Genomic DNA, 57671 nt, shown 5'->3' with positions numbered 1-57671 from the left:
CCAGACAGTTGTATCGTCTTCCGGATTCTGCACCGTATGCCATGCTCCAAAAGTATAATGTTCCCTCACAGGATCCGGTGAAGGCTTAGCCAGTAAATTGCCGTACCGCAGACCAGTTTGAGGTGGAACGCTGCTGTCCCCGTCATAAGTGATAAACTGAGCCGTATATTCATCCCAGGTCCAGTACGCATAGAGATTGAGAGGTTCGTTTTTTGGAGGCTCTACCCGGTTCAGTGCAAAATCCCACAGCCCCTCGTCCTGATACAACTCATCTGTATACCAGCCATTCAAAGTATATCCGGGTCTCTTCTTTGTGGCTTCAGTTTCCTGATCCTCTACCTGCTCCCTCGTTAAAAAGTCTCCAAATCTCACTTCCTCCAAATCTACCTGGACTATCTTTCCGGAATCTTCATTTTCCGGTTCATACTTTACATTGAGAACAACATCCACAGGTTCCCCCTGCCATCCGGCATAGAGTGTCATATCTCCGGTCACCTGATCTGCAGCAAAATCCCAGAGTTCTGTCCGTTCTTCATCCTTATACCAACCAAGAAACTGATATCTTTCCCTAACCGGATCGTCAGGTTTTGCAAGCAGGTCACCGTAATGAACTCCTGTATATGGTCCGATGGGATTCTCATCCTCTGCATAAGTTTGGAAATTGATTGTATATTCGTCCTGTGTCCAGTATGCATAGAGGGTCATATTTCCCTTTACTGTATCTGCAGCTCCGGCACCGGCAAAACTCCATTTTTCCCCTTTACCGTCCTCTTCAGTATACCAGCCCTGGAACGTATGCCCCAGCCAGTTCTGCCCGTCTGCAGGGTAATTAGGCTGGCTTAATGTTTTCCCATATGCAACCTCCTTTGAACTTTCACTGGAAGATAAGGCGGGACAGCCCTCCTGGGAAGTATCAAAGTTAATTTTATAGACCTCCGGTTGCCATAGCGCCTTCAATATAATATCTTCCGTCAAAGAATCTTCAGACATATCCCATACTTTTCCTCTATCGGTAACCCAACTTTCTACCTCATAGCCGGTTCTTGTAAACATCCCCGCAAGCATATTGTCTAAATCATCCCCATAAGTGTCCCGTAACGTTCCACCATTGTCCACCCAAAGAGACTGTTCCTCCTGAGGCACTGCATCAGCGCTGTTAGGCCGAAAGGTTGCCCAGCACGTGACCTGACGCCACTTCACATATAAATCAAAGCTTCCGTTGGAGTCTTTCAGCCCTTCTGAAAAATCCCATTTATTCGTTAATTTTGCATCTGTATACCAGCCTTCCACTGCATATTCTGTAGGCAAAGTAGTACGGGCATCCCTTTTTGCTGCCGGCTCCGGGATTTTCTCTCCAAATGCAACAGTATTAATCAGAGGGCTTACGCTTTCTGTCCCATCGGCTGACACATGATAGCTCACCGTCGTATTATTAGCTCCCCAGCCTGCATACAACGTGATGTTGCCTGTAACCTTGTCGGAGTTCATATCCCAAGGTTTTGTACACTTTGCATCCCTGTACCATCCTATAAATGTATACTCCAAGCGCTGGGGCTTCGCCGTTATTGCTATAGGTCTAGTCGCCGGCACCGTCATTGGATTGTCAGAAGGCATGCCCGTCACGGTATCTGTTCCTGCATTTGCATTAAACGTTACTTGGCAGTCTGCAAGCCAGTTTGCCTTCAGCACAGTAGTTTCTTTCGTAATCTTTGTTCCATCGTCACCGAATATCCAATCCGAGCCATCCTCTGCAAGCCAGCCTACAAGTGTAAAGCCTTTCCGTACAAGAGAAGGGGGCTTTTCATCTTCCTTTACATCGCTTACTGTATCGCCAAATTTTTTCTTAATTTCATTTCCCAAAGACTGCCCATCGTTATAATACTTGACTGTACAGATGATGGGTCTCCACGACGCATACAGCAGCATACCATCCCTTACTACGGTATTGCTATCACTTTCCCCCTCGAATTCCCATTGATCATTCTCCTCAAAGGAATCCTTTGTTCTGTGCCAGCCCAAAAGATCATGGTTATTTCTCTTAGGTTGCTCCGCCAAAGGACTAATTGTGGTTCCATACCCTACATTCTTTAATAACCTTTTTGACTGTCCATCTGGAAACCTCCCCCCGTTTGCGTCAAAGGTTACGGTATATGTGATTTTCTGGCTTTTCAGGGCTGTCAGCGAGGCCAGCGTATTGCCTGCCCCGGTAAGGTTATAGCTATGCAGGTCTCTATTTAAAGCATTTGCCAGCAATATAGAGTCTTCAACATCTGCGGCTTCAGTAGCTGCTATATATGATACATAATCACCGCCTGCAGTTGTCGTAGACGCTGCAAAGGACAGATATCCTGCCGGAAGCTTTATAACATACTGTTCTGCTCTGTCGTCCCTGTTTTCAGCCTTGATTATAGTAGAATCAGCCGGTGCCGCAGCAAGAGTTCCCTGTAGAATCTTCTTTGTATCTGCAGTTGAAGATACTTTTACATTAATCGCACCCTCTGTCCTATTACTGTATGCCTGAAAATCTGCTTCCTCACCAACCCAGAGGGAGCCGCCCCCTACATTTCCATTTCCAACTGCATATGCACCTCCGCCGCCGTATACCAGGATACTGCCTTTTCCCCGGATACGAAGCGTGGCTCCATCCTCTAATGTAATTCCCGACACAAATGGACTTCCCAACAGGAGAACTCCCGTTTTATCTGCCTCGCCTGACAAAACAAGTTCAACGGTGGCACCCTTTTTAATGTAAATAGGACTTTTTGAGGCTTTATCATCAAGATGCGACAAATCAATTCCCAAATCTGAAAGAATTATTTTACACTCAACCCCAGATTCTATTGTTATATTGTGAGCTTTTGTCTGACCAATCACATTGTAGTCACCACTTTGCTCCAGAACAATATCACCGTTCTCAACATTGAGTGTATTGTCTGTGGTCTCTGCTCTCAGCGCATTTATTTTATTCTCCAGCAGAACATTGTTTGCATTTACTGTCCCATCGGCCATCCCCTGAAGCCGTTCCTTCATATATTCGGCAGGAGCCGCATATTTCTGCTCCACGACAGCCTCTTTTCCCATCGCTTCTGCTCCCTGAGATGTACTGCCTGATTTTAAAAGTTCTTGGATTTCCTCCGCCTCTTTGACTGCTTCACGGTCAAACTTTTCATCCTCTGCGTCCTCCTGTATATAAATTCCTTCTGCCCGCACTGTAATTGCTTTGCCGGAAAGCGCGAAGACAAGTATTGTCAGAAGAACACTGCATATTCTTAATATTTTGTTTTTTTCAGTTTTAATTTTCATGGCTGCCCCCTGTTTTTCGTCCAGATGGTAAAATATACTTCTATTGTATATTATCGGCAAAACTGCATGATTTTTAAGTGATTCTCAAGAAATATAATAAAGAAATATATGCAACAAAAAAAGCCCTTACCCCACTGAGCTCCAGTGAAATAAAGACTCTGTGTCATTAGTACAAAATAGATGCACTAACAATTTGCTCTGTTATTACAAGAAATGTTTTATTAACTTCACATTATGCTCATAATAGACCGTGCGACTTACTTTTTTGTTTTTATATGTAATACGATAGATAATATCAAGCATATTACAGTTGGAGGCAAAAACAATACGCTGTGAATAACAGCATCAAACTCAGCACCCATAGAAGCATATGGGTTGTACTCTTGAATATTGTAAATATAAAATAGGCCTCCCAAATAACACATTAATAATACGCTTGCAATTCCGAGTAAAATTCTTGACCCAATATGTTTCTTCATTATAAATCTCATTTGGTAATCTCCTAAACAAAATATAAATAATACTAAGTTGGATTATACCTTTTAAGTATAACATAAACAATCAAGATAAAACAGATACAATTCTGCATCCATTTTATCCTGATAACTTTGTGTAATTAGTACAAAATAGATGCAGAATCTTCTTTGAAAGATTCAGGGGTTAAAAAAGACCTTTTCCACAAATCTCTGCTTGCATTTGTGTTTCACCCTTAATAGTCAAAGAATATAGTTTTCCGTAACTCATTGCTGATGTATCGACCTCAATTACGGAATTTTCCAGTTGTTGTATTGGCATGGAACAATTATCTTCTTTACTTATAAGGCAAAATTCAAGGGGCTTGTCTACGGAAACCTGTTCACCGTTTATATATTTTTCAACTCCAATGCGAACTTTGTTTTTTATTCTGACAGAATAATCAAAGTATGATTTACTGTTAAATGCTAAATCCTCTCTATATAGTCTATAGCCTACGTTTTCTTGTTTTTCATCGCATACATTTACAGAGAATCGCAAAAATATCTCATCGTCATCTTCCCACCAAATCAAAATATCTGTCTTTCCAATGCTTTTTCCTATTATAGACATCTTATCTGAAGCTATTATATTTTGATTGGATACAGACAAGAGAAGCTTTGCATCCTTAATATGTTTGTAATCTTTAATTAGTAGCGGTAGTAATTCTATTTTTTGATCTACTCCTATATTTTCGATTGGTGACAGTAATTCTATCCGGTAGTTTGAAATTGAGTCCTTGTTTGCAATTCCTGTTTTAAAATCATCGGATGGACCTTTTAATTCTCTATTACAGGTGAGTTTTGTGACACCGGAAATAGTTGAGTCTATTCCTATGACTTTCCATACAGCATTTGACAATATAAATGTATGATTGTAGTTAATAAGATGTGTGTATTGATTGTTTTTCAATACGCAAGTTAAGCTTCCTGAACCCACCGATATCATAGGAGAATGTTCAATCCAAAATTTCATACCCTCTGTTGGAACTCTGCAATAGAACTCTCTTACTCTGCCATCCAAAACAATTTTAATTTTATTGTCAAAACCACCACCGTAAGCTTCTGCAACTCCATTTAAATCTATATGCAGATCTGAATTGCCTTTGTAGAAATGTTGATATTTGTTCCAACTATTGTTTTCCCAAGAATACGCAGAGATATTAATATTATTACTCTCTACACAAAACTCCCCCAACGAAAAACCTGCTCTTACTCCATTTTCTTGTTTTATACATCCTACAGTGACTTGCGGGACACCCAAGGTGTCATCTACCCATAACGTATGACTATGTCCACATAAATATAAGCAGACTCCATAGTCATTAAAAATATTTACAAGCTTTCTTTTTTCAGTAGGTTCCAGCAAGTCAAGCCCTCGATGACCAACAGCAATTGTTATTTTTTCAGTAGGCTTGACGGTTAAAAGCTCATTCAGAACATAACTACTGCCTGCCATTAGCGTTCCGGCATCATTTATGCATTTGTTTCCACTGGCATCTTCAACACTTTGTCCCGCTAAAAGTTCTGTGTTAATCAGTAAAATATTACAATCCTTTGTCACCACAGCTTTATGAGGACTGATCTTATAACAATTATCAAACATTGTATTGACAAAATCAGTACCGTAGATAAAGTTCAGTACTTTCTTGTAAAATGAAAAAGCATCAACTAATTCAGGCAAATTAACGAATCTACCTTTTTCGGTTTGATATTTGCTTTTTTCAGTAATAAGTAGTTCTTGTCTATTATTATAGTCTCGATTCAAATCATGATTTCCCGGTACGCACAAAATATTACATGTATTAGTTATTCCAACTAATTTTGTGATTCCCAAAATAAACTGTGCAACTTTTTGGGCGTTTTCGTCAGTATCATCTTGGCAACTTGCATCCCTAAAGTCACCTGAAAGGATCAAATAGTCTACAACAACTTGGTTTTGATATAAAAAATCCTTTAGTTTATCTCTTAAATAATTACTATCTGTACCATCATCATCAGGATTAAAATGCAAATCAGATAGATGTAACCATTTCATTATTTCACCTCGGCTCTACTTTTAAATAATTATATCATGAAAACAAAAAACAGTTAGATAATGTTGACATTGTATATCCCATTTCCAAGTGTGTTTTATTTTTTATACCAATCTTCCGGTACTAAGTTATTTTCATTCCACCAATCTTCAATAACAGAATTACGAAAATTCTCATCTTTTAAATTAGCATGATCTACTATAATAACTTGAAGCTTTCCCTTTAGTTCTGATGTCCTATTGGTGATAAAGTTATACAAGGTGCTAACCATATTCCAATCTGTATTTTTTTCATCCAATTCTGATGGAAAATAGACCTGTGAAGGTTGATCCAAAAATATAAAATTAGGCACCGGCCTGTTCAGAGTAATAAAATATTTATGTAACGCAAAGTAGGTTATTAAATGTATCCCGACCCAATTTGACCCACTGCCGAGCTGTTTTAAAGGAACAGGGCGATCAGCTTTATCCACAATAACTGTAACTTTGTTCATATCTAGACGATATGGGTTTTCAGAATGTTCCAAGTTCAGTTCTTTAGCCCATTCACTCATATCTACAGATATTCGTGATAATACAGATTGCTTACGATCTTCTAGTGAGTCTTTATCTAATATTTCATCAATATCACATATTCTGTCCTCAATCTTTTTAATGGCTTTTTCTTTACCTGTAGAGTCGTCATGTTGCTCTACGCTTTCCAACCATAGACTAATTCTACCAACTACTTTTGCACGTCTAGAATTTAAATCTTTTAATGCGATAGCATCCTGATTTTGAGTATAAATGCCATCAATTTCAGACTTTACTTGGATAATGTCTTGTCGTATTTTTTCCCTCTCTGATTCAAGTGAGTCAATATATTTTCTTAATTTGGGTTTTTCTCGAGTAACGTTTTGTATATTGTCATCTAGGTTTTTAATAGCGGTTCTTATCATGTCAATATTGGGCAAAGGCATTTCTAGTTTGTTGGCACATAAGGGGCAATGATCCGGTCTAAAATCAAGCTTTTCAAATAAGCCAATTGAACTCAGCCTAATTTTCTGATGCTCAACTTCATTCGCGTAGCCGCTCGTTTCTCCTGCAAATGTTTTTGCATTACTAATATCCTGATTAAGTTGTTCCAATTCATCCTCAGATTTTTTAAGCTCTGATTGTAAAAAGCTTAAACGATCCATACCAACAGTTTCAGCATTTACAGGAGTCCATTCATTCACGCTTTTTAAAACTTTATACACAGATTCGTAACTGTCATAATCTGCTTCAATATTATCGTATAAAAGGCCTACATACTTTGCTTCGGATATTAATGAAATGGCCCTTTGTAAACCTCCTCCTTGAAGCATTCTAATTTCTTCCAGTCTGCGTTTTTCAATTGCTAATTTTCTTTTTAGAATACTTCTTTCATTTTCTAAAGCTAGCGATTCCTCATTCACTATACCCAAAAAATATGGCAAAGTGTCTTTTATGGCCTGAGTTATGAAATCTTCCGATTGCTTATGAAATAAAAAAGTTTTTGCTGCTATCTCATCCTGATTTTGAAAGCAGTAGTATAATGCATGTCTAATATTAGCAGCAAGGGGATCGCGGCTTTGTCCGTCTGGCGGTATATTTAGGTTCTCAGAAATGTCTAATCTCTTAGTTAAAGCCTCCTCCAATCCAGCAACATTAGTATTGGAAACAAAATCACATTTTTCGGGAACTTCTATTTTTTCTCCAATCTCAATATAACAGAAGCCGGTAGACTGTTGACCGGGGGGCGGATTTTGGCGAGCTACAAATACTCTTTCGCTATCAAACTGCAATAGCAATCCATACCACGACACATTTTCTCTAATTACGCCATCGGCAATATCACAAGAACTTCCGCCAAGGCAATAATCAATTATGTCGCCCACAGCGGATTTTCCGGATTTTGATTTTCCTGATATTATATTGACCTTTCCTAATTGAAATGGCAAATGCCTTACTTGTCCATTTAATCCATATAGGACTAATTCTCGTATTTGCATCATGGTCTTACCCCCAAACTAACATATACTGTTTCAACTTTTCCTGCTGCAGCAAACCATTTAGCTACATGTTCGCTTTTATTAAGACAATCTTTGATTTCGTCATTAACATATTTTGTCTTACTGAGCGGTCGAATCGTTTGAGATATTTCAAGCTCTGCAGCGTTTGTTAACAGTACAACACCACTTTGAAGCAAAAGCTCCATAGCCTCATTGGTTATCTGTACCATATCTTTTGTTCTCTCAGCAAAACCTATTAATAATTCAGGATATCGTTGTTGCCATATGATCAATTGTGTACGACTTGATATGCACTCTCTAGTTTTTTTATGAAGTATCAATGGAAGAACCAGATAAACAAGAGGAAATGGAAAAGCTCTTTTTGTCACCTCATTATATGTTTTAATGCAACTGTGCAATAGCCTACCACAAAACGCCGGATTAAGTAAATAAGCTACTTCCTTTGCTCTAAGATTCCAATTCCTCAAATAAATCACCTCAGTTCTTTAATAATTGCTCTAAACGCTCATAAAAATCAATATGCCATCCTACCCTAAGCTGATTCGCTAAGATATGATAACTGCCTCTCATTACAAATGCATCACTGCAACGATCTCTAACACGTATATCTTTTTCCTCAATTTCTCTATACAGTTTTTTGGCATTTGATACTTTAATGTCTTCCGTAACTTGATTCCCATAATCTAACAAGTCATCTTGCATTGCATAAAATGAATGTTCCCATTCATCAATGAGCCTTTTTTCATATTTGTCCAGCTCATTTGTGTATAATAATTCCTCCCTGACCCAGTTTGCTCGCTGTTGGAAAGCACGATAATAATCTCTGATTGCCATTCTCAATCTATTACTTCCTAAACAAATTAGCTTTAATTGTTCATAAAATATTTGATCATTTGGAGACAACTCTTCTAATTTGAGGTTTTCATATTCGTCCACATCAATAGGTAAATTATCGGGTGCATATTCCAATCCAACCGATACAATGTGTGAACGCACTTGACTCTGAGATATGAATATCGGTGTTTCTGAGCATAAAGCTTCTATTGTTTTCTTATACCACCAGCCTTCCAAACGTTCACATATTTTATCAATATATTGAGGAAGGCTACAATATCTAATAGCTTTTTTTATATCAGATTCAACATCGACTATATTGCTACTCTTATCAAGTATATAAATACAATCTAATAATTGCTGAATTTGCGTTTCTGGAATGCTGGTAAATGCTTTATAATAACTTTGGTGGCTTTTGTTCTGAGATTCTTCCGCAACTTTCTTTAATATATTATAAGCCAAAATAGAATTTCTTTTTTCAGATTCAGTTTTTAAATAATATGCTGCTGTGTCCCCTGGTGCTGAAGCAGTAGTTATTATCATGAATTTTGTTTTAGACAGTAAATCTGGTTGCTTTTTAATAGCATCTATCCAGACTTTTAGTGTTCTCCATATATCTGTACTTGCGTTATTTAAATCACCATAAGCCTTTACATGATGCTTGAGTTGAATCATGATTTCAGGAGTATCATCGTTTCCAAAGCTTACATCGTCAAATTTTTCAATGCTAATTTCTGATTGCTCATCATCATTATTCAATAAAAGGTACAATGCATACCTAGCCTGATAAAGATAACCTATCATTTGTTCTGATGCTTGATGGCTACCCATGATGTCACTCCCTCCACAAAAATATTCTAACCGCTCAATTTATTAGTAACATCAAGCTGTTCTATTCTGTCTTGTTTTTATTATATCGACCATCTTTGGGCTTCACCGCATCGTTGGGTATCGCCCAAGTAACCCCAAACCGAATAGCGCCCGGTATTTTTCTCTGTGCGCAAAGCACCTGTACCCGGCGTGGAGTGATTGCCCATTTTTCCGCTGCTTCTTTCGCTGTCATATAGTCCATTAAAACTATCCTTTGCCAATTAAATATTGTATATATTATATATCGTCACAGCGAACAAAGCAATTAAATCCGTATAAATTATGGAAATATTCACAGTATTATGGTGAAACGGATTGAAATATAGCAGAAATTCTGTCCAAAAGAGAAATGCCGCCAGCTTTGTGGCGGCTTATCCTGCTATTTCTATTCACTCGGCATTTCCTGTTCCATTTCCATATTGTTATCAAAAATAATCCGGATGCGGTCTGAGGATAAAACCTCCACCTTGGTGATAATTCCTTTGACTACATCATCACGATATTCTTTCAGGCTGAGATCGGTGGTTTCCATCATGTAAAGCAGCTCGTGGATTCGTGCCTGTGTATTTTGAGCGAGCATGGTTTGTTCTTGGTGTTCTCCAAGCTGCCCCTGCAACCCTTTTATCTCCGCAGCGATTTCTTCAAACTTGGCATCGAAATAATCCGCACCGGCACTGGATTTGGAGCTGAGTCCCACTAAATCCATCATCACGCTTTGCAGCTCGGCGATGCGGTTTTGGACAGCCGCTTCATTGAAGCTGTCATCATCCTGTGAACCAATGGCCAGCTGCAGGCCTGCCTTGAGGGTTTCGATAACATCGGCTTTATCCTCATCCAGCCGGTTCAGGGCGGTGATAATGGCTTGGTGTAGGCGACTTTCCTCTATGGTAGGCGATTCCTTGCAGTATTTCGTGCCGTATTCCAAGCGGTTGATGCAACGCCAGACCACCTTTTTCTTACCATTTCTCGCCCAAGTAACCCTGCGGTACTGAGTGCCGCATTCAACGCAGCAGAGAAGCTCGGTCAGGGCGTATTTGCTGCTGTATTTTCCTTTCTCGGTTTTCACAGCTTTTCTGGCCACCTTTCGCTTACCGGCTCTCCGTGCGATTTCCTCCTGCACAAGGTTGAATAAATCCCTTGAAATAATCGGCTCATGATTTCCGGTTACATAATACTGCGGGATTTCACCATTGTTTTTACGGGTTTCCTTGGTTAGGCAGTCCACCACATAGGTTTTCTGCAGTAGGGCATCCCCGATGTAGCGCTCGTTTCGAAGCATATACTGGATCACTCCCGGCGACCATTCCTCCTTGCTGGTGGGCGTGAGGATTTTATCAGCCTCCAGAGATTTCTTTATCTTTCCGATGCTTGCACCTGAGTAATAGCTTCGGAAAATCCGTTTGACGATTTCCGCTTCCTCCGGCACAATCTTTGGCTGACCGTCCTCGCCTTTTTCGTAACCTAAAATGCGGGAATATTGAAATGGCACCTTTCCGCTTTTAAAGCTCTGGCGTTTGCCCCATGTCACGTTGCGGCTGATGGATTCACTCTCTGCCTGTGCAAAGCCGCTGAGGAAGCACAGCGCCATTTCGCTGGCCATTTCCATCGTGTTGATGCCCTCTTTTTCAAAGATGATGGGAATGCCCTTTGCCTTGAGCTTTCGGATATATCCGATGGCATCCAGCGTGTTTCTGGAAAATCGGGAGACGGATTTGGTCAGCACCATATCAATTTTGCCTTTTTCACACAGTGCCATGAGCTTGAGAAATTCGGTACGCTTTTTGGCGCTGGTTCCGGTAATGCCCTCATCGGCAAAAATACCAGCCATCTCCCAATCCTTATTTTTACTGATTTTATCGGTATAATAAGCAATCTGCGCAGCGTAGCTGGATTGCTGTTCTTCCTGTTCGGTGCTGACCCGGCAGTAGGCCGCCACACGGAGCTTTCTTTTTCTGGCGTTTGGCTTGGTTAAAAGAATATTGGCGGGGATCACATCGACCTTTTTTTGTACCGGCGTTATGGTTTGTGTTTGCATGGCGGTTACTCCTTTCCAATCAGCTTTCCATTGTTCATCTGCAGCCGCAGGCTGCCGTCCGCATCAATGACCACCTGCTTGACGGTATCCTCAAATAATCGGATTGAGAAAGCCGCCAGCGGCGGATGCCCCTCAAATATCTCCAGCAACCGGCGGGTTAAGTATTCCGGCTCCCTGTCAGGGCAGACCTCATATTTTGCGGTGGCACAGCCAAATATCAGCAGCTTGATGTAATCGCTGTCCACTTCGCTTTTTTCAAGCTCCCGGTTGATTTGGTTTTCTGTCCGGGCAACATCGAGGGAATAGTTCTCCCTATGCGGTAAAGGAAGCTCCAGCAGGCTCGGCTCACTGATGATGATATTCAAGATTGCGGTTACGCTCTCCAGCAGGGCTTGGTCAGTGATGCGCTTGGGTGTGATGCGCCCCTCAGCGGAGCAGCACCACGCTTCATACTTCTTGCTTCTGCCATCCCTTGTGTACTTGGCTCCACAAACCCCACAAATCGCCTTACTGCGGATGCTGTCCAGTTCCTTGGATAAAGGCTCCCCTTGGCTTTTCTGCCCGATTAGGGCGGCTACAGCCCCGAACGTGTCGGCAGGGATAATCTGCGGGAAATCATCACTGCCGCAGTAACGTGAATTCTCCAGCATACGCTTGACCCTGTGCTTATTCCAGTCGGTGCGATTCTCCATATAGGGGATGCCTTTGGCTGTGAGGCTTTCGGCAATCCGGCGATAGGATTTCCCGGCTTGGTAATCCTCAAAAACTTGCCGTACCACAGTGGCTTCCGCTTCATGAATGCACAGCGTACCGTTTTGAATGTGATAGCCGAAAGGAAGGTATCGGTTTTTATTCATCGTCCGAACACCTCCTTGGGCAGCTGCTCGGTAAAGGCAAGACCACCGATCAGGCAGAATTTGAGTTTATCCTGCTCGGTGACAACGATCTGATTGACAATGCTGTGAAATAGGGCTTCATCAAAAGCAGTCAGGTACGGCGATCCCTGTTCCATCAGCTCAATCAATAGCTTGCAGTCGGAAATCATCTCATCGTCCGCATCGCTTTCCAGCAGTCTGCGGCGGTTTCGCTTGAGCAAATCGAGCTGCTGGTTGATTTCATTGTTTTTCTGCATAAAAACAGCAGAGTCCATGTAACCTTTCGTCCTGAGACGATTCAGTACCAGACTCTGCTTGGTGAGTTCCGCTATTTCCTTATTGATGCTTCCGACTTTTACATCGCTCATGGTGATTTTGGATTTGAGATCCATCAGCTCGTTTAAAGCGGAGGAGAGAATATAGCGGCTGTTCTGTTTTAACTTGTTGTACATTCGGATGAACGCCTGCATGATGGCATCTTCCCGGATTTGACGGATTTCGCAAAGCTCCTTGCTGCGGAAGTGCCTGTGGCATACCCAATAGGTTTTTCCATTGGTCACCCTGCGGGAGAAATTCGTACCGCATTTGCCACATCGAATTTTCTGTGAGAAAGTGTATTGCCTGCCACGCCCCTTGTTTGGATAAAGGGAGTTACGGGCTTTCATCAGCCGCTGTGCCTGCTCAAACTCCGACCGGCTGATAATCGGTTCATGGGAACCGGTGATGTAATAGCGGTCACGCTCGCCCTTGTTGCGCTTGGTTTGAAAGGGCATGGTGTCGGTGGTGTAGGATTTCTGCAGCAGGGCATCACCGATGTAACGCTCGCTTTTGAGAATATAGCTGACAGCGGTATACAGCCATTTTACCTCTCCATTTTTGCAGGGGATGCCATCTGCGTTCAGCTCACTGGCTATCTGCTCCATGCTCTTGCCGGATAGGTAGCTTCCGAATATTCTTCGCACCATCGGTGCTTCCTTGGGATTTGGAATCAGTATGTTGTTTATAAGATCGTATCCGTAGGGTGGGCAGCAACAAGTGAAATTTCCGTTTTGCATCCTACGAGCGTAGCTCCAGCGCATATTGTTAGAGATGGAGGTGGATTCCTCTTGGGCGATGGAGCTGAAGGCTCCAATCATCATCTCATCGTGCATATCCGCTGTCTTGATACCATCTTCCTCAAATTCCACCTCTACACCGAGGGCTTTCAGCTCTCGGACGGTGGAGAGGCAGTCATGAATGTTCCTCGCAAACCGGGAAACGGATTTCACAAGGATGCGGTCGATTTTGCCCTTTCTGCAGTCGGAAAGCATCCGCTGGAATTCCTCCCGCTTGTCCGACCGGGTTCCGGTAATGCCCTCATCGGCATAGATGTCCACCAGCTCCCATTCGTCATTTTCGGCAATCAGGGAAGTGTAATGCTCCATCTGCACGGAAAAGGAATTTAGCTGATCGGCGGAGTCACTGCTGACTCTGGCGTAGGCGCAGACACGCAGCTTGGGCGGTGAATATCGGTAAATGGAATTTACCGGTTCGATAACCTGTACCTGTGGCATGGCGGCACCTCCTTTGGTTTTCGTATTTTCATGTGTGACAGCTCCTTTCGTGTAAGTTCAATACCCCTTGGGTATTAGCACATACACTACCACAGAGATGCAGGGAAAGCTATCACATAATCCACTAAATAATCCGGAGCCTCGGCTTGTACTTTTCGACCACGAATTGGTCTGCAATCTGAAATTCTTCCTGAGTAATTTTGCCCTGCTCCAGAAGATAGGTGAGGAAGTTGTGCGCCATTAAATAACGGACTTCGTTTACTGGTTCTGTTTTCGTCATAGCATTTCCTCCTATCGCAATTGAAACGGCGGCCTCATAAAATCAGACAGCTTGATTTCTCCCTCCATCGGGGAGTAAATGCTGATACCGCAGCCGCTAATTGTTTGAATAAATGCTATTGTCTTTTTCATATCCCGCCCGATTCGGCTCACCGAATCCACCAACAGAATCTGAAAGCTCCCGGCTTTTGCTGATTCCAGAACAGCCTGCAGGCCGGAGCGGTCAAAGTTTAGACCACTGCCTAAATCCTGCGAAGAGCCGACAACGGTAAAGCCCATCTGTGCGGCATAGGTTTCTAATCTTTCGTATTGTCCTTTCAAAGCGCCATGTACATCCTCCGGCGCATCGATGCGGCAGTAAATCCAAGCGGATTTCTTGTCCATAAAAAATACCTCCTTTTACAAGCTCAGGCTCATTTGCGGTTCCGGCAGCAGGGCATCCAGACCGAAGCTTACGGCTAAGGCTTCATTGACCTGCTGCATCTGTGGTTCGCTCAAATGGCCTATGTACTCACGCAAGCGGGAACGGTCAATGGTTCGCACCTGCTCCAAAAGCACAAGGGAATTCTGCCGCAGCCCATACTGCTGGCTGCACAGTTGGATATGGGTGGGCAGGTGGTTTTTTTCGGTGCGGCTGGTGATAGCGGCCACGATAACGGTGGGACTGTAGCGGTTTCCAATATCATTTTGGATAATCAGTACCGGTCGGATGCCGCCCTGCTCACAGCCTACGACCGGAGTTAAATCAGCGTAGAACATATCGCCTTTATAAATACGCATTTCTCATTCCTCCTTTTTGTGAAATCAGTGTTATATCACAAGGATAAGGACAGCCGCCGATTGTGACCGGGTTTACCCGCAGGGCGGCTGTCCTCATAGTTTCTGATATAACAAAACTCTTGTTCTTCGTTTTCTGCTGCTTCTATTCGACACTACTTCCCGAAGCAGAACACCACAGGCAAAGTGCCTGCGGTTAAGGACGATTCCGTCCTTTGGGCAGTCAGCTTAAACCAGCCGTGGCTTGCGGCCGTCATGGGACTCTCACCCCCGCCGGGTTCTCCGGCGGCTGCACCCATTGCGATGTCTGTGGCTATGCAGAAGTATCATTGTAGGCTGTTCAGGTCATGGCAGGGCAATCCACCACAGATTGCTTCTCGGACGGGCATTTCTCGCTCGGCACCTTTGATGCTATCGTGTTGACGAATAGCTCTGACCTATCCGCAGATGGTCTTAGCGTGTCCTCCAAAGCCGCTTTCCCCTCATCGGAGCTGAACAGCTAACGTATTTAAGCTGCTGGATATGACCGAATAGCTCGGTGTTTTTCAAGGAACACGAGAGAGATAGAAAATCCCCCTCACTTCTATAAAGGAAAAAGTGAGGGGGTTGAGCGGGTTAATTTTCTATCAATTTGCGTAGTTTAAGCAGGATTCTTTTTTTCCTGTCGTTAATGGTCTTTTGCGGTGCAGAAATTATTGCGGAAAGCTCCCGCTCGCTTTTGCCATTGAAAAACAGTTCGTCAATGAGGAACCGTTCATCCTCCGGTAAGGATTGAAGAGCAAGCCACAGTGCCTCCATCTGTTCCTGATGAATGAGCTCGTCCACGATGTCTGGTTGAACACGGACAATAAGGTAATCAACATTGACACCGTCCTCCCTGAAGCGTTCCAGCGACAACTCGTTCTGGCGGCTAAGCTTACTCTGATAACGCTCCGCTTCCCGCTCTTTATGATAGGCACGGTAGACGGCCTCGCTAACCTCTACACGCTGCCGTTTTACTACGATTGTATATTTTTTGTTCTCTGACATATGCTTGTCCTCCAAATTTTCAAAATGTGATTGAAAACGAAGGACAAGAGGCGGTGACCGGCACCGAGGCGTTATGCGGTGGAAAACAAAAAGAGCATACCCACAGACAAAAAAGTCCGTTTGTACGCTCTTATACATTAATTCATGTTTTATCTGTTCTGTTGGTTCGTATTGATAGGCATACTTCTCCGTTGAGAAATATAGGCTTTTTTTAACGAATCACCTATGTAAATATGGGTTATGTAGATAACCTAATGTCGCTGCAGCAGATGCGCAGCGGTGCGGTATGCATTGACCAACACATGAAAAACCCCCCCAAACTTCACGGGTTTGGAGGGTTGCTTTAGAAGATCCGGGCATAGAGAAAGACCCGCCAAAGCGCCGTTTTTTTTATTCGGCGGGTGATACTTGCTATTTATGCTGATTTAAAATTAATAGATTTTAAATCATAGGGATTTAATAGTGAGTTCCTATAATACACAAAGATACACAGAAATATATGTTTGGAGCTATCGCCCAACCCCTAATGTTCATCTAATAAATGTACCAAACCCAAAATAAAGAAATACAATTATTCCGATCAAAATTCGATACCAACCAAATACCTTAAAGTCATGTTTTTTGATATAACTCATCAAAAATTTGATTACAAGTACTGACACTAAAAATGCTACCGTCATGCCAAGCCCCAGCGTTAGGGTTTCTATACCTGTAAAAGCAAACCCAAATTTTAATATTTTCAGTGCACTTAGCCCAAACATCACAGGTACAGCAAGGAAAAAAGTAAATTCTGCTGCTGCAACTCTTGACACACCAATTAGTAATGCACCGACAATGGTTGCACCGGATCGTGATGTGCCGGGGATAATGGATAGCACCTGAAACAATCCAATTATCAAGGCAGTTTTATAGGTAATATCGGATAAGTGGCGTATGCTTGGCACGCGTTTTTTATTCCATACTTCAATTACAATAAATGCAATACCATATAAAATTAAGGTTGAGGCAATCACAACCGGGGTATGGAAATGTGCTTCAATATAGTCATCAAAGAGGAGGGTTACAATAGCCCCTGGAATACAGGCGACGACCACCTTAAACCAGAGCGAAAAAGTGTCCTTTTTTACAATCGGCTGAGTTTTATCTTTGAACTGGAATGGAAACATCTCGTTCCAAAACCTTACTACAACCGCTAAAATCGCTCCAAGCTGTATCACTACAAAGAACATTTCCTTAAACGCTTCACTCATATTTAGAGTAATTAATTCGTCGACAAGCAACATATGTCCGGTACTGCTGATTGGTAACCATTCTGTGATTCCTTCCACGATACCAAGGAAAATGACCTTGAGAATTTCTATAAAATTTAGTTCCATTATTTTAAATCCTCCCCTTTGAAATATCTAAATGTTGCAAGCAGTCCAACTACACTTATTGCAAAGATGATTGCAATTGATAAAGGAATTGGATATCCAATACTTTCCAACCTTCCGTCCATTAAAAAATAGGTTGCTGTCCATGGAAACAATGCTCCCATATCTTGATTGGAAAGTGCTGCGCTACTCATAACAACCACTGCCGAAGCAATCATCGGCACCACCAGACCTTTTGTTTTTTGGGCAATAAAAGCAAAAGGGGATAGGGTGAAAAACATGAGTATATTTCCAAGGAGAAACTTTAAAAGCCAGAGCCCTGCAACGTTAAGACTGAAACTGTGCATACCAAATATAACATGATAGACTGAGAACAAAGCAAGAATACCTGCCCATGTAACAACCGTCAATAGCATAATCCAGAGAAATAGGACAAGAAATTTTCCTACAATAAAAGCTGTTCGTGAAACAGGTATTGGCAACAGCGTTTTCAACGTGTTTTCACTATACTCACGACTGAATAAATAGGCAGTTACTGTCACATAAACTATAAAGTTAATGAGCAGCATCGCATAAACCAGACTGTTATCGTAGATGTCAGCCAAGGTGAAAATTTTATTAGGATCTTCAAAATGCATCTGCAATGCTCCGGCCAGCATCATGCATGGTGTAGCCAAGACACCTAAAACACTTAAAAGCACCATCTTTGAATGCTTCAGCTTTAATAATTCACAAGTAATCAGATTAAGCAATACCACTACCTCCAATCAGTTTCGAAAAATAATCCTCTAAGTTTTCTTTGCTTTGACCAATCTTTGTTACAAGCAAACCGTTTTCCACAAATGTACGATTAATTTCTCCAAGGTTATAAGTGCAGTCAAAGATTTTGATTGTACTGCCATGTACCGAACAATCTGTAATCTGATATTTACTTTCTAATAAATTTAAAGCAACAGTTATATCAGATAACTCAAATTCAATATATCTGCGTTTTCGTTTGTGTAGTTCAGCCATATTCACTTCCTCAATCAAGCGCCCTTCGTGCATCACACCTATGAAATCTGCAATTTGCTCAATTTCACTTAAAACGTGGCTGGAGATTAAAATAGTCGTTCCTTTATCGCAACTTAGTGCCGAAAATAATGATCGTATTTCTGATATACCAATTGGGTCAAGACCGTTAATTGGTTCATCAAGAATAAGAAGCTCCGGTTGGTGCATAATTGCAGCAGCAATCCCAAGGCGCTGCTTCATTCCCAAAGAATAGTTGCCAAAGGGTTTTTTATACTCCTTTTGAAGTCCAACTATTTCTAACGCTTTATATATCTCTGTTTCATTTTCCTGTCCTCTTAAGCGTCCTAAAATCTGCAGGTTTTCATAGGCGGTCAAATTATGATAAAACCCCGGAGTTTCAATAATTGAGCCTACTTTTCGATAAATGCTATGTTCGTTTTCTCTGAAATCCATTCCAAACAATCGGATTGTTCCTGCCGTTGGCTTCACAAGTTGTAATATCATTTTCATTGTGGTAGTTTTTCCGGCTCCATTTCTGCCGAGGAGACCATAGATTTTACCCTTAGGCACGTGAAGATTGAAATTATTAACAACGGTAGATGTTCCGTATTGTTTTGTTAGATTTTTCGTTTCAATAATATGTTCCATACACATCTTCCCTTCTTTTTATTTATTGCTGTCTATGCCAGACTGCAATTTTATTATCCGGTCAAATGCGGAAAGAGGCAAGAAACCTATCATCACAACAGAAAAAAGCCCTGACACTTTTCGTGTCAAAGGCTTATTTTCAAGGGTTTATAACTTTTTTACTTCATCTGGGCGCTTTTTTTCAAAAGCAACACTTTTATTAGAAATTGTATAAACAAAAGTGCAGTTACGTAAGGCTCTTTTGCTGCAGCAAAGAAACAGATAGAAAATGCTTCAATTATAAATGAAAATTTAGCAGAAAGTCCTTGCCATTTTTCTTTTTCAATGTAGCTAAATATGAACTGAGCGATACCAAATACGATAATGATAGTAAAAACAGCCCAATAAATTGCAAGATTTATTGGTGTTGTGTCTGTAAATGAAAAAAGGTTTACAGAATGAATGTATGTACCGTCAGATTTGCCGTAAAGCGGTAAAAAAATAAAAGCAATAACTGCCAAGTCGAGTGCGGCGTTAATCAAACCAAATATTTTATGTATATTTGAACGGTTTTCGTTAACTGCAAGAGTAATCAATTCTTCTCCGGACAACAATTCATCGATAGATACCGAAAATAGTTTTGATATACTTTTTAGCGATTCTATATTTGGGTAGCCTTTACCGTTTTCCCATTTCGAGATTGCTGTTCTTGATACATATAATAATTCCGCAAGCTGTTCTTGTGTCATATCGTTCTGTTTCCGCAGCTGTTGTAGTTTTTCGTTAAATTCCATATATAATTCTCCTATTATTTATTCGCTTTCGTCCGCCCATCAGAGGGCTTTTCCGCGTTTTTTGGTATCATCCATACTCGGCTGAACCGCACTGCACCCTTAACTCTATTTTCTTCACAGAGTTTCTGCACCCAGCGCTCTGTAATATCCCATTTTTCGGCAGCTTCCCGAACAGTTATGTATTCCATATTCTTAAATCCTTTCATGATATATCTTATTGTATTCGTTTAAACGAAGAAAATCAAGATAAAAATGTTAATATTCTATTATTGTTCGTATAAAACGAGAACTATCAAAACGTTCCGCTTTCTTTACCCGAACTGTAAAATGGTGTAGGAGGTGAACGTTAAGTGAATATTATTCTAAATAATTTGGGAGCAACCATCAAACAGGCCAGAATAGCAGCCAATCTTACACAGGATGAGCTTGCCGAACGGATCGGGGTGACGGGTCGGTATATCATGGCACTGGAAAATGAACATAAACAGCCCAGCTTTGAGGTGCTATGTAAACTCATTCTTGTGCTGAACATCCCTGCAGACAATATTTTCTACCCGAAAAACCCACATACAGAGAATGAAAAAGAACAGCTGATGCGGCTACTCTCCCAATGCGATGAACGTGATCTTAAAATCATAACCGCAACGGCGAAAGCAATGCTGGAGTCAAAGTAAGTGACCATCTTCTTTTCGGAAGGATGGTCATTGTTATCTCTATCCCAATATTGTTCTTTCTCTGTGTTTAAAGAAATCCTTAGAGTGAAAGGTTCACTGCATAGGTCATGATGACACATACCATATGCCGCCAACAGGGCGCACTACTCCCTTGGTGGCAAGGTATGTGTTTTTTCATTTCACTGTAAACAGTAAACTACTCTTTCCGCCGTTTTCCCGCCAGCGCTGTTCTTTTTGCAGGTACCCGGTCTTTTCAAGGTCAGCGATGGCTCTTTGCACCGTGCGGCGTGAGAGCTTTAGGTCATTGGCGATGGTACCTATGGAAGGATAACAGGTTCCGTCCTTGTTTGCCCGATCTTTCAGGTAGCGGTACACCACCACAGCACGGTGAGGGACATTTTCAGCGTAGAGAGAGGAAAGATAGCTCAATCACGAACACCCCCTAATCGGTACGTAGAGGCATGGCAGGAGGCTCCGGCTCATGTTCCTGCACTGGAGTATGCAAAGATCCACCGCTGCGGTCGCCACCGGGTGGCTCTGGGAACTCGGCAAAGGCATCCTCATCATAGGCACAGCCTCGCTGGAGGATTTCCTGCTCCAGCTCGAAGCGGTCAGCGTAGTGAACCTTTCGGGCGGCTCGTTCATCCATCTCAAAGGGCTTTTCAAACCGGATGCCCCATTTAAGAAACAACGGTAGCTTGGTGCGCATGGGATAGCAGCCAGTCTTGGCCAGAATAAAATTGCCTTTGGGCAGGGTTTTCAGCTCATCCGGTGTCATCAGCGGTCGCTGGATCATCTGCAGGCTCTGACTTGGATCGTTTTTCCCTCTGCTGATGGAACCGGACATAACGGTCTTATTGCCAAGGGCTTTAGAGAGAATATCGGCGCTTTCCGAGTTGGGGGCAAAACCGCCGAACAGAATATCCTGACAGTTGTCGATGATGATAGCGGAACCCTCCTTGCTGTAGTTTTTCTCAAGCTGGGCAAAGGATTGGATGATGGGTACCATGCTGATGCGGCGGGAACGGCCGGCGGAGAACATCATCTCCATCGACTGGATTTTAGGGATGGTTCCGATTTCGTCTGCGAATATCATCACTCGGTTGGGGAGCTTGCCGCCGTATTCATCAGCGACTGTCAGCATCTCCCGGTAGAGCTGCAGCAGGAAGAGCGACACCATAAAATATTTCGTATTATCTTCCTCTGGCAGTACGATAAAGATGGCACACTTTTCTTTACAGAAGGTTTCCGTATCAAGAGAGCTGTCAAAGCACAGGATTTGCTCCATTTCCGAATCCAGAAACGCATTGAGCCTTGACATAGCTGTGGACAGTACAGAAGCCATCGCTTGGTCAGCGGTATTCAATGCGGCTCCCGCAAACCATTTCGCCTTATGGTCAGACGGAAGCTTATCCATCAGAAGCTGGAACTGGCTTTTATTCTTCACTGGCGAGGGAGCCAGCAAGTCCTGTATCATCTTAAACACCGATATGATGTGCCGTTTCTCCGGAGGGCAGTATTCCGCAATCAGTAAGATTACTGATGTCAATAAACCCTCGGCGGCATCATAGAAAAACGCATTTTGTCCATAGCTTGCCGAGTCCTCGCCGCTGCTGGAGATAATGGTCTTGGCGGTAATCTTGGCATACTTCTCAGCCTTGGCTTTTAAAGCGAGGTTCTCCGGATTTTCCATATAGGCATCCATATAGCGGTTGACCAGCTGCAGGATGTTATCGCCATCCGAGCGGGTGGGGTTACGCAGATCCAGCACCGATATTTTGTAGCCGTAGTAATCCTTTGCAATGCCTGCGTAATTGCGGAACAGATCCCCCTTGGTATCGGTGCAGAGGAAGCTCATGCCGGATGCACAGGCGTATTCGATGTTGGGGTAGAGAAAATTAGCGGTTTTACCTACACCGGCAGCACCGATCATCAGGCAATGAATGTCGCCGTCATCAATCAAGGCAGTGGTAGCGCCTGCTTTCTGCTTGCAGCCCACCACAAGCCCCTGCAGGGCGGGCAGATTTTGCCCACGCCGCCATTTCTCCGGCTTATAGGGTACATGGGCGTATGTCCGTTTGATTTCACTTTCTGTGGCAAAACGGGCGGTACCATGCTGACCGTCACCTACGGTCTTGGATTTGATACCGTTTAAGGTATAGTAATGTGCCAGCAGGGAAATGAAGCCGATGACAGCAAACATCCCCAGCCCAATTACAATTAAGGTTACAATTTGTGTTGTCTGCATAGAGAATTCCTTTCCGATAGGCGGCTATGATAAGCACAAGCCGCCTTGCTTTTGTTTCTTTTCTGCCGCCTTCTGAATGGAAAGCTCCGCAAGGACAGCGCCCTTTAAGCATTCGGACGCCAGCTGCTCGAAACTCTCCCCACGGCTTTTCTTTTCGCTCTGTGTTTCTATTTGGGAGCATGAAAAAAGCGGCATCAGAAAGTTTCCAATGTCGCTTAGTTTGTTTTCCAGCCTGCCACGGTTTTGATAGGCTTTGAAGCTGTATTTTAATCTGCTTTCCACTGTAGACAAATCCCGGCAGTAACTGATGCGCTTGTATTCCTTGGCAGCAGCCAGCACAGAGAGACCAGCCAGTTCCACCAGTGCATTTTTCCTCTGCTGTGGATTGCCTCGGCAGTTTTGCAGTGTTTTCCGAAACACATCAACGGAGCAGTCGGTACCTTGATATTCCCATGTGAATTTACTAATTTCTTCACATAGCTCATCACGAAGTAACAGTTGCGGATGTTCCTCAGCAGGAATGGGTGTGAAACCGTGCTGTGCTTTCAAATCCTCATTCCAGTCTTTATATTTGGATTGCGCCTGACCTACTGCAAACTGCCCATGTTCCATTAAAATATCATAGATGCGCTCAGTAGCCTCAATACCTGCCGCATCATGATCGAGACATAGAATCACATGGTCAAGTTGCGGATACAACTTCAGCAGATTCAGGATAGGCTGTTCCGACACACCGTTTAACGCCACATAGCTGGCATTCTTCCAGTTCTGCGGATGTAGGCTGATGTATGACAGCAAATCAATTGGCGCTTCAAAAACAAACAGCGTATGGGGATAGGGATTTTTAGAAATATAATGAAAACTGTAGACCGGATTGCTGCCCTCTACATTGATGCGAAAGCTGCTGCCGGTCGCCGTACTTTTCTTATGGGCATGACGGGCAATGCCTTTTTCATCGAAGCCCACAAACACGGCATTGTGGTATTCGGCATCCTCAAACAGCAGCCTTTCTCTGGCAAACTCAGACAGCACCTCCCGGCTGATGCAGCGCTGCTTGATGAGATAAGCAAATACCCGGCGCATATCGGTATGCGCTAGCGGCAAAACGAACGGCTTTCGCTGTTCTGACTCACTGCTTTTGCTGTGCTGCCGGTATTCCACACCTTGCTCACCACCCAGCAGCAGGCTGACCGCCTCCGGAAAAGATAGGTTGTATAGCCGTTTGACAAGATCGATAGCATAGCTACCCTCCTGAGCGGAGTGATCGTACCAGCGGTTTCCACGGACAGTAATACTACGATCTCTGGCCAGCCGTTTATCTCTGCCGGAGGGCAGGAGTTTTTCACCCTGCCTCTGGAGAAAGTCCACCAGATCCACGGAGTTGGCTCGTTCCTTTTGCTCACCTGTAAAATAGATATAGCCTGACACAAAAAAACCTCCCATCATAAATGAATTTGCTGCGGCTCATGATCGTCACGCTTGTGACCCTGCGCCTGCTTTTTCTCCTGCAGCTTCCGTCTGCGCTTGCGGTCGATATGACCGGCTGTGATTCCTACGGTTCTACGGTAATCCTCCCAGAACAGATTTTCCAGCCGATGCATCAGCCGGGTGGCGGCCAGTAGCACCGATGGATTGCGATAGCTGTTGATGTTGTCAATCAGATACTGCGCATAAACATTGCCCTGCGCCGCAGACAGCCTCAGCCAGTAAAGACTCTTTTCCTTATCACGGAGAACATCCCCATCATAAAAATACAGCTTGCCAAGGGCATACTGTGCAAACTGGTTTCCCTGTTCAGCGGAAGCGATAAGCCAGCGGATGGCGGCTCCCATATCCTTGGGAACATCTTCACCAAGAAGATAGAGCTTGCCAAGCTGATAGGCGGCGTACTCATTTTTCTGTTCTGCGGCAGCAGTAAACATCGCCACCGCTTTTGGAATATCTTTCTCCACATGAGTGCCATCCCGGTACAGCTTTCCGAGAGCATACTGCGCTCCGGCGTTTCCGGTCTCTGCGGCTTTGGTCATCCACGCTATGGCCTGTGCAGGGTTTCCGATGTCGGTTTCCAGACACACCTTCCCCAGCAGATATTGAGCGTTCACATTTCCAAGCTGCGCCGATTTCTCCAGATAGGAAACTGCAGCTTGTGCATCCTTTTCTGTACCGGTTCCGGTATAAAGCATCTGACCGAGGCGGTATTGCAGCTTATCATCATGGCTATCCTTTTCCAGACGATAAAACCCGGAAAAGGCGGCTTTGAAATGCTTATTGGAAGCAGCGGCATCTACCGATGTGCCGACACCGTCACGGTACATTTTAGCAAGTTCATAATCTGCATAGGGGTTGCCCTGATCGGCGGACAGGGTATAGAGCCGGAGCGCCTGTGCATAATCCTGTAACACACCTTGCCCACGATAGTAAAGACTGCCAAGGGAATATTGGGCGTATTTATGATTTTTCTCCACCGCCTGTTGAAACCATGAGGCCGCCTGTCCATAGTCCTGTTCAGTTCCGAGACCGGCGGCATACATCTTGCCGATGCGGTATTCCAGATAGGGTTTGGGCTTTTCTTTTTCTGCGGATAAAAAGGCAGCCAGCGCTTTTTCATACCATTCGTGAGCGGCCTGCAGATCAATCTCACGGCCTAAGCCATCGGCGAACATTCTGCCGAGATCATGCATGGCAAGAGCATTGCCGGATTGCGCTTCCAGCAGGAACAGGTTGTATGCCTTATCAAAATCCTGTGACACATCCTCGCTGCCGTAGAGATATTTCCTCGCCTGCTTGTATTGCTCGCTCCACTCGGCACGAAAGATCACATCGTCAGGCTCCATGAAGGCTTCCTCAGGCTCATCATCTGCAGGCTCTGTAAGCTCCGGTTCCGGTGCATCTTCATCCTCAAATGAAAAATGGTGACCACCCAGCTTTAACGCTTCGGCGATCACCATGTTTTTAATGCTCTTAAATTGTTTCTGCTGCGAGAGTGGAGGAAGGGTCGGCAGCTTGTTGGTGTAAGTCTTGAGGATTTCATTTTGCCAATCGTTCCATGCTCGATATAGCTTATCGATCCGTTCCTCCTTGGCAAGCTCATCTACAATGCGATCAATAATAGCTTTCACATCTGCCTTGAGGTATCCGTACACCTTTTTGCCGCCTGTGTTTTGAAGCCGTTTTGATAACAACAGCAGATCCGCTTCGATGGCTTTGTTTTCGCAGACACAATCCTGCACCTGTGAAAGCAGCTCGGCCAGCACATCGGCAGCACCCTGCTTGAGCTGGCTGCGGGCTTCGTTCTGATGTTCATAAATATGGGCAAAGTCCTGACGGAAAATATCATGCGCCAGTTCAGAGCGCATGGCTTCAATGGCAGGCTCGGTGAGAAAGCCATCATTGTCCTTGGAGGAGTAAACCATGAGATGCACATGAGGATGGTGGCTTTCATTATGAAAGGCAGCGTACCAGCGGAGGTTCTCGCTGTCTATTTTCATATGCTTGCAGAGCATGGCTTTTTTGCTGCGCAGTAAATCCTGCCACTGCCTGCCGCTATCGTATCCGATCCTTGCAGCATCCTCCCTGCGCAGGCTGATGACATGAGTCCAGACAGCGCCCTTGTGCTGGCACACATCCTCCTGCACCTGCGCCAGCACCACCGGCACTCCCGCATCGGTGAACAAACCATGTTCGCCGATGCGCTCCACACGGGGGCGGCCTGCGATGTACTCCACATAATTTTCCCGCTTGCCAATGAGGTTGAGGTTCTGCTCCAATGCCAGGGAGATAAACTCGGTAGCGTTGCCGATGGTGGGGCTTTCGCAGTAGTCGGCATATTCCAGCATATCCTTGGCAGTAGGAATATCCCGGATTAGCTGCCCGATGAGTTGCCGCTGTTTGACCGTCGCCGGTAGCAGCAGCTTGCTCTCGTCAATTTTTTCTACACCCTCACGGGTTCCGATGTACTTCACATAATTTTCGAGCTGGGCTGGCGGTGCATCCCGCATATATTGCGAGGTAAATATGATTTTCGGCATGGAGACCTCCTTTCTATTTTGGGCAAAAGAAAAGAGCGACCACGTGGTAAATGATCGCTCTTAGGATTGAAAACAATTATGTTAGATATTCGACAAATTGGGATTTGTCAGTTACTTGTATTCACTCGGAACAGGAATATTAAATCTCTCGCACAATAGTTTTACATCATGTATATCATTTTCATCATGCTCATAGCCCAGATGAAATAACACTTGATTTTCAGCATCAATACATCTGACCATTTTATCGCCTATTTTCCCAATACCACTAAATACTTTTGGAGGATATGCTTCTCCTTCAAAAACAATGTATCCTTGTTCGTTGAACTTAAATATATGAAGGTCAATTATCCTATCTTTAGTATCCTTCCAAACCGTGTGAGATGTGGTGGTATATGCTTCTGTAACTTCAACAAAAGCTTTTTCTTTTAATATCTCAACAAACTTTTTACTATTACTTTCTTCCACAAATATATCAATGTCGTTGTGTGCTCTTGTTTCTTCTTCTAATAATGCATCTACTCCCCAACCGCCATCAATCCATATGTTAATTCCATTTTCTTCAGCGTATGTTATTATCTCAATGGCATCAGTTTTACTTACCATGTAATCCCTCCGTTCAAATTCCTGTTTATCTTTTTTGTTGAATTTATGTTTTTTTATAAGATATTATATCATTTAATCCTAAAGAAATCATTAAACAGTTTTGTCTATGTAAAACAGCCCCTGCTTACGCAGAGGCCGCCCACCTATGTTCCTTACAGTACACCCAGCTTTTTCAACAGCTCCACGCAGTCTTTTGCACCCTGCACATAGAGGTGCTGGCACTCATGGTCGGCAATCAAATTGGTTTTCTGAAAATAATCGGTGAGAATTTTCTGCTGATCCGCCGGTAGCGTTTTGACAATCTCACGAGCTTGAGAGCTGAGAGCCATCACCTCAGCATAGAGCTGCTGTTCGCTGTCATTGAGGGTTTCCTTGCGTTTGCTGATTGTAGCTTCCGTCAGTTCACGGATAGCTGTTTCAAAGATTTCATTTTTCTCCATTGCACTTTTACCTCCTTTCGCAACACACCATAAACGAATGTATTTCCATAGTCCATACCCAAAAGAAACAAATAATTCCTATCATTTTAGGTTCGCCGCTTTTGGTAGTTATATGCATCCTCGAAATCAACCGCACCGTTGATCCTTTTTACTTCTTCCACACATTTTAAGTGTAGGCTTTGGAGCGCATGCTCGTCAACGGCGTGAGTATATGCCACCACATGAGAGAGCTTGGACAGCTCTGTGGCTATTTTGAAATCCATTCTGGCCAGACGGTTTTCCGTGTCCCGGATTGTGCCGGTGAGGACGGAGGATAGGCTTTGCAGCAGATAGTTTTCAATTTTTTTCGAGGTGAGATACCCACAATAAAACTTCAGCGCCTCGGTGACGAATTCATTTCGGGATTTCACATTGGCCTGCTCCAGTAGCTCATCGCATCGATCCAGCACTTCCTTTTCAATATAAAAGCCGGTGCGGACTTTTTTCGGTTCCTTTGCCATAATGCCTCCTTTTCTCTGTGGTTTTTGCCCCGGTATGCAGAGTAAGCCCCGCAAATGCCCGGTTTCCCTTGCTTTTTTCTGAACACAGCATAACAAATCGGAGGTCTGGGCGGAAAGTTATGTCACTTTGCAATCCCCGAACGGCTTTGCCGGTCGGTGTTTTCCGGGTTTATGCTGCCAAAGCAGCATAAACCCTTTAACCTGCACAACTTTCGACCCTACCGGAACGCCCTCATTCTGAGGGTTCATCGCTTCATCCGGGGCTTTCTTACATTCTCTCCACACGGGCGCAACGTGGGGTGACAGCTGTCGATAGGTATCAGGATGCCACCCTGTCTGCCAAAAGGCCACACAGGGCAACACAGCCGCCCACGCGCGCGGACAGCGTTCCTGCCTACGCCAGCCTGTTGTCAGAACCACCTGCCACAGCAGGGCGAACCGGTCTTTTGGGCTTGGGTTTGGCAGCGGCCTCACGGGAGAGCTTGTCATCAATGTATTCACGGGTGGCCTGCGGAACGTGCTTTTCATAGAGCTTCTGGACGGTATCCTCCAGCTCCGTCTGCAAATCCGTATCCTTTTTACCCATGTGATAGGTCAGGGCATCCAGTTTGTCGCTGTCAAAGCTGACAGTCAAGGTTGCTTTTTTCATTGTACTTTCCTCCATTTCATAATTTCATTTCGGGTGACTGAGGGGGTGCATCGTCCTCTTGAGTGACCCATGTTTCATAATCTGATACCGGGCAGTATCCGGCAAGCATGGACGAGAATTCCTCCAAGCGGCGGGGTTTCACCTTGTCCAGATCCATCTGCAAACCGTAGTAGCCGTTGTAAACCTTGATCACCTCGGCATCCAAAACATCAGCCCATGCCTCTTTTCCAGCATCGGTCAGAGTATGCTCATCAAGCTCCACAATGGTGGCGGGCTGCACTTCCACATCCTTGTGCAGCAGATGAATATCCTCCCAACGGATGTGGAGAATATCTTTCAGTTTGCTGATCGTTGAGGGTTCTTCCAGCAGCTGCTCCGGCTCCGATTCATCCGGATGACCGCCGTACTGCGGACAGAAATTGAGGTAATAGCACACGTCAATGCTACTATCACCTAACTCAACATTGGCTACTTCCTCTCGCTCATGGAGCATATCCAGCAGGGTGTCCATATTATTAAAATCATGCTTGAAGCCGGTTTGCTGTGCCAGCTCATCAAAGCCTATAATCCAGTTTCCCTCGGTCGTATTCTGAGTCCCAGTTGTCACGATGTAATCCGCTGTGATTGTCATCAGTTCGTTGAGACGCTGCAATGCCGAGGAGGTCAGAGCGGAAATATTGGGAACATAGGAGGCATATCGACAGTAGCCGTAGCCCTCCGATTCCACCAGCAGTCCGTCATTTCTGCCCTCGCCGGTGAGCAGCAGGCAGTGATACACGCCGCTGCTGTCGCAGTGCATCTGCTCTATATTTTCCTGAATAAAGGTATAATCCCGTATGGGATTTTTGAGGACATCCTCAAAGACTTCTGCGGGAAGCCGGAGGGTTTTCGATACTTCAAAGCTGCGCAGATCAAAATCTGAGGGTTTGCGTTCAAAGATTGCTTTCATATTACGCCGCCTCCTTTACGGCAAAAACTGTCTTGGGTTTACTTTCTTACCGCCGATGCGCACCTCCAGATGAAGGTGGTTTCCGGTGCTTCTTCCGGTACTGCCTACGGCAGCAATCACATCGCCCTGTTGCACCGTCTGCCCGGAGCGAACATATACCTTGGAGCAGTGAGCGTATAAAGTGACCATGCCGTCGCCGTGGTCGATGGCCAGATGATAGCCGTAGCTGCTACTGCCGGAGTTTTTCACATAGCTGACCACGCCGGTACGGGCAGCCTGTATGGGTGTGCCTTTGGGTGCGCCCATATCCAGTCCGGAGTGACCCTCGCCACCGCCGCCGCCGAAAGGATTCGGCCTCCAGCCGAATTCCGAGGTGACCATGCTGCGCCAGTTAGCTCCTAAGGGGCTGGCAAAGTCGCCGCCCCCGGTGTAAATCTCACCGTCAAACACACCGCCAGACCATTCATCCTCGCCGATGCTTCCATCTCTCGGCAGGCCGTGACCATAAAGCACACGGCTGTAAATTTGCGCTGCATTCACCTTGTTTTCCTCTGTGATGGTTCTGCCAAGCGAGCTTTCAAGATTTCCATATATCTCATTCAGATCTGAAATGGAGATTGCCACGGTGTAGGTTTCCTCTGTTTCATTACCATCCGCATCGGTGACAGTGCGGGTGCGTTCCTCGTACCGAACAAAGCAATCCGCAAAGGCTCGGTAGTCGGCGGCGTTCATTCTCAGGTTTTCAGCGCCGAAAAACAGAGAGTAAAAAATAGCTTTCATGCGGGCGCTGTCGATGCTGCCGCTTACCACCATAGGCGTAATCTCCGACACAGCACTGTCCAAATCGGAGAAGCTGCCCCGCATATCCTCGATGTAATTTCTGTAGTCGGCTGGCATCTGCGAGGTGATATTGCCTCCGTGAAAGGTGAGATCCACAGCGGAATTGTTGTGTTCTGCAGTAGCAGACAGCAGGCTCATAATCATGACGATAATTAAAATAAACGGGGTAAGAATGGCGGCGATGACCACACCGACCGCTTTCCATGTCCGTTTGTCGGTTGCGGCGGCGATTGCCGCTTTCAATGCAAGGGTAATGGTTGCCGGGTCTGCCATGAGGGATCACCACCATTTCTGTTCCCAAAGGCTGAACTGTGCATCCTCCTCAGCCTGCTGCTCCTGTGCCAGCCGGATGGATTTCTCCACCGCCTGATCCAGAAAATCCGTATCAAAGCCTGCGGTTTCGTAGCCCTCGGCGATGGTGTGGAGATAAAAATCCGAGGGTGCGCCGAACTCTCTGCCGTCATTCATGATGTAGACCATCGCATTCACCGGCTTGCCGTTCAGCTCCACCTCCAGCATTTCCTTGCGGTAAAAATTCGGATAGCCCTCGTAACGGTCGAGGAAAAGTTCATCCTGCGGCCTAATCTTCCATAAAAGAACAGGCACAGAGCTGCCCTCCAGTGGTTCAATGGTAGCTACAGCACCACGCCTGCCGCCACGGAACAACAGCTCATATCCTTTGACCTCGCTTGTTCCCACCACCTCAGCGGTGGGGCAGCGGAATGCCATCTGTGGCAGATTCAGGTTGCTACCATAGGCAATATATAAGCGGTTCTTTGTCATATTTTTCTCCTTATATTCACATACGCAATCGAGTAGGGGAGATTTTTTTCTCCCCTCTCACACCACCGTACATGCCGTTCGGCATACGGCGGTTCAACATAACTTCAAAGCATGACGCTCATTATAATAGTCAAGACAGCTTACAAGTCCTGCTTTTGTTAATACCTTTTTGGAAATTGCTCTGTTAACACAGGTTTTGGTTGCGACCCAGTAATATCGGTCACCACAGTACGCTGTTAGCCGTGCGAGGTCTTTATCAATCCCAAGCTTCTGCAATCCCCACTGTCGTTTCTTCGGCGCTTTCCACTGCTTCCAGATAATGATTCTAAGTCTCGTTCTTAAGTGTGCGTCAATCTCTGTCATTGCTGTTTTCATGGAGCCGAGGGCATAGTAGTTTACCCACCCTCTTGTCACCTGATTGATTTTCACAATCTTGCCTGTGACTGTTCCAGGCATTTTCCTACAAGTCAGTTCTTTCAGCTTTCTCTTGAATTTCTTCACGGAATCCTGATGTGGTCTGCATTTCCATTCTTTTGCCTTGCTGTCCTTGTAGAATCCGAATCCAAGATATTTCAGCTTCTGCGGTCTTGTGATATGGGTTTTTGTCATGTTGACCTTTAATCCCAGTTTCCTCTGAATCCAGTCCGTCACTGTCCGCATGACTCTCTTAGCACTCGATTCGCTTCTTACTGCTATCACACAGTCATCTGCATATCTTGTGAAGCGAAGCCCTCTTGCCTCCAGCTCTTTGTCCAGTTCATTCAGCATGATGTTTGACAAAAGCGGTGACAGGTTGCCGCCCTGCGGTGTGCCGAGCTTTGTTTCTTTATATCCCTGCGGCGTCATGACTCCTGCTTTCAGGTATTTGCGGATAAGCGATTCCGTATCACCGTCGTTGATAATGTCGTGGACAAGGCTCATAAGCCTGTCCTGCGGTACGTTATCGAAAAATTTCTCCAGGTCGATATCCACTATCCACTCATATCCCTCATTCAGGTACATAAGCAACTGCCTGACAGCCATTTCGCAGCTTCTGTTCGGTCTGAAGCCATAGCTCCATTCCGAAAACAATGGCTCACACATAGGGCTTATTATCTGCACTATGCCCTGCTGGATTACCCTGTCCATTACGGTTGGGATTCCGAGTTTTCTCACTCCTCCGTCCGGCTTGGGTATCTCTACCCTCCTGACTGGCTGGGGCTTGTATTCCCTCCGCCTGATTTGCTCCCTGATACTTTCCCAGTTTTCTTTGATATAATCGCCGAGTTCTTCAACCGTCACATCATCTACACCGCCTGCACCTTTATTGGCGCAGATTTTCTTGTAGGCGGCGTTCATGTTCTTTTTGGATAGTATCTTTTCTAACAGTTCTGACATTGCTTTGTGTGCTTTCTCCTTTCCGTTTTCATGGATTCGCCCTAAGTTATGCAGTACCTGCTCGTCTACGTTTCGCCATTCCTGCTGTCAGGTATTCCATGAAGCATACATTTGATTACACGGTTACATTGTTCAGCCCTTCGGCTGTCGCCTACTATGGCCTCTGCTGACTTCTCATGGTTCGTTGTTACTACGGCTAATGAGACCGCCCATGAGACCTCACGGGATAAGCCTTCCAGTCTTTCCTCGTCTACCTGTCTGATTTACGCACATGGGTTACGGTTGCCTTTTGGACTTCGCTGCCTCTAGCCAGCTTATCCGCCATGTACGCCTTATATCAGGTTTCTGTTCGTCAGGCTACGATTTCGCTATCCCTTCTTCTCGCCTACACCTCGCGATGCAAACCTTGGGAGTCGCTCCGGGGTTCGTCGGCAACTACGCCCCTTGCGGACTTTCACCGCAGACTGACGGCATGCCCGTCATACTAGTAAAAGCCGGGGCATCTTCTGCCTCGGCTTCTGTTGGTTCGGGAGCAGTCGGCTGTTCTTCTTGGACTGCCTGCCGTGCCTGTTCCAGTTCTTTTTCTTTTTTCTGCCGCATCCGTTCCTTTTGTTTTTCTGCCTGTGCCGGATCACGCCAAGCAATGCAGCCGTCCAAATTCTTCAGTAGATGCTCACGGGCGGTCTTGAATTCATCCCCAATCAGCCCCAAACGCAGCAGCCAAGTGCGAAAGGTATATTTTTCATTGGTGGTCTGCGTCTTGGTTCGGCTGGCACAGCGCTGATTGAGCGCCTGTGCGGAAATGGCCATGCACAGCTGAATGTAGGCTTTGATTTTCCCGGCATGGGTGGTTCCGTTGAATAAGCGAAACTCCACCGTACCTTTCTGAAACACGCTGTGCAGGTTCAGGCAGTGATACCGGCTGTCATCGTAGTGGATGTTGCTGCGACTTTCACCGTTGTACCAAATGCGACCGACCTGATCCAGTGTCCGGGGTTTTCTGCGGTTCAATTCCTCCAGAAACCGATTATCCACCGGTTTGCACCAGCGGTGCTGTCTGGCCACCGACACCTGAAGCGCCTTATAAATCAAATCTTCCTTGGCGGCCATAATGTTGGTAATGTTCCGCAGGGTATTGGCATCAAAGGGAGAAGCATCCACATGAACATGGATGCCGCAGGAGCTGTTGGAAATGGCACCGGCCTCCCGGAGCTTTCGTACCAGCTCCTGCACTTTTTCGATATCCTCCCAGCGGCAGATAGGGCTGACCATCTCGGTTTTGTATTCATCCGATGCGGATACGGTCTGCCTGCCGGATTTTCTCTCCGGCGTAATACTGGCATCGCTCATGAATTTCCACTTGCGCCCTTGGGAGTCGATGGCGGCATAGGTGTCGTAATAGGTACCGTCATACACAGCCGATGTGCCGAAGTATGCGGCGGCAATGTCGGCGGCAGCCTTGCGGGTAATGCCGGTCAGCTCGATTTCAATACCGAAGCGCTGGGCTTTCATGTCCATTTTTTCTTTCACCTCCCATTAACGGCCACCCGCCTTTCCAAACAACTTCGCCTTATGCTCCGGAGCATTGACCATCAGGTTGTAACGCTCATTGCCGCATTTGTAGAGACACACACCACGCTGGGGGTAACGGATCAGGTTGTATTCACTCTGCTCCAACTGGAGGGTGTCAATATAAAACTTGGCATCAATATTTCCGGCATTGAACAGGAACTGATGGGTAGGAATGCTGAACAAGGGCTTGGTGTATTCCCGGATGCCCTCGATGTTGAAGTCCTCCAGATTCTGCGAGGCAATGATAACCGCCGAATCCTTTTTGCGCACACGCTTGGAAAAGTTGCGGACGTATTCCACGGCGGTGAGATTAGTGAGGAACAGGTAGAACTCATCAATGCTGGCGGCGGTGTTGCCGTTGGTCAGAAGCTCGTTGCTCATGTAGGACAAAATGTTGAACAGCAGGGCGTTTTTCAGGCTCTTTGAAGCCTGCAATAGTCCTTTCACACCAAAGGTGACAAAACTGGAATCGGTGATATTGGTATGTCCATCAAAAAATTTACTTTCTGCACCCTTGCAGATGGAGTGCAGCCCCAGCAGGATATTCTGCAGCAGCTCTGCAGTGTAGAGCTGGCGGCTGTTCTCGTCAAAGCCCTTATATTCTTCTTCAATCAGCCCATACAGGTCGGACAGGATGGGATAGTCCTTGGCAGTCAGCTGGTCGAATTTCGTGCTGTCGCTGATGCCGAACTTGGCGTACAGCTTCTGCAGCATGATTTCGATGGTGTCGATCTCCCGGTCGGAAAAGTCCTTGTAGGTACGGAAAAAGTCCTTGAGAAAGGAAATATGCTGACTGAGCTTGCTGCTGATGCGGAAGGTCTGTGGCGCATCCTTATCCTCCGTGCTGCCGTTTTCATCCCATGTTTTCGGTTCCAACACATTGATGATGAATTCACCGGACATGAGGTCGATGAAGCAGCCCCCAAGATTATTGGTCAGATCCTCGTACTCCATTTCGGGATCAAGGGCACACACATTCATGCCGGATTCCCGCAGATTGCACAGGATGAGCTTGAGAAGATAAGACTTGCCCTGACCGCTGTTGCCGAGAATCAGGATGTTGGCGTTGGTTTTGTCATCGGCTCGCTTGTTGAAATCCACCAGCACATTGCTGCCGAATTTATCCCGCCCTACATAGAAGCCGTTGGCATCCGTCTTACCGCTATAATTAAAGGGATAGAGGTTCGCCACACTGGAGGCCGGGAGAACACGCTCGAACTGGTCACGAAACACATTAAATCCGCTGGGCATCACGCACTGGAAGCCCTGCTGCTGGCGGAGGATCAGCCTGTCCACGTTGAGCTTGGAGCGTATCAGCTCGGTCATCACTTCCGTTTGGAGGAGCTTCAGCTGATCCAGATCGTATGCAGACAGCTCAATATACACAGCCGAGTGGATAAAAGGTTCCCGGTTCCGATGTGCCTGCGCCACAATGGTTGCCACATCCTGCAGATTGCTTTCAGCCATGACCGTCTGCTGCAAATCGTTAGTGTTGGATTTGCTCAGGCGGTTCTTATTGACGGCGTTGCTAATGATTTTCTTTTCCTCCACCGGGGTAACATGGCGGGTATAGATGCGCAGGGTAACGCCATCCTTTTCTCCCAAGTGGCGGAGGATTGCCTGTTCCTCGGTAGCGGTGGGGTATTCCCGAAGCGCCCAAACGCAGCGGTAGGTATTGCCGCAGATGAAGTGATCGGTGTTGAATTTGATCACTGAGGGGGCGATCATATCCAGAAACTCTTGGATTCTGGTATCCTCCTGCGGAGGGGATAGGGGCTTTCTTTTTCTTGCCATCGGCGTTTCTTCCTTTCTGTTTTTGATTTTAGGTATAGCGAAAGCCGCCACATTTGTGACGGCTTGTGAAAATTGGTTCATTTTGATAAAGGATTAAGGTATAATAATTAAACAATATACTTTTTTCTAAATTATATTTTCAATTAGGTGGTGAATGTGATGGGTAACATTCAAGAACTTGTTTCCGGGCTAAGGGACAAAAACGATAAATATGCATATCAATGCTTAAAACAGCTTGAGCTGGAAAGTATGAACTCGAATGCTGTATACCCTTATTTTGATTTATTTGCAGCTATGCTGGATGATCCGAATTCCTATATTCGAACAAGAGGTATCTTTTTAATTGCTGCTAATGCCAAATGGGATACTGACTACAAAATAGATGAAATTATAGATAATTATCTTAAGCACATTATGGATGTTAAACCGATTACAGCAAGACAGTGTATCAAATCTTTACCTGCCATAGCTAAGCATAAACCCGATTTAACAAGAGATATTTGTGATTCTTTACGGAAAGCAAATCCTCAAATTTATAAGAGCAGTATGCAATCCTTGGTTTATAAAGATATTCAAGATGCATTAAAAGCTATAACAAATTGCAAATAGTAAAAGAAGTTAAGAGTTTTCATTCTTAGCTTCTTTTACTATATTTACATTCTTTGCTCACTCATTCAAGATAATCCACCGCTCGCCATCGAAATCCTCGAATTTCTCGGTCGTGACATTCTGCTCAAAATAAACCGCAAGGATGCGCTTGATATCTTCTTTGTCTGCTCGTTTTACGGAAAAACCTTGCTCTTTCAGAGATTTTTCAATGCGGGACAGATACGGGAACACCTCTTTTTCCTTTTCATTCCACAGACGGATCAAGATCAAAAATTCCCTTGCGGTGGCCATCTGTACCTGTATCCGGTCAAGGAAGGACAGGTCTTTTTCCAAGAGCTGTCGCACCACAGGGTTCTGCTCCTGCTCGATGCGGCTGCGGAGGAACCGCTTGTTGTCCTCGAAGTTCTCCCGGCTGTTCAGGCACAGCATCTCAATCTCAGCAATGCCTTTCAGCACCGTCATCAGAGCATAGATGCGGGTGCTGATGCTGGCCTCCGACAGCACCGATATGTTGCTGGGCTTGATGATAAAATACACCAGCTCTCCATGCCCGTAGGTCTTGAGGCTGTAATCGGTGATTTCCTTGGTGTCAATGAGCTGCCGAGTGGAGGCTCGTTTTTTGGCTTCTGCTTTATCATTCCTACGCATTGGATGTATACCTCCATTCATAGAATTGCTGCTTAGTAATAAAAAAAGCACAGGCATACCGGATAAAATCCAGAATGCTTGTGTCCTCAAAGCGGATAGTTAAAAAGGCATAAACAGCGGTCAGCACGATGGGAGGCACAAAACCCAGCTGAGAAAGCGCAAGCACAGAGAGAAGCAGCGCCACACCGATGATGCCGATATCCCGCAGCTGCCACAGCCATAAAGTCGCCTTTGCCCTTAAGTGGTCGGGGTAGATATACATAGGCCTCCTCCTTTACATCCGTATGGAAAAACCGGAGCCTTGATTCAGCTCCGGTTCCATTTCTTTTGCGGCATAATTCACATTGGGGGAATAACAGGATTCGTTCAGCTGCTTGGCGTAGCTTTCGGCCTGTTCCATCGTATCAAACTCGATAGGCTTGCCACCGTGCTTACACCAGCTTTGGGCGGCTCCGCACACCGAACCGGCGCTGCGCATCGCCCATACTCCATATTTTTTATTCATCGAAATACCTCCTTGGATTTGTTCTGCGGATATTTCCCGGACGGAAATACCCAGCTTTTGTGCTTCCTTAAGCTCCATCGCCATACCGGTGGAAATCCGACTGCCGCAGAGCCACAGCTCATCACAGGCCTCCAGCACACGATGCCCCATTGAGAGTCCTGTAGCTCTCTGCACAGGATCGTTATCGTCCAAAAACTGTGGATACAGAAGATGCACAGCTACTGGTGTATAATTCTGCTTCATCGCATAGCGGCAGGCTGCCTTAGCAAATTCGACATTATTTTGCACATCACCAGCGTATGGCGAACAGATATAGACCAGTTTATTCTCGTTCATTTTGCCACCGCCTGTACTACTGTTTTAGTCATATTCACTGCGGTCTGCGCCGCATACATGGTACTCATGAGGTTGGCTTTGGTTGAGGTATCCAATCCGAACTGACCGGCAATGCGGGGAATTTCACCGGCAGCCAGCATCAGTCCAAGACCCAGCAGAGCATTGTCTTTTACCACCATGAGTCCGGCAATCAGCACCGTTGCCTGTAGAAATGCCGTAAGGCACAGGCCGATGACCTGCTTGCTCCACGACACAAAGCCGTCAATATATCCACGGGGAACACCGAACATATACAGGCTCCCCACGGCAATCTGAATGAGCAGGATACCGCCTCGCTTCAGGTTGGCAAAGAATACCTTAATGACCGCATAGCCCATGAGGATTAATATAAAGATCATCATGATGGGACTGGTGATCGCTTTCAGGCCGCCGAACACGTTGCTGGTCATGGCCTGCTCTAAATTTCCCGCATCCTGCAGGGAAGCGATGATGCCTTGGGCTACCGTGCCGAAGTCGGTTCCAAGGCCGGTAATCCCGGCAGTGAAGCTGCCTTGCAAAGACACCGACAGCTTATACAGTTCCACTGGTACCGTAGTGAACAGCCCCACAGCCATAAATCCCTTGATGGCGTTGAGGGCGGTATCCTTGATACTGCCTCTGCCGGATTGATATTCGATTCCACATTCAAAGACCGCCACCACAAGACCGACACCGTATAACGCCCACGCCAGATAGGAAAAGAACAATACGATAGACTGTACCCAGCTCATTTCGAACAGGTCGGCTCCCATGTTTCCCATCTGCATAAAAAAGTCGCCGAGGAAGCCCACAATCTGACCGTAGATCCAATCCACAATCTGACCGAGGACAGTGTCGGCGACAAAATCCCATATGAACATTTGAATTTCACCTCTTTCATAACCTCCGCTACCTCCCAAGCACTGGCTGGTTTTTGTTCTCTGATTTATGACTTGACAATCCGCTTTTTCAGAGCTTTAATACCACACAACGGAGGCCGCCGAAATAATGTTAAAGGAGGTACTTGTGTGGCTGATTACAAAAAACTCTATTATAAAATGTTTAATGCAGTAACCGATGCCGAGAAGCTTATCTCTCAGGCCGCTTGTATAATGCGCACTGCCCAGCAGGAGTGTGAGAGAATATATATGGATGCAGACGAGACACCACTGCGCCTGACAGATAAACCGGAGGAATAAATATTTACTTTTACAGTTACATCCCCAGCACTTGCCAGATATATAATGGAGCCGTCAGTGTAAACACCAGGCAGGCGAACAGGATTGCCGGAGCCGCCCATTCAAATTGACCGTGCTTGCGATAATCAAAATAAGCGGTGCCCAATTTGGCAAAGAAAAACACCGCCAGAATCAGGTCGATGGCGGGGAATACTACCTTATTAACCACGGTTTTAATCTGCTGGGAAGCGGTATTCCACGTTCCCTCAATCGCCCCGGCTACATCACCGGTTCCCGCTGCATATGCTGTTGTGCCAAACATCAGACACAGAAGCAGAACCACGCACAGAAGCATTGCAATTCGATTCGATTTCATTGACTTTCCACCTTTCTTCATAGGGTTGAGAATGGCAAGGCCGCAGCTTTCGGTTCGCTGCGGCCTTGTTTTTTCTCTGTTTTTAATTGGGTTTCTGAGGCGCAATGTGCCAGTCGCTCCACAAATTATCTCGGATGGTTACGCTGTCCGTGAGGTTTATTGAAAGCATCCCAGCGGGTGACCAGCAATCAATCAGCCATGTGTACGGCTCATATTTTCCATCCGGAAACCAAATCGGTGAAAAATGAGTTCTGCGGTTGTAGGTGCTGTAGGGATTCTTCTGAAACTCAAACCGGGAATTGTAGCCGGAACTCATGCGTTCCAGCAGCCTCCAGTAGGTTTGATACCCGAATTCCGGGAAGTAGGTCACCGCATTCTGCGCCCCAGTTACCGCCGAGGACTGGTTAGTGCTGACTCTGGTAGAAACCGTCTGATTGATGCCGTAGCCGGATTTCATGGTTTTGCCGCTTGCGGTGGGGCTTTTGTCATCCGGCTGGATTGCCATGCTTGCCGAAAGGCTGGCCTGATACCGGTCAAGGTCAAACTCCCACCAGCCCTCATCGACCCATTCACCGTCATCCTCCCAATGACCGCTGCCATCACCATCGCTATACCAGTTCCAGTCACTGTGCCATACCCAATGCTCCTGCCACCAAGGGCGCCAGACCGTCCAGCTGGCAGAAGTCTGCTGCGGATTGTTTGGAACAGCGGACTTTCTAAAGCTATCATTGCGATCATCTGCCACGGGATTAGGTGGCAGATTCTTATCAAGGTCAACGATATTTATATTAATTGTCGCCTTGCTGGAGCTGCCGCCTCCAGACACAGAAACTGTGATCGTCGTCTGCTGCGGGGTGCTTGGCGTTGTCCATCGTATCCACGCCAGCTGGCTGTCACCATCGGGATAATAGATATTGCTAACCCGGTAGCTTCTACCATTCACATAAAAGATAGCGGATACCGGGTGATCCGGATCGCTTTGACCGCCGCTAACTGTGATTGCCGTGATAACCTCGGTATTGACCCGATATTCGTAATCATACACGGAAACCTCCGGCGACTCGCCGGGCATATCCTTAAATCGCACGATACCAAGGCCGAGAGCCGCCTTAATATCCGCATTGGATGCAGCTTTGCTCCGGCTTCCTGACCATGCCGGGTAGCTAAGATCCGCCACCTCCAAAAACATGGCAAGGGGCAGATTTTTATGGGAAAGAGATACCATTCTCTTTCTCAGAAGGCCGTTTACCTGTTCGTCATACATGGCGGCTTCCGTAGCCGTGGTGGCAATCATAACACCCTCAAATTTGTAATAGGCGATGGGTTCCAAAAGTAGCTTGTACTCGCCGCTGATTAAGGTATCAAAGTCCATTCCTACAAGACCCGAAATAGAACGAATGACCTGTTCATCAGTAAAATAGCTTTTAATGGCGGCAATGTTGTTGCTGCCATTGGTGCTAATGATGCGAGGCAACGATTGTGCAGGATTAAGAAAAGAGTAACTCTGGCCGCTTGGACTTAATGAAGAACCCCTTGAATATGAAAGTTTACTGACTTTACCAAAGTGTAGCCTAATATTAGTAGGTTTTTTATTTGTTAGATCTATAGGTGTTGTAACAGAAGCATGATCACTTGCCCTAACCACCGTTACCCGCACACCCTCATTTCCCGGAGTCCATGAATTGGTGCTGGTACCATCGCCCATGCCACCGCCACCTCCGTCCACATTTCCATCCCCGACCGCATAAGCCGGTACAGCATACAGGGAGGAACACAGTAGGGCAAGTACAAGCAAAATACTAAATATTCGTTTCATACAGCGCCTCCTTTGCAAAAGAAAAAGCACAGCATTTCTGCTGTGCAATCCTTTGAATTATTTTATATCTAATTCATTTCCCCGATCTTATTACCGTTTTCATACATATCATCTGCAGTCGAACCTTGCCCCTCACCAACATCATCGATCCATCCGAATCCAGGCACATAAATTTTACCATCCTTTGTTTCACCACCCTGCGGCTTGCTTTCGGATGAAGCCGGTTTCTTTTCCGTATCCTCCGGCTTGTATTCTGGCGGCTTGGACGGGTTGGTGGTATCCGCATCCTTTGGCAGCTCAGGTTTTGCGGGAGCTTCCGGCTTTACCGGATCGGATTGGAGCTTCTGCTCCGGTAGATCGGTTTGGGGCGGCAGCATTTCCGAGCTTTCCGGCTCCGGTGTGGGCTGCGGAGAAACGACCACCTCTTTTTTCTCTGTGTTATTCTGTATATCAGGAGCTACATCCGAAGAGCTGACCGGCTCCTGTGAAGAAGCATCCGGCCTCACGGGTTCCTTGGTAAACTGCATCCCGATGGCAATCACAAGCGCAAGGCCGATAAGCGAAGCGCCTGCAATGGTAAGCCTTCTTTTTATTTTATCATTCATATTGAAAACCTCCTTTGGCAGTGTGAATATTATCTTTGTGTATGACACACCATACTATAATTTTTCTCAGAAGTCCAGATACTTTCCTGAACAGTTAAAACACCTCGGTATATCCCGCCTGAACCTTGAGCTTGATTTTCATGGGAGCCAGCTCCTTGCCACCAAAGTAAACGGGAACCTCCAGCCAGATCACCGCATCCGCTTCAAATCGCTGTGCGTTTTTTGGGTAAGACGGAGCCAGCGGCGCATTGCGGATGGTGACATCCAAACGGGAGAGCTTGTATTCCAAAGCATCCCCAGCATATTTCACATGGCTGTCGCCCACAGCTTCCATGCCGAGGACACCGTCCATGTAGCCGTAAATGTCGCCGGTGTTCACGCTATAGGAAAAAGAGGAGCCGTCCGGCTGGTAGCCGCCGCTGTAGCCCTCCCGCACGCCGTGATACACATCGGCATAGTTGTCGTTGACCGTCACGATGATGGCATCCTCCAAGGCTTCTTTTACACCGCTGGCGATAATATTCAGCCGAAAATACTCTATCACGCCACACAGGATAATCACAAGAGCCAGCGTAATGGCTACCACCAAAGGGAAGCCGTTCCCGGCCTTATCCCTGAGAATGTATTTTAGCTTGTTCATTTGTGATACACCTCGCTTTTCCCGGAGGCTTCCGAGCGCAGGGTAATGGGGAACGAACCAAACCCGCCGAACAGTCCGATGTTCTTCTCTAAGGTCAAGGTCACGGTGATTTCCTCGTTCAGCTGGATATTGCCGGTCTTTGACCATGAAATCCGGGGACTCAGCCCGGTCTGCTCGGTGAGAACCGCTACACGACGGCTGGTTTCACTGCCCACCCTGCCGGAGATTTCCGCTTCCCGGCACAGCTCGGTGGCGTAGGTATCCAGCTGATTTTTAACGATGAACACCGGCAGCACCTGCACGGCCAGTGCAATGACCAGCATGGCGCAGAGGACAAGAACACACACATCAATATATCCCTCGCCACGTTTGGATTTTAAGATCTTCTTCATGCTCACCCCTCCCTAAAACATCCCGCCGAGGGATTTGATGATCTCATAGGCGATGATGGCCAGATAGGTAAAGAGAAAGCACATCAGCATGAGAAAGGAAAACACACGGATTTTGGGCGGTATTTTCTGCGCTTCACCTTTAAGGCGCTGCAGCTCCAGCTGTTTGAAATCATGCGCCAGCATCTGAAAATACACCGTGCTGTCATCCCCACGCAGTACACCGATAAGGCCTCGCACCACGTCCGAGAGCATGGGCGAATTGAGTCTTGCCTCAAACCGGGTAAGGGCTGCCTCGTAGCTGGAGGAACGCATATCCGCTGCCAGCACGGTCAGCTCTCCGGCAAAGGCTTCTCCGGCGTTTTTTTTGTAGTTCTCTACGATGGCCAGCACATCACGGGAGGCTTTCAGCTCCTGTTCGATGTTGGCAACAAAACGGGGCAGTTCCTTTTCCACGGAGGCTCGCTTTGCGGACAGCCTTTCGTCTGCCTTTTTAGTTTCCTTAAAGTACACCATGACCGCAAGGAACACCACCACCGGCACCAGCAAGGGAAAGATTAATCCTGCCGGGATTGCCAGCAGCAGAATCACACCGGATTTCACCAGCGCATAGGCCTGATAGGCCTCCGGCTCCATGTTCATACCGGTGGCTTTCAGCACATTTTTCAGCCGATGCTTGCGGTACTCGTCCATGCGGATATATTTAGAGAGCTTTACCGCCCAAGTCATGAGATAGGTTTCCAAGCTCCTTGCTGCTTTTTTCTCTGATCTTGTAGTATTCAGCATAGCCTTAGCAGTGCTGAGGTACGGTAGGTGCAGCACATCCAAGAAAATAAAAAACAGCCCTGCCGCCAACGTAATTCCAAATAAAAAAAGTAATCCCATCACCATCACCTCCTGTATTCTATGGGCTTGGTAAGCCGGATCACGCAGGCCGTGGAGATAAAAATAAGAGCGGCGCTGATTGCCAGAATGATCTGCCCCAATGGGGTGTGCATCAGCGTGTCGTACCAGCTTTTGTTCAGGAGATACATGAGGGGAACATTGCCGATGACAAAGATGACCATGATGATAAATTCCTTGCGGGGTTCAAATACGAGATATTCCAGCTCGCCGTTCACAATCCGCATATCACTGAGCTTTGAAACGATGGGAGTCAGGGTGCTTTTCAAGCTGCGGTCATGCTGGCAATCACATAGGGCATCGCACCATTCCCGGAATACTTCGTTGTCGATTTTGGTGCGCAGCACCCTGATGGCCTCCAACACATCGGGATCAATCAACTTGACCCGCAGGACAAAGTCCTTGAACACCTGATGCACCGGCGGGTTCAGGTAGTGGAGATTTTCCTCTACTGCTGTAAGGATATTCTCACTTCTCAGGTAGGCTGTGGTGACAATGGACAAGGCTGTTTCCAGCTCGGCAGCAATGTCCTTTTTGAAATGGCTGGCGGTGAGCTGCACATACCAAAAAGGCAGCATCATAAAGCCTGCCGCCATCACCGGAGCCAGAAATAAGTTGCCCATCACAATGGCAATAGCGGCACCGATGGCAAAAAGCAGCAAAGAGCAGGCGCAAATCAGAGAAAAGCGATTGCTCCTGCCGGTCATGGCCAGCACCTCCTGCGCCATATGAATTTGCTGTTTCAGAAATCCCGGCTTTTGGCGGCGCTGTGCCGCTTTGATCTCATCCTTGATAGATTTCTTTTCTCTGGTGAGAAAGGAAAACAACCCATCGGTGAATTCCATCGGTTTTAGGCCGATGAGTAGAAAAAAGCCTGTAATCATACCGATACAGGCCAGCAGTTGAATGGTTGTCATATGGATATTTGCCCCCCTTTCTTAAGAAGATTGATGCGTTCCTGCGGCATACCATTCTCTATCAGCCGTTTACACAGGCTGTCGGATATGGGATTAACCGTTACATGGTGTCCGGTAATATAAAACTGATTGTTTTCATAGCGATTTTCGGTAATCTCGTACCGGAACAGGGTGCGGTAATGGCGGCTGTTGTCCGGCAGGATTTCGCACTCCATAATTTCCATGAGCCGCCTTTGCTTATTTTCCAGCTGCTTGCAGAACACGATAATGGGATAGGCCTCGGTCACATAGCCCATGAGGGTTTCATCCGACATATCCACCGCTCGCTTGCAGAGGGAAACCATACGGCGGTAGGTGGATTCGCAGGAGTTGGAATGGATGGTGGTAACCACCGCCACACCGGTGCGGGCTACTTCCTGTGCAGCATTGGCCTCCGCACCACGCATTTCGCCTACCACGATAATGTCGGGGTTGAAGCGCAGGGAGATGTCCACAAGGTCAATCTGCTCAATACGGTACAGCTCGTTCTCGCTGTTGCGGGTGAGGGTATGCACTACGGAATTGGTGACCCTGCCGTCCTTTTCCCGGATGAGGGAAAGCTCCCGGCTGCCGTTTTCAATGGTAAAAATGCGCTTGTTATCGGGAATGGTGGTAAGCAGCCAGCCTGCCACGGTGGTCTTACCGCTGCTGGTGGCTCCCGCAATGCACACCGAAATGCCGTAGCGGATGCACTCCGATAGAAAATCCAGCATTTCAGCGGTTGCCGTACCACCGTTTATAAAATCCTCTTTCTCCATGTTATTGGGGTTGACGATACGGATGGAGGCGGCAGCGCCTACGCTGGCATCCACAATGGGGCTTTTCATAACAGCAATACGGATGTTTTCTGCAAGAGTACCGACCACCAGAGGGGATTGGTCATCCAGAATGGTACCGGACACATGAAGCATCCGGCGCAGCACATTGATACAGTGTTGGGGGCTGTCGAAGTGTTCCCGCAGCTTTTCGCAGCGCCCACCGGCGTACTGGATTTCAATATCCCGCCAGCTGTTGATGTCGATTTCTTCGATGTCGTCAGCAAAGATGTACTTGGTAAGAAAGGAATACTCAGCCATTTCGGTATACAGGGCATCCACCAGCTGCTGCTGTGTCATGCCTTTTACCGCCACACGGCTGTCCTGCACAAACTTGGCGATATACCGCTTGATATGCGCCTTGGCTTCGGCAGCGTTGCCGTCTGATAGCAGTTCGCTGTGCTGCCCGGATATATGCTCCTGCACCTGTTGCAGCACACTGTGGAAATCCTCAGTTTCCTGCTCCGGTGAAAAAAACAGGTTATGCCTGCTCATACCTCGAACACCTCCTTTGCTATTTTTTCGATTTCCCTGCGAAAGCCCCGGCTGTCTTTCAGGGACAAGTCAGCGAATAGGTTTCCGGCCAGCACCTGAGCCTCCAACTCCGGGGAGTGCGGCAGAGTAAATACAGCACTGCCCAGCACCTGTTCCATGTTCTGACTGGCTTCATTGGATTTTACATTGCTGACTGCCTTATACATCTTGTCAAAGTCAAACCCGGCCATCCGCAGATACTCCTGCTGGCTGGACAGGTAACTGACTGATTTTAAATCGCAGTTTATGAGCCGCAGCACCGCATCGGCCTCCAGAATGGAGATGGTGGACAGCTCGTCAAAATAGATGGAGCTGCCACAGTCGATAATGACATGGCTTTCCATGTCACGCAGCACTTCGATAAGCTGTTTTATCAGAGCCGGTGTAACGGGAGGATAGCAGTTTTCGTTTTCTCCTTTTTGCAGACCGATGACCGCCAGATGGTTCATGCGCTTATGGGTATTGCAGTTGTTTTTCACCAGCGATTCGGTAACGGAATTGGCGGCAAGAATACTTCCAAGGGAATGGCCGCCCTCTAAATCACCGGGCGGGCAGATGCAGGGGATCATAGGCGTGGTGCAGTCGCATAAAAGCAGCACCACATTCTTTTTTCTGTCTGCCAGATACTTGGCCAGTTTGACCGCCACCGTGGTCTTGCCGCAGCCGGGGCTGCCCCAAATTGCCAGTACCTGTGCGGCGTTATCCGGTTCTATCTCCGGAGGCTCTATGTTGTCCTTGCGGCTGAACAGACCGCCTTTTTTGAAGTTCAGCATTTACTCAGCCCCGCTTTCCACCGGTGTATTCGCAGGGGCTTCCAGCTGGCTGTTATCCTCGCTTTCCTGAGTTTCCGGCTTATCGGGATACAGCTTGGAAAGCACCAAGTCCTGCGCCTCGGTAAACTTTGCCGCATTTTCCTTGCTGCCACGGTAAACGAGGGATACATGAAGGGTTCCGTCTGCTTCCAGCTCGGCAAGGCTTTTGCTCTGCTCTGGTGTGACCAGCAAAGTGACGGTGGCAGGCAGCTCCTTTTCATCTGCATCCACGGCTTCTTTCTGCTCGACCGTATTGGCATCATAGCCGCTGCCTGCTGTGACGGCGATGACCTCCACATACTGCAGCTCCGGCGGAATGACTGTCACGCCCTGCTTTTTGTAATCTGGAGCAACGATTGACACAATATCTCCGGAAATTAGTTTGCCGGACAGCCCTGCGGCAAAGCTCTTAACCGATACAGAAATCGCCTGTTTTTCTCCGGTCAGATTGTAGAGATAGGCGTTTTCCGCAGCAGGGGCATCGACGATTTTGGAGCTGATGATGTAATCTCCCGGCACCAAATCAGCGGAGGCAAATTTGCCGATGATCGTATCCGTATGTCTGACAACATCCTCCGGCAGATTGTAGCCGCCCACCTCTACGGTTTGCACCATGTCTTTGGTGATGGCTTCCCCTATTTTGATGGGCTTTGCCACCCGCACAATTTCGGTTTTTTTGCTGATGCTCTGGTTAAACAGCGGCGTTACGGCAAAGCAGATCAGCAGGGACAGCACAATGCAAATCACGCCAATAACCGTTCTATTCTTAAAAAAACTCATGGTTTGATTTCCTCCCTTAAATGAAGTAAGCGAGCAGACAGCCCGCCGATAAAAAAGGTGCAAGAGGGAAGGCGCTTTGCGCCTCCCGTCCTTGCACCTTGCAAATAATCCGATACACTGCCACGTAGAGTAGCAGCAGGCTTAACCCTGCAGTTGTCGCAAGCAACCCTTTTGGAAGCCCCAGCACAAGACCACAGGCCGCCATCAGCTTGATATCTCCGCCGCCCATGCCACCGCAGAATATTGCTGCCGCTAAAAACGGCAGGGCAACAAGGATTCCCAGCATTTTAACTGGTGTAAAATCCAATATGGAAACAGTGGCAATAGCAATACTAATCCAGTTGGGAACAATGCGTTTCGCAAAGTCAATCGCCGATGCCGAACACAATAGGGCAATAAAAAAGACCGCTTGCGCAGCGGCCAGCTTATCCGGCATAGTTGAACATTTCCTTGATACGCTGGGTGAGGGTGGGCAGCACGGTCTGGTCGAAGAGCAGATACAATCCGGCCAGCACCAGAGCACCGATGACAACCGCCATTAAAATCTTAATTGCGGTATCTACGAAGCCCTCCCCACGGTTGTTGGTGAGCGGCGTTCTTGCCCTGACTGCCAGCATATTTGCCTTATGAGTAATCTTGTTCATTATTTTTTTCATTGTGTTTTACCTCCAAAATGTTTTTGTTGTTGGGTTGACGGGATGCTTACATACCGCCCATCTGCATGGGTGGCTGGGACTGTTCCGGTGCAGCTCCCTGCGGCTGCACCGGGGCTTGGTTCATGGCTACAACCTGCTGGTAGCTGTCCAGTACCGCCTTGTGGAGCTGTTCCCGGAACTCTTTGGTCACCGGGAAGCAGATTTCCTTGTAGCCGTTTTCGGTCTTGCGGCTTGGCATGGAAACAAAGAGACCGTCACGACCACCCTCCACCACCTTAATGCCCCGGATGCCGAGACAGCTGTCCACCGTTGCTGAAGCAAAGGCACGGATGTTGCCGCTGGTACCGGGCGGGTAGATGGAGTTGATTTTGACATCGATTGTTGGCATATTTTAATCCTCCGTTCTTTATACATTCTCTTACTCAAAATGATAGGTTACAGAATAGGTGATGTTGCTCTTGTTATACATACAGTTATGGTTTGTGTAGTAGTAAAACTCCAGCTTGCTATACACACCGACTTCCAGCGTTCTTTGGAACGTTATGCCATTGTTTGTTGTGCCGTAATCCAGCTGATCCCATTGCTTTGTCAGAGTGTTATAGCCTCTAACTCTGCCATAATCGCTTCCGTTATGCCCTGATACGGGAGGTACAGTAAAGGTGTAATCACGAATCGTAGCATCTTCAATTCCATTTTCCAAAATAACAGAATCCGGGCCTGTCAGCACCATTCCACCGCTGCCGTTGGAGTCCATGACAAAAAACACAATCGCTGACCACGGAGATTCAGCTCCGGTCGAATCAACAGCCTTTACTCTGACTACATTTTTACCCAAGGGATATACTTGTGTCTCTGCTTTACGGTTTTCCCAAATGTAGGTGATAGCATCACCGTCCGAATCATTGCTTTGTGCTGTGATTGTCACTGGTGTTCCCGGTATTACGCTATTTCCGCTTGGGGTTCTGTTGATGATGGGAACACTCGGTGCAGCGTTCGTAATTGTAAAAGTCTTTGAAATCCAATCGGAATAATCCCCCGCATCATCTTTAGCTCTTACCCTGATGGTATGGGAACCCACAGGATAATAGCTGTCTGCAGTTGTTCCATCCCATTCCAAGATAACATCGTCACCATCTGGATCGGTCGCTGCAGCATTTACATTGACAAGGAATTTCCCATCTTTTACGGTTCTGGTAGGTGTAGCAGTAATCACTGGGGTATTGGGTGCCGTGTTGGTCACTGTGATGTTATGACTTTGTGAAAACGGTCTGCCTGCGCTATCTGTTACAGCGGCAGTAAGCGTAAATGTTCCGGTATGATGGATAGATATTTTACCCCCATCATTGGTCAGCACACCTGTAAATTCGGCGTGCTCTCCATCCTTGTTCAGTGACCAAACTACACTGTTGGAGCCAAGGCTTAAAACGTTCTTCGGCGATACTGTAAACTGCGTTCCATAATGAATGGTACTTGGAAGAATGAAATCATAGCTGATAACCGGCAGAACACGAATGGTTTGACTATGGCTGTAGCTTCGCTTCAAAAAGTCGGTCATGGTTGCAGTCAGTGTATACTCTCCGTCAGCTATGAATCCAATTTTTCCTCCCTGTGCATTGAGAGTACCGTTGATAAAATCTCCCAATGAAACAGTTTTTTCACCCTTACTCAAAGACCATTCAACGGGAAGCACATTGTTATTGCCATGTGTTCTGATGTCGATTGTGCTATCAGTATAAGCGAGGGCAGGAAGTTCAAAGCCAATAGAAAGCACGGGGAGTACCTCGCATTTGCCGCCAAACTCGAATAAAAATACACGGCCTGTTTCATCAGTAACTCTTGCGACAAGCTCGTAGATACCCGCCCTCTTAAAACGTATTGTACCGCCCTCATTGCTCAGTTCACCGTCTACAAAGGTATCGAAGTCCTGAAAGCCATAGGTATTGTCCACAAGCCATTCAATGTTGAGGTCATCCAGTGCAGTCACTTGAGCTTTTATGGCGATGTCGCTATCTGTATGTGCGTATTGGGGAAGGCTATATCGCACAGTCGGCACGGGATATACCTTAAATCCTTGCTCGTAACTGTAGTTTCTGCCACCATTATCCGTGAATGCCGCCTTAAGAACATAGCTTCCTTGTTCCTTAAATTGAACAGTACCACCTGCGTTGGTAAGGCCTCCGCTTATGGCATCCTGCAGATTTATCGGTTTACCATTTTTCGTTAGCGTCCATTCTACGGTGTGGTTGCCGATTTCGGAAAAATTAGCCTGAAGAGTGACTTCGCTGTCAGTATGGAAAATTTCAGGCAGATAAAAACCGGAAGAACCTACAGGGTATACCGTAATGTTTGCGGTATCTGTAAATATTCGGTCGGTCTTGTCTGTGGCTATTACTGTAAGGGCATATACACCTTTTTCTTTAAAGCGAATGCTGCCCGCGTTTAGATCTCCCTCAACATAGTCTGTGATCTGCACGGTTTCTCCATTTCTGGTGAGAGAAAAGTCCACAGTCATATCTTCTGCATCTGTTACTTCTGAATAAAAGTTTACCGTCTTATCCGTATGACTTACTGTTGGTAGGGTTACTTTGACTTGTGCAACGGGATATATGGTGATTGTTTGTGAAGCTGACACAGTTTTACCCAATTCATCCGCAATAGAAGCGGTGAGAACATAGCTGCCCTTATTTTTAAACACCACTATGCCTCCATCTGCTTCAAGTTCACCGTTCAGAGCATCTGCAAGGTCAATTTCTAACCCTTCCTTCTTTAATGTCCATATCACCTGATTACTGCCAAGATCTGTTGTTTTTAAATCTACCGAAACAGCTGTATCAGTGTGAGCTGTTTTAGGCAGCGAAAACCCTGTAGTGATAACAGGGTAGATATGGATGCTCTGTTCATGTTTGATCTCCTTGCCACGACTATTAACAGCTGTAGCCGTAAGCACAAAATTGCCTGTATCCAAAAAGGAGATAGAGCCTCCGTTCTCATTAAGAACACCATTCAAAACCTTATCCAGTTCAAGTGATACACCATCTTTTCTGACTGTCCACACCACGCTTTTTACATAGCGGCTTGTTGGTTCTAATTTAATTTCATCACCTTTATATGCATTGGCAGGGAGTATAAAGCTAAACTGCGGAGCCGGGACAGTGGAGGAGCCGCCTCCGCTTGATGAGGAATCGCCAGTTGCTGGCTTATCTACCGGAGGCTTGCTTTCCTGCTCTTTTATCTGTTCTTTTGCTTTCTCCGTGCTTACGAGCATCTCAAAAGCTTCACCACGGGTAGCCACATCGTTGGGTCTGACCGTGCCATCAGGAAATCCACAAATGATGCAGTAGTGCTTTCCTGCACAGACATACTTACGCTGTTCTTCTGTGAGCAGATCGTCATCAGCAAACCCGGTATTGCAGGAGCAGTCTTTGGAATGCTCTCCCTTTCCAATTGCTTTTATCAGCATTCTAATCATTTCAATTCGTGTGATGGGTTCATCCGGACAGAACCTTTCACCGAAGTCATCTTTTCCAATAATCCCTGCAATGACCAGTGCTTCGATATCCTTTTCTGCAAAATGCCCTGCAATATCCTTGAATACAATGGCCACATTTTCGTTGTCGGGATTGGGAAGTTTCATTGTTCTTGCAACAAGAGAAGCAAACTCACCTCTTGTTATAAGTTCATCTGGGTGAACCAAGCCATCAGGATAACCATAAAGGATTCCTTTGTCTGCAAGTTCGTTGATAGCTTTCTCAGCCCAATGATTGACACTGTCCGTAAATATCAGCTTTGTCGCATATGCGCTCCCTGCGAACATGGAACATATCAGACAAATTGCCAATCCGATGGAACAGAACCTCTTTGTTTTAGAGTTCATATTCTAACTTTCCTCCTTGTTTTGTAATATTTTAAAGTAAGACCTATATTTAGAGCTGCATGGTCTGGGTTTGTGGCGGAGACTTGAAGTGGATTTCCTGAAAGCCGAAGCGGTCGCAGTAGTAGAAGCTGCTGCCATTTTCATCGTACAGCTCCAGCACATCCGACATAGACAGGGAATGCCCTACATAACCGGGAGGGTGAGCTGTATTGAATTTGGTGTAGAGTGCCTCCAGATCGTTGGTTTCCACTTCGCCGTCATAGACGGTTTGATAATCGGACATCTGCGGCTCTCCAAACTCTTTACAGAAATCAGCGTGACTGATGAAGCGCATCTGGAGATCCGATTCGGGTTTTAGCTGCCATACACGGCAGCTTTTCAGCAGGGTGAGTTCTTGGTTATCCCGCTGACCATTCACAAGGTGGTCATACACACCGTCCGTCCATTTCACCTCGCCGATATCCTTTTGGCGGCTAAGAAAGGCTTTCAGTTCCTCCGACTCGAACAAGGGATCAACCATCGCCTTGCCGCCGCTGACATAACCGGCAGGGTTGCCGTAGTATAGGATGATATCCTTTTCCATCCGGATATTTCTCATGATCTTGTGCCTCCTTTATGTCATAGTAAGACCTCCGTTCTCCGAGGCCTGCCGGAAGGCCTCCATTGCTTCCTCTGTTGGATGGAGAAGCCTGCCCTCCTGTAGCTCCAGCACACAAAAATCATCCCGGTCGCAGATCATGATGCGATGCTGGTATGGCTTCTGCATCTCCATATAATCCAGCGCTTCTTGTTCGGTGCAGAGCCACACGCCAGAAGCATAGCGGCCATCGGGCAGAAAGCTGTAGCCACTGTATTTCGGCTCATAATTCTTTAAATCCAGCGCTCCCACCGGTCTGATTTGGGAGAGCTGCAGCTTGGCACTGTCCGGCAGAAGCTCTGGCTTAAGGATGCCGATGACCTCACTGCGTTTTTTCAGGGCAAACTCCCCGGTACGGAGCGATACTAAAAATACAGCACAGCCGCTTGGATTGGTACCGGCCCCATTTCCGCATAGGCAGAAGTACAGCTGCCTTTCAGGTGTGTCCTGACTTAATACGACAACTTCCCCCTGAATACTGCAGTTTAAGCCTGTTGCCGAACAGTCTTTATCAGTAAATAGAGATTTTCTTTCCATCCGTTAGCCCTCCTTTTTCTGCTGCAGTAGGGCAGTCAGATCGGAAATGAGGGAAAGTCTTGTATCGTCAGGCATAGTCTTGAACGCCGCACGGACATAGGCCTCCACCGCCTCCGGAGACTGGTCGCCGATTTCGATGATATCCACCTTTTGTACACTGACCATGCCGTTGGATATATTAAGGCGCACGATATCGCCGTAATCCATGCCGCTGGCGGTGCGCAGTTCCTTGGGAATCAGCACACGTCCTTTGCCGTCCATCAGCTTGTAGATGGGCTTCTTATTCATCCTCCGCACCTCCCTCCAGCACACAGCGGATGGTGTCATAGCTCACGCCGAGGCTGTCGAACAGCTCCATGAGCTGAGGTGGCAGCTGCTTTACGGGATCGGCACTGCCGATGATGATAGCGCCGTCCTCACAGCGGATGTCCAGATCGTCATCCAGCGGAATCCCTGCCGCCTCCAAAAGCACATGAGGCACCGACAGCTCTGCCAATTCCGGCGCTTCCACCGGTTCAGTTACATGATCGATACCATCCTTGGTGAGAAAAAACTCCCCGTAGCTGTTAATCTCCTTTACCGGGTGATGGGACAGGTACGCCAGATGCACGGTATCACCGGCAGTGACACACATGGTTTCCAACACATCGGGCGGCAGGACGATGTTGCCGTTATCTGCAATCCTGCCCTTGGTTTCAATGATTCTCATGGTGCAATCCTCCTTTACATCCCCATCTGCAGGGCGTTGATTTGTTGTTTCTCTGCCGATTTCAACTCTGATACAAAGGCAGAAAGCTCATCCTCAGACAGAGAAATGTTGGCAATTTCCATCTCCCTGAGAAAATATGCAGCCTGCTTGTACTCGTCAGCCAGCTTCTGCATTCCCTTGGCGTTGCGATAGCCTCCGCTCATGCGGGTGTATCCCTTGAAAATACAGTCATACTTGCCGGTATCTCTGTTCGGCAGCATAGAAAGATACAGCCCCGCATTGACTTGATCTCCACATCGAAGATACAGGTCATCGTGAACATTGCCGACTACAAGCTCATATGCGCCGCCGCTTTCTTCCTCCAGCAGGGCTTTTGCCCATCTCATTTTCTCAATCGCAGTCATCTTCATCCTCACCTCCAAAACAAAGGTCAAACAGATTCATCTGGAACATATCATTTTCCCGTTCCTTGGGGTCGTAGTTGGTAATGATAACTTCTGGGTACTCGCAGCCTCCGTCATACCGCTGCGCCAGATTGTTCAGGCGGGTGACTGGGGTGATGGTGTAATCCTGATACAGTTCCCGGATGAATTCACAATCGTTGTAGGAAACCATCCATTTCCCTTTGCAACCTGCCAGCGTATCCCGGAGCCGCTGATGGTCGGTTTTGAGGAACTCCACCGCATAGTGACCCTCGGTCATGTAATAGGGCGGATCACAATAAAAAAAGGCATCATCACGGTCGTACTGCCGGATCAATGCCTCAAAGTCTTTATTTTCCACCACCGTGTTTGCAAGTCGCCTTGATGCCTCCCAGATAACGGCGAACACCTTTCTGATATCAAAGGGCTGGCAGCCATAGGAGGTGCAGCCGCTGCCGTAGCTGTAGCGGATGAGCTTGAAAAATGCAGCCGCTCGCCACACATCGCTTGGCTCTGCCTGCTCCAGCATGATAGCCTTAAGTTCCTCAAATGCAGGCGGCGGGAGGTTATGCTGCGCCAGTTCCAGTTCTTCCTGCAGATATTCGGTATCGAATTCATCCTTTTCAAAGAACCGGCGTAGCACATTGAATTCATATCGTGAGTTAAGGGGCAGGAAGCCCAGCTGCTTGAGGAACGCCAACGGCCTGTTCTTTACGCAGTAGAACAGGTTGGTCAGGTTGCTGTTAAAGTCGTTGTAGACCTCCATACCCTTACAGTCAGGAGGCCTGCCGAACAGCACCCAGCCCCCGCCGCCAAAGACTTCAATGTATCTGCCGAAATCCTTGGGGAAGAGCCGATAAATAATATTGCGGAGGGCTTTTTTACCGCCCACCCAGCTGATAAAGCTATTGATATTCCATCACCTCCCTCTGAAAAGAAAAGAGCCGATTATCACTTACATTTTTAGTGACATCGACTCATCCGGATCATGATATTCATATTCGCCGGTTTCCCCATTGTACAGGTAGCCCTCATCGGCCAGATCCAAGCCGTGAACCTCAGCCGCCAGCTCCAGTGCTTCCTTGGAACCACCGGGAGGGATATGGCTGAATATTTCCTCGCCGTTTTCAAATTCTTTGCGTCCGACATTGTAGCCGAAGTCCTCATCTGCCCATTTCACCTCAAAGCTGGGATCAGGGTACCGTTTAGCCAAGGCTGCAATGATTGGGTCAGGATAGCTCCATGCGGTTTGGAATTCGATATGCTCGCCATCAAATTCCTTTGGGGTATACTCGACATCATAGCCATAGCTGTTCCACTTGGTTCCCCAATTAGCGGTATTCCAGTCCAGCCAGTTGTTCTTGCCGTACTTGGCGAATTCCTCTTTTCCGAGGTTGCCCTGATAGATGTTATCCGGCGTAGGAATTACCTTGTTGAAATCGATGCTGCCGAGGCCGATTTCATCATTTTTGATGGCCTCGAACATAGCCCTGACCTTTTCCGGATCACCGGACACTCTTAAAATATTGGTAACATGATTTGGCATTAGCACATTCCTCCCATCGTCATGCCAAAGCTGAAAAACTGATTGCCTTTCAGCTTATCCTCCGACTTGATAAAGAAGCGGTTGCTGCTATCCCAAAAGCTGACATACAGCTCACCGTCATATACTTCGATTTCCCTTTGCTCCAGTCCCTCGCCCCAGCCGTCTGAAAATTGTCCGGACAGCCATTCTGTAAGCTCCGCAAGCTCGGAGGGAGAAAGTGTACTGTGGGTTTGTATCTCGGTAACGCCCCACAGCTCGCCATTCCATTCCTCCACTGAGGGATTGATGCTGTATATCTTTTGGCTAAGATTATCATTGAGGTAAACAGCAAGGCCTCGGTCACCCTCGCCGGGGAGTCCCTCTTTCTGAATGAGGGCGAGAATTTCATCCTCGTATTCCAAAACCTCACCGAGGGTTAAGTCCTCCGGATAATTATCAAGATCGCCCCACTCATTCTTTCTGTAGATATGGGGAAAGAGGGGACTGAATAACCGCAGGGTTTGCAGTTCGTTTTTCACGGTGCATCTATCCTTTCTTTATGATTTCAGGCAACAAAAAAAGCGGCTGTGTTTTTCAGTTACGAAGAACACAGCCGCTTAAAATTGCCCCATAGGGTATTTGCTTTATGAAATTGTGTGCCGGACTGATTCCGGCCTAAAAAAGAAACATCCCGCTTTCTTCTAAAAAAGTAGGGTGCATCTATGAAAAACGAGGGTCTTGGATTTTTCATTCAAAACCCTCGTCAGGCCTCATAAACATTCAAGTCGCCTATGCTTTATGCAGGAAAGCTGTGATTTGCTCTTTAGACGCCTTTTGGTTTCCATATATGTTGCTTTTCCGCAAGTCGAAGAGGGTAGTCTTACCCTTTAATCTAAGAATCAATCGTTGGGAAGAGAACAATCATCTCAAAGCCTTTCTGGGGCTGTGAGCAGACCTCCAGCTCAATTTTCAAAGCTTTTGCCATTTC

Annotated in this window: 63 protein-coding genes (2 of these 63 cut by a window edge); 3 read left to right on the top strand and 60 right to left on the bottom strand. The window is 46.6% G+C overall.

Annotation, left to right across the window (positions count from 1 at the left end):
- The 19 genes from EDD59_RS00815 to EDD59_RS00730 all read right to left on the bottom strand — a co-directional run.
- Positions 1–3303 carry the 5' portion of an InlB B-repeat-containing protein gene (locus tag EDD59_RS00815; RefSeq protein ID WP_132377921.1) on the bottom strand. The gene continues 1194 nt to the left of window position 1, outside the view, so only the first 3303 of its 4497 coding nucleotides appear in the window; its start codon is at positions 3301–3303; its stop codon lies off the left edge, out of view.
- Between the two features lie 257 nt (positions 3304–3560).
- On the bottom strand, positions 3561–3794 hold the full coding sequence (locus EDD59_RS00810) for a hypothetical protein (RefSeq protein ID WP_132377919.1): 234 nt from the start codon (positions 3792–3794) through the stop codon (positions 3561–3563).
- Positions 3795–3963: 169 nt separating this feature from the next.
- Positions 3964–5853 carry a metallophosphoesterase family protein gene (locus tag EDD59_RS00805; RefSeq protein WP_128751638.1) on the bottom strand — a complete coding sequence of 630 codons (1890 nt, stop codon included), beginning with the start codon at positions 5851–5853 and terminating at the stop codon, positions 3964–3966.
- Between the two features lie 95 nt (positions 5854–5948).
- On the bottom strand, positions 5949–7865 hold the full coding sequence (locus EDD59_RS00800; RefSeq protein ID WP_129723832.1) for a DUF3732 domain-containing protein: 1917 nt from the start codon (positions 7863–7865) through the stop codon (positions 5949–5951).
- Positions 7862–8350, bottom strand: a complete 489-nt coding sequence (locus EDD59_RS00795) for a three component ABC system middle component (RefSeq protein ID WP_129723831.1) — start codon at positions 8348–8350, stop codon at positions 7862–7864. Before EDD59_RS00795 ends, EDD59_RS00800 begins: the two co-directional genes overlap by 4 nt.
- A 10-nt stretch (positions 8351–8360) precedes the next feature.
- A complete protein-coding gene (locus EDD59_RS00790; protein WP_128751634.1) occupies positions 8361–9548 on the bottom strand; it encodes an ABC-three component system protein in 1188 nt (395 codons plus the stop codon).
- Between the two features lie 61 nt (positions 9549–9609).
- Positions 9610–9789 carry a helix-turn-helix domain-containing protein gene (locus EDD59_RS00785; RefSeq protein ID WP_128751633.1) on the bottom strand — a complete coding sequence of 60 codons (180 nt, stop codon included), beginning with the start codon at positions 9787–9789 and terminating at the stop codon, positions 9610–9612.
- A 183-nt stretch (positions 9790–9972) separates the two neighbouring features.
- The gene (locus EDD59_RS00780) at positions 9973–11622 is read right to left on the bottom strand and encodes a recombinase family protein (protein WP_128751632.1); all 1650 of its coding nucleotides are present in this window, start codon (positions 11620–11622) and stop codon (positions 9973–9975) included.
- A gap of 5 nt (positions 11623–11627) precedes the next feature.
- A complete protein-coding gene (locus EDD59_RS00775) occupies positions 11628–12479 on the bottom strand; it encodes a recombinase family protein (RefSeq protein ID WP_128751631.1) in 852 nt (283 codons plus the stop codon).
- The gene (locus EDD59_RS00770) at positions 12476–14050 is read right to left on the bottom strand and encodes a recombinase family protein (protein ID WP_128751630.1); all 1575 of its coding nucleotides are present in this window, start codon (positions 14048–14050) and stop codon (positions 12476–12478) included. The genes EDD59_RS00775 and EDD59_RS00770 overlap by 4 nt, the downstream gene beginning before the upstream one ends.
- A 124-nt stretch (positions 14051–14174) precedes the next feature.
- Positions 14175–14330, bottom strand: coding sequence for an SHOCT domain-containing protein (locus tag EDD59_RS17660; RefSeq protein WP_165000800.1), 156 nt, complete (start codon positions 14328–14330; stop codon positions 14175–14177).
- Positions 14331–14341: 11 nt separating this feature from the next.
- Entirely contained in the window at positions 14342–14713 is a 372-nt protein-coding gene (locus EDD59_RS00765; protein WP_128751629.1) for a recombinase family protein, read from the bottom strand.
- 15 nt (positions 14714–14728) lie between these two features.
- A complete protein-coding gene (locus EDD59_RS00760) occupies positions 14729–15109 on the bottom strand; it encodes a type II toxin-antitoxin system PemK/MazF family toxin (protein ID WP_132377915.1) in 381 nt (126 codons plus the stop codon).
- Positions 15110–15721: 612 nt separating this feature from the next.
- A complete protein-coding gene (locus EDD59_RS00755) occupies positions 15722–16135 on the bottom strand; it encodes a sigma-70 RNA polymerase sigma factor region 4 domain-containing protein (protein WP_132377913.1) in 414 nt (137 codons plus the stop codon).
- Positions 16136–16665: 530 nt separating this feature from the next.
- The gene (locus EDD59_RS00750; RefSeq protein WP_128751625.1) at positions 16666–17511 is read right to left on the bottom strand and encodes an undecaprenyl-diphosphate phosphatase; all 846 of its coding nucleotides are present in this window, start codon (positions 17509–17511) and stop codon (positions 16666–16668) included.
- Positions 17511–18260 carry an ABC transporter permease gene (locus EDD59_RS00745; protein ID WP_128751624.1) on the bottom strand — a complete coding sequence of 250 codons (750 nt, stop codon included), beginning with the start codon at positions 18258–18260 and terminating at the stop codon, positions 17511–17513. The genes EDD59_RS00750 and EDD59_RS00745 overlap by 1 nt, the downstream gene beginning before the upstream one ends.
- Positions 18253–19170 (bottom strand): ABC transporter ATP-binding protein, encoded by a 918-nt coding sequence (locus tag EDD59_RS00740; RefSeq protein WP_128751623.1) that lies wholly within the window; start codon positions 19168–19170, stop codon positions 18253–18255. The genes EDD59_RS00745 and EDD59_RS00740 overlap by 8 nt, the downstream gene beginning before the upstream one ends.
- Positions 19171–19328: 158 nt before the next feature.
- Positions 19329–19943: a helix-turn-helix domain-containing protein gene (locus EDD59_RS00735; RefSeq protein WP_128751622.1), complete on the bottom strand. Its 615-nt coding sequence runs from the start codon at positions 19941–19943 to the stop codon at positions 19329–19331.
- A 14-nt stretch (positions 19944–19957) separates the two neighbouring features.
- Complete coding sequence (locus EDD59_RS00730; protein ID WP_128751621.1) at positions 19958–20131, bottom strand: DNA-binding protein; 174 nt, start codon at positions 20129–20131, stop codon at positions 19958–19960.
- Positions 20132–20293: 162 nt separating this feature from the next.
- On the opposite strand from EDD59_RS00730, the gene EDD59_RS00725 reads away from it, so the two are divergent.
- Positions 20294–20617 (top strand): helix-turn-helix domain-containing protein, encoded by a 324-nt coding sequence (locus tag EDD59_RS00725; protein WP_128751620.1) that lies wholly within the window; start codon positions 20294–20296, stop codon positions 20615–20617.
- 174 nt (positions 20618–20791) lie between these two features.
- Here the strand turns inward: EDD59_RS00725 and EDD59_RS00720 are convergent, their stop codons facing one another.
- From EDD59_RS00720 to EDD59_RS00650, 14 genes are all read right to left on the bottom strand, one after another.
- On the bottom strand, positions 20792–21046 hold the full coding sequence (locus tag EDD59_RS00720; protein ID WP_128751619.1) for a helix-turn-helix domain-containing protein: 255 nt from the start codon (positions 21044–21046) through the stop codon (positions 20792–20794).
- A 13-nt stretch (positions 21047–21059) separates the two neighbouring features.
- A complete protein-coding gene (locus EDD59_RS00715) occupies positions 21060–22865 on the bottom strand; it encodes a VirD4-like conjugal transfer protein, CD1115 family (protein WP_206172760.1) in 1806 nt (601 codons plus the stop codon).
- A gap of 24 nt (positions 22866–22889) precedes the next feature.
- Positions 22890–24293 carry a DUF3991 and toprim domain-containing protein gene (locus tag EDD59_RS18710; protein WP_128751618.1) on the bottom strand — a complete coding sequence of 468 codons (1404 nt, stop codon included), beginning with the start codon at positions 24291–24293 and terminating at the stop codon, positions 22890–22892.
- Positions 24294–24307: 14 nt separating this feature from the next.
- Positions 24308–26893, bottom strand: coding sequence for a MobP3 family relaxase (mobP3, locus tag EDD59_RS00705; RefSeq protein ID WP_132377911.1), 2586 nt, complete (start codon positions 26891–26893; stop codon positions 24308–24310).
- Between the two features lie 111 nt (positions 26894–27004).
- Complete coding sequence (locus tag EDD59_RS00700) at positions 27005–27499, bottom strand: nucleotidyltransferase domain-containing protein (protein WP_132377909.1); 495 nt, start codon at positions 27497–27499, stop codon at positions 27005–27007.
- Positions 27500–27651: 152 nt separating this feature from the next.
- A complete protein-coding gene (locus EDD59_RS00695; protein ID WP_128751615.1) occupies positions 27652–27939 on the bottom strand; it encodes a DUF6664 family protein in 288 nt (95 codons plus the stop codon).
- Positions 27940–28025: 86 nt separating this feature from the next.
- Positions 28026–28439 (bottom strand): ribbon-helix-helix domain-containing protein, encoded by a 414-nt coding sequence (locus EDD59_RS00690; protein ID WP_128751614.1) that lies wholly within the window; start codon positions 28437–28439, stop codon positions 28026–28028.
- 394 nt (positions 28440–28833) lie between these two features.
- Positions 28834–29088, bottom strand: coding sequence for a DUF6103 family protein (locus EDD59_RS00680; protein WP_128751613.1), 255 nt, complete (start codon positions 29086–29088; stop codon positions 28834–28836).
- Positions 29089–29104: 16 nt separating this feature from the next.
- Positions 29105–30037 (bottom strand): DUF6329 domain-containing protein, encoded by a 933-nt coding sequence (locus tag EDD59_RS00675; protein ID WP_128751612.1) that lies wholly within the window; start codon positions 30035–30037, stop codon positions 29105–29107.
- A 15-nt stretch (positions 30038–30052) separates the two neighbouring features.
- Positions 30053–31150 (bottom strand): M23 family metallopeptidase, encoded by a 1098-nt coding sequence (locus tag EDD59_RS00670; protein WP_128751611.1) that lies wholly within the window; start codon positions 31148–31150, stop codon positions 30053–30055.
- 6 nt (positions 31151–31156) lie between these two features.
- Complete coding sequence (locus EDD59_RS00665) at positions 31157–31660, bottom strand: gamma-glutamylcyclotransferase family protein (protein WP_128751610.1); 504 nt, start codon at positions 31658–31660, stop codon at positions 31157–31159.
- Between the two features lie 93 nt (positions 31661–31753).
- Complete coding sequence (gene ltrA / locus EDD59_RS00660; protein WP_132377905.1) at positions 31754–33037, bottom strand: group II intron reverse transcriptase/maturase; 1284 nt, start codon at positions 33035–33037, stop codon at positions 31754–31756.
- A 435-nt stretch (positions 33038–33472) separates the two neighbouring features.
- A complete protein-coding gene (locus tag EDD59_RS00655; RefSeq protein ID WP_132377903.1) occupies positions 33473–34555 on the bottom strand; it encodes an amidoligase family protein in 1083 nt (360 codons plus the stop codon).
- Positions 34556–34573: 18 nt separating this feature from the next.
- Entirely contained in the window at positions 34574–36403 is a 1830-nt protein-coding gene (locus EDD59_RS00650; protein WP_132377901.1) for a VirB4 family type IV secretion system protein, read from the bottom strand.
- Between the two features lie 159 nt (positions 36404–36562).
- On the opposite strand from EDD59_RS00650, the gene EDD59_RS00645 reads away from it, so the two are divergent.
- Positions 36563–37012, top strand: a complete 450-nt coding sequence (locus tag EDD59_RS00645) for a SufBD protein (RefSeq protein WP_128751608.1) — start codon at positions 36563–36565, stop codon at positions 37010–37012.
- 57 nt (positions 37013–37069) lie between these two features.
- Here the strand turns inward: EDD59_RS00645 and EDD59_RS00640 are convergent, their stop codons facing one another.
- The 4 genes from EDD59_RS00640 to EDD59_RS00625 are packed head-to-tail and all read right to left on the bottom strand — an operon-like array spanning position 37070 to position 39400.
- Positions 37070–37660 carry a hypothetical protein gene (locus tag EDD59_RS00640; protein WP_128751607.1) on the bottom strand — a complete coding sequence of 197 codons (591 nt, stop codon included), beginning with the start codon at positions 37658–37660 and terminating at the stop codon, positions 37070–37072.
- The gene (locus EDD59_RS00635) at positions 37653–37922 is read right to left on the bottom strand and encodes a hypothetical protein (RefSeq protein WP_128751606.1); all 270 of its coding nucleotides are present in this window, start codon (positions 37920–37922) and stop codon (positions 37653–37655) included. Before EDD59_RS00635 ends, EDD59_RS00640 begins: the two co-directional genes overlap by 8 nt.
- Positions 37923–37934: 12 nt before the next feature.
- Entirely contained in the window at positions 37935–38501 is a 567-nt protein-coding gene (locus tag EDD59_RS00630; RefSeq protein ID WP_128751605.1) for a DUF7768 domain-containing protein, read from the bottom strand.
- Positions 38498–39400: a conjugal transfer protein TrbL family protein gene (locus EDD59_RS00625; RefSeq protein ID WP_128751604.1), complete on the bottom strand. Its 903-nt coding sequence runs from the start codon at positions 39398–39400 to the stop codon at positions 38498–38500. Before EDD59_RS00625 ends, EDD59_RS00630 begins: the two co-directional genes overlap by 4 nt.
- A 147-nt stretch (positions 39401–39547) precedes the next feature.
- Here EDD59_RS00625 and EDD59_RS17655 point away from each other — a divergent pair, with 147 nt between their 5' ends.
- The gene (locus EDD59_RS17655) at positions 39548–39718 is read left to right on the top strand and encodes a hypothetical protein (RefSeq protein WP_165920825.1); all 171 of its coding nucleotides are present in this window, start codon (positions 39548–39550) and stop codon (positions 39716–39718) included.
- A 16-nt stretch (positions 39719–39734) separates the two neighbouring features.
- Here EDD59_RS17655 and EDD59_RS00620 read toward each other — a convergent pair whose 3' ends face one another.
- The 23 genes from EDD59_RS00620 to EDD59_RS00510 form a co-directional block, all read right to left on the bottom strand.
- Entirely contained in the window at positions 39735–40073 is a 339-nt protein-coding gene (locus tag EDD59_RS00620) for a DUF3852 domain-containing protein (RefSeq protein ID WP_128751603.1), read from the bottom strand.
- 82 nt (positions 40074–40155) lie between these two features.
- Complete coding sequence (locus tag EDD59_RS00615; RefSeq protein ID WP_128751602.1) at positions 40156–41889, bottom strand: DUF8193 domain-containing protein; 1734 nt, start codon at positions 41887–41889, stop codon at positions 40156–40158.
- A 68-nt stretch (positions 41890–41957) separates the two neighbouring features.
- On the bottom strand, positions 41958–42494 hold the full coding sequence (locus EDD59_RS00610) for a DUF6550 family protein (protein WP_128751601.1): 537 nt from the start codon (positions 42492–42494) through the stop codon (positions 41958–41960).
- A gap of 94 nt (positions 42495–42588) precedes the next feature.
- Positions 42589–43134 carry a hypothetical protein gene (locus EDD59_RS00605; RefSeq protein ID WP_128751600.1) on the bottom strand — a complete coding sequence of 182 codons (546 nt, stop codon included), beginning with the start codon at positions 43132–43134 and terminating at the stop codon, positions 42589–42591.
- Complete coding sequence (locus EDD59_RS00600) at positions 43131–43526, bottom strand: DUF4320 family protein (RefSeq protein WP_128751599.1); 396 nt, start codon at positions 43524–43526, stop codon at positions 43131–43133. Before EDD59_RS00600 ends, EDD59_RS00605 begins: the two co-directional genes overlap by 4 nt.
- 12 nt (positions 43527–43538) lie before the next feature.
- The gene (locus EDD59_RS00595) at positions 43539–44411 is read right to left on the bottom strand and encodes a type II secretion system F family protein (RefSeq protein WP_207670357.1); all 873 of its coding nucleotides are present in this window, start codon (positions 44409–44411) and stop codon (positions 43539–43541) included.
- A 2-nt stretch (positions 44412–44413) separates the two neighbouring features.
- Positions 44414–45343, bottom strand: a complete 930-nt coding sequence (locus EDD59_RS00590) for a type II secretion system F family protein (RefSeq protein WP_128751597.1) — start codon at positions 45341–45343, stop codon at positions 44414–44416.
- Positions 45340–46692: a CpaF/VirB11 family protein gene (locus EDD59_RS00585; protein ID WP_128751596.1), complete on the bottom strand. Its 1353-nt coding sequence runs from the start codon at positions 46690–46692 to the stop codon at positions 45340–45342. The genes EDD59_RS00590 and EDD59_RS00585 overlap by 4 nt, the downstream gene beginning before the upstream one ends.
- Positions 46689–47504 carry a CpaE/TadZ family protein gene (locus tag EDD59_RS00580; RefSeq protein ID WP_128751595.1) on the bottom strand — a complete coding sequence of 272 codons (816 nt, stop codon included), beginning with the start codon at positions 47502–47504 and terminating at the stop codon, positions 46689–46691. The genes EDD59_RS00585 and EDD59_RS00580 overlap by 4 nt, the downstream gene beginning before the upstream one ends.
- Entirely contained in the window at positions 47505–48323 is an 819-nt protein-coding gene (cpaB, locus tag EDD59_RS00575; RefSeq protein ID WP_128751594.1) for a Flp pilus assembly protein CpaB, read from the bottom strand.
- Positions 48324–48339: 16 nt separating this feature from the next.
- Positions 48340–48759 (bottom strand): prepilin peptidase, encoded by a 420-nt coding sequence (locus EDD59_RS00570; protein ID WP_128751593.1) that lies wholly within the window; start codon positions 48757–48759, stop codon positions 48340–48342.
- On the bottom strand, positions 48749–48979 hold the full coding sequence (locus tag EDD59_RS00565; protein ID WP_128751592.1) for a DUF6133 family protein: 231 nt from the start codon (positions 48977–48979) through the stop codon (positions 48749–48751). Before EDD59_RS00565 ends, EDD59_RS00570 begins: the two co-directional genes overlap by 11 nt.
- 46 nt (positions 48980–49025) lie before the next feature.
- Entirely contained in the window at positions 49026–49367 is a 342-nt protein-coding gene (locus tag EDD59_RS00560; protein WP_128751591.1) for a SpoVG family protein, read from the bottom strand.
- A 30-nt stretch (positions 49368–49397) separates the two neighbouring features.
- A complete protein-coding gene (locus EDD59_RS00555; RefSeq protein WP_132377899.1) occupies positions 49398–52853 on the bottom strand; it encodes an S-layer homology domain-containing protein in 3456 nt (1151 codons plus the stop codon).
- A 49-nt stretch (positions 52854–52902) separates the two neighbouring features.
- Positions 52903–53451: a YodL domain-containing protein gene (locus EDD59_RS00550; RefSeq protein ID WP_128751589.1), complete on the bottom strand. Its 549-nt coding sequence runs from the start codon at positions 53449–53451 to the stop codon at positions 52903–52905.
- Between the two features lie 15 nt (positions 53452–53466).
- A complete protein-coding gene (locus EDD59_RS00545) occupies positions 53467–54027 on the bottom strand; it encodes a hypothetical protein (RefSeq protein WP_128751588.1) in 561 nt (186 codons plus the stop codon).
- Positions 54028–54030: 3 nt separating this feature from the next.
- A complete protein-coding gene (locus EDD59_RS00540; protein WP_128751587.1) occupies positions 54031–54315 on the bottom strand; it encodes a division/cell wall cluster transcriptional repressor MraZ in 285 nt (94 codons plus the stop codon).
- Positions 54308–54673 (bottom strand): hypothetical protein, encoded by a 366-nt coding sequence (locus EDD59_RS00535; RefSeq protein ID WP_243117305.1) that lies wholly within the window; start codon positions 54671–54673, stop codon positions 54308–54310. Before EDD59_RS00535 ends, EDD59_RS00540 begins: the two co-directional genes overlap by 8 nt.
- A 77-nt stretch (positions 54674–54750) precedes the next feature.
- Positions 54751–55122 carry a hypothetical protein gene (locus EDD59_RS00530; RefSeq protein ID WP_207670350.1) on the bottom strand — a complete coding sequence of 124 codons (372 nt, stop codon included), beginning with the start codon at positions 55120–55122 and terminating at the stop codon, positions 54751–54753.
- Between the two features lie 4 nt (positions 55123–55126).
- Complete coding sequence (locus EDD59_RS00525) at positions 55127–56050, bottom strand: DNA adenine methylase (RefSeq protein ID WP_128751585.1); 924 nt, start codon at positions 56048–56050, stop codon at positions 55127–55129.
- Between the two features lie 63 nt (positions 56051–56113).
- Positions 56114–56704, bottom strand: coding sequence for a DUF1281 family ferredoxin-like fold protein (locus EDD59_RS00520; RefSeq protein ID WP_128751584.1), 591 nt, complete (start codon positions 56702–56704; stop codon positions 56114–56116).
- Positions 56704–57222 carry a hypothetical protein gene (locus tag EDD59_RS00515; RefSeq protein WP_128751583.1) on the bottom strand — a complete coding sequence of 173 codons (519 nt, stop codon included), beginning with the start codon at positions 57220–57222 and terminating at the stop codon, positions 56704–56706. Before EDD59_RS00515 ends, EDD59_RS00520 begins: the two co-directional genes overlap by 1 nt.
- A 353-nt stretch (positions 57223–57575) precedes the next feature.
- A protein-coding gene (locus EDD59_RS00510) for a sensor histidine kinase (protein ID WP_206172759.1) crosses the window boundary here: on the bottom strand, positions 57576–57671 show its 3' portion. The gene runs 927 nt beyond the window's last position; only the last 96 of its 1023 coding nucleotides appear in the window; its start codon lies off the right edge, out of view; it ends in the stop codon at positions 57576–57578.

The organism is Muricomes intestini (genome assembly GCF_004346165.1).
Taxonomy (GTDB): Bacteria; Bacillota; Clostridia; order Lachnospirales; family Lachnospiraceae; genus Muricomes; species Muricomes intestini.
Note: the sequence above shows the minus strand (reverse complement) of the source record. Positions and strands in the feature narration are given on the sequence as shown.

Bases quoted from the DNA above. Each gene is read 5' to 3' on its own strand.
- EDD59_RS00635 (WP_128751606.1), bottom strand. From the start codon at position 37,922: ATGTATATCTACCCCGACCACTTAAGGGCAAAGGCGACTTTATGGCTG.
- EDD59_RS00620 (WP_128751603.1), bottom strand. From the start codon at position 40,073: ATGAAATCGAATCGAATTGCAATGCTTCTGTGCGTGGTTCTGCTTCTG.
- EDD59_RS00810 (WP_132377919.1), bottom strand. From the start codon at position 3,794: ATGAGATTTATAATGAAGAAACATATTGGGTCAAGAATTTTACTCGGA.
- EDD59_RS00600 (WP_128751599.1), bottom strand. From the start codon at position 43,526: ATGAAGAAGATCTTAAAATCCAAACGTGGCGAGGGATATATTGATGTG.
- EDD59_RS00735 (WP_128751622.1), bottom strand. From the start codon at position 19,943: ATGGAATTTAACGAAAAACTACAACAGCTGCGGAAACAGAACGATATG.
- EDD59_RS00580 (WP_128751595.1), bottom strand. From the start codon at position 47,504: ATGCTGAACTTCAAAAAAGGCGGTCTGTTCAGCCGCAAGGACAACATA.
- EDD59_RS00740 (WP_128751623.1), bottom strand. From the start codon at position 19,170: ATGGAACATATTATTGAAACGAAAAATCTAACAAAACAATACGGAACA.
- EDD59_RS00570 (WP_128751593.1), bottom strand. From the start codon at position 48,759: ATGCCGGATAAGCTGGCCGCTGCGCAAGCGGTCTTTTTTATTGCCCTA.
- EDD59_RS00650 (WP_132377901.1), bottom strand. From the start codon at position 36,403: ATGGCAAGAAAAAGAAAGCCCCTATCCCCTCCGCAGGAGGATACCAGA.
- EDD59_RS00775 (WP_128751631.1), bottom strand. From the start codon at position 12,479: ATGAATAAAAACCGATACCTTCCTTTCGGCTATCACATTCAAAACGGT.
- EDD59_RS00715 (WP_206172760.1), bottom strand. From the start codon at position 22,865: ATGCAGACAACACAAATTGTAACCTTAATTGTAATTGGGCTGGGGATG.
- EDD59_RS00765 (WP_128751629.1), bottom strand. From the start codon at position 14,713: ATGGACAAGAAATCCGCTTGGATTTACTGCCGCATCGATGCGCCGGAG.
- EDD59_RS00555 (WP_132377899.1), bottom strand. From the start codon at position 52,853: ATGAACTCTAAAACAAAGAGGTTCTGTTCCATCGGATTGGCAATTTGT.
- EDD59_RS00520 (WP_128751584.1), bottom strand. From the start codon at position 56,704: ATGCCAAATCATGTTACCAATATTTTAAGAGTGTCCGGTGATCCGGAA.
- EDD59_RS00550 (WP_128751589.1), bottom strand. From the start codon at position 53,451: ATGAGAAATATCCGGATGGAAAAGGATATCATCCTATACTACGGCAAC.
- EDD59_RS00530 (WP_207670350.1), bottom strand. From the start codon at position 55,122: ATGAGATGGGCAAAAGCCCTGCTGGAGGAAGAAAGCGGCGGCGCATAT.
- EDD59_RS00610 (WP_128751601.1), bottom strand. From the start codon at position 42,494: ATGAATGATAAAATAAAAAGAAGGCTTACCATTGCAGGCGCTTCGCTT.
- EDD59_RS00590 (WP_128751597.1), bottom strand. From the start codon at position 45,343: ATGACAACCATTCAACTGCTGGCCTGTATCGGTATGATTACAGGCTTT.
- EDD59_RS00805 (WP_128751638.1), bottom strand. From the start codon at position 5,853: ATGAAATGGTTACATCTATCTGATTTGCATTTTAATCCTGATGATGAT.
- EDD59_RS00690 (WP_128751614.1), bottom strand. From the start codon at position 28,439: ATGGCAAAGGAACCGAAAAAAGTCCGCACCGGCTTTTATATTGAAAAG.
- ltrA (WP_132377905.1), bottom strand. From the start codon at position 33,037: ATGTCAGAACTGTTAGAAAAGATACTATCCAAAAAGAACATGAACGCC.
- EDD59_RS00785 (WP_128751633.1), bottom strand. From the start codon at position 9,789: ATGGACTATATGACAGCGAAAGAAGCAGCGGAAAAATGGGCAATCACT.
- mobP3 (WP_132377911.1), bottom strand. From the start codon at position 26,893: ATGCCGAAAATCATATTTACCTCGCAATATATGCGGGATGCACCGCCA.
- cpaB (WP_128751594.1), bottom strand. From the start codon at position 48,323: ATGAGTTTTTTTAAGAATAGAACGGTTATTGGCGTGATTTGCATTGTG.
- EDD59_RS00545 (WP_128751588.1), bottom strand. From the start codon at position 54,027: ATGGAAAGAAAATCTCTATTTACTGATAAAGACTGTTCGGCAACAGGC.
- EDD59_RS17660 (WP_165000800.1), bottom strand. From the start codon at position 14,330: ATGACGAAAACAGAACCAGTAAACGAAGTCCGTTATTTAATGGCGCAC.
- EDD59_RS00640 (WP_128751607.1), bottom strand. From the start codon at position 37,660: ATGCGTAGGAATGATAAAGCAGAAGCCAAAAAACGAGCCTCCACTCGG.
- EDD59_RS00670 (WP_128751611.1), bottom strand. From the start codon at position 31,150: ATGGCAGACCCGGCAACCATTACCCTTGCATTGAAAGCGGCAATCGCC.
- EDD59_RS00565 (WP_128751592.1), bottom strand. From the start codon at position 48,979: ATGAAAAAAATAATGAACAAGATTACTCATAAGGCAAATATGCTGGCA.
- EDD59_RS00790 (WP_128751634.1), bottom strand. From the start codon at position 9,548: ATGGGTAGCCATCAAGCATCAGAACAAATGATAGGTTATCTTTATCAG.
- EDD59_RS00625 (WP_128751604.1), bottom strand. From the start codon at position 39,400: ATGTTCATATGGGATTTTGTCGCCGACACTGTCCTCGGTCAGATTGTG.
- EDD59_RS00760 (WP_132377915.1), bottom strand. From the start codon at position 15,109: ATGCGTATTTATAAAGGCGATATGTTCTACGCTGATTTAACTCCGGTC.
- EDD59_RS00675 (WP_128751612.1), bottom strand. From the start codon at position 30,037: ATGAAAGCAATCTTTGAACGCAAACCCTCAGATTTTGATCTGCGCAGC.
- EDD59_RS00700 (WP_132377909.1), bottom strand. From the start codon at position 27,499: ATGGTAAGTAAAACTGATGCCATTGAGATAATAACATACGCTGAAGAA.
- EDD59_RS00695 (WP_128751615.1), bottom strand. From the start codon at position 27,939: ATGGAGAAAAATGAAATCTTTGAAACAGCTATCCGTGAACTGACGGAA.
- EDD59_RS00645 (WP_128751608.1), top strand. From the start codon at position 36,563: ATGGGTAACATTCAAGAACTTGTTTCCGGGCTAAGGGACAAAAACGAT.
- EDD59_RS00780 (WP_128751632.1), bottom strand. From the start codon at position 11,622: ATGCAAACACAAACCATAACGCCGGTACAAAAAAAGGTCGATGTGATC.
- EDD59_RS00800 (WP_129723832.1), bottom strand. From the start codon at position 7,865: ATGATGCAAATACGAGAATTAGTCCTATATGGATTAAATGGACAAGTA.
- EDD59_RS00630 (WP_128751605.1), bottom strand. From the start codon at position 38,501: ATGAACGAGAATAAACTGGTCTATATCTGTTCGCCATACGCTGGTGAT.
- EDD59_RS00560 (WP_128751591.1), bottom strand. From the start codon at position 49,367: ATGCCAACAATCGATGTCAAAATCAACTCCATCTACCCGCCCGGTACC.
- EDD59_RS00755 (WP_132377913.1), bottom strand. From the start codon at position 16,135: ATGTCAGAGAACAAAAAATATACAATCGTAGTAAAACGGCAGCGTGTA.
- EDD59_RS00730 (WP_128751621.1), bottom strand. From the start codon at position 20,131: ATGGAATACATAACTGTTCGGGAAGCTGCCGAAAAATGGGATATTACA.
- EDD59_RS00680 (WP_128751613.1), bottom strand. From the start codon at position 29,088: ATGAAAAAAGCAACCTTGACTGTCAGCTTTGACAGCGACAAACTGGAT.
- EDD59_RS00750 (WP_128751625.1), bottom strand. From the start codon at position 17,511: ATGGAACTAAATTTTATAGAAATTCTCAAGGTCATTTTCCTTGGTATC.
- EDD59_RS00605 (WP_128751600.1), bottom strand. From the start codon at position 43,134: ATGAACAAGCTAAAATACATTCTCAGGGATAAGGCCGGGAACGGCTTC.
- EDD59_RS00585 (WP_128751596.1), bottom strand. From the start codon at position 46,692: ATGAGCAGGCATAACCTGTTTTTTTCACCGGAGCAGGAAACTGAGGAT.
- EDD59_RS00770 (WP_128751630.1), bottom strand. From the start codon at position 14,050: ATGCCACAGGTACAGGTTATCGAACCGGTAAATTCCATTTACCGATAT.
- EDD59_RS00540 (WP_128751587.1), bottom strand. From the start codon at position 54,315: ATGAATAAGAAGCCCATCTACAAGCTGATGGACGGCAAAGGACGTGTG.
- EDD59_RS00615 (WP_128751602.1), bottom strand. From the start codon at position 41,889: ATGAAACGAATATTTAGTATTTTGCTTGTACTTGCCCTACTGTGTTCC.
- EDD59_RS00655 (WP_132377903.1), bottom strand. From the start codon at position 34,555: ATGGACATGAAAGCCCAGCGCTTCGGTATTGAAATCGAGCTGACCGGC.
- EDD59_RS00665 (WP_128751610.1), bottom strand. From the start codon at position 31,660: ATGACAAAGAACCGCTTATATATTGCCTATGGTAGCAACCTGAATCTG.